This window comes from Shimazuella kribbensis DSM 45090 (assembly GCF_000428065.1).
Classification (GTDB): domain Bacteria; phylum Bacillota; class Bacilli; order Thermoactinomycetales; family Thermoactinomycetaceae; genus Shimazuella; species Shimazuella kribbensis.
The window spans coordinates 173015-230685 of the sequence record NZ_ATZF01000003.1 but is presented as its reverse complement, the minus strand read 5'-3'; the positions used below and the strand labels follow the sequence as shown (position 1 = coordinate 230685).

57 protein-coding genes and 2 pseudogenes (2 of these 59 running past the window's edge) are annotated in these 57671 nt (G+C 39.7%); 43 read left to right on the top strand and 16 right to left on the bottom strand.

The window, feature by feature from the left end; all coding sequences use genetic code 11:
• Positions 1-256 carry the 5' portion of an ATP-binding cassette domain-containing protein gene (locus tag A3GQ_RS0107020; RefSeq protein ID WP_083964143.1) on the bottom strand. Its footprint begins 1700 nt before the window's first position, so only the first 256 of its 1956 coding nucleotides appear in the window; the start codon lies at positions 254-256; the stop codon falls past the left edge of the window.
• 383 nt (positions 257-639) lie between these two features.
• Between A3GQ_RS0107020 and A3GQ_RS0107015 the strand changes: the two genes are divergently transcribed.
• From A3GQ_RS0107015 to A3GQ_RS0106985, 7 genes are all read left to right on the top strand, one after another.
• Complete coding sequence (locus A3GQ_RS0107015; protein WP_028776450.1) at positions 640-2028, top strand: helix-turn-helix domain-containing protein; 1389 nt, start codon at positions 640-642, stop codon at positions 2026-2028.
• Between the two features lie 302 nt (positions 2029-2330).
• Positions 2331-2459: a hypothetical protein gene (locus tag A3GQ_RS28210; protein ID WP_281170815.1), complete on the top strand. Its 129-nt coding sequence runs from the start codon at positions 2331-2333 to the stop codon at positions 2457-2459.
• Between the two features lie 55 nt (positions 2460-2514).
• A complete protein-coding gene (locus A3GQ_RS0107005) occupies positions 2515-2991 on the top strand; it encodes a lasso peptide biosynthesis protein (RefSeq protein ID WP_028776449.1) in 477 nt (158 codons plus the stop codon).
• 17 nt (positions 2992-3008) lie between these two features.
• Positions 3009-4553, top strand: coding sequence for an asparagine synthase-related protein (locus A3GQ_RS0107000; protein ID WP_028776448.1), 1545 nt, complete (start codon positions 3009-3011; stop codon positions 4551-4553).
• Positions 4554-4659: 106 nt separating this feature from the next.
• Positions 4660-4944, top strand: a complete 285-nt coding sequence (locus A3GQ_RS0106995; protein ID WP_028776447.1) for a hypothetical protein — start codon at positions 4660-4662, stop codon at positions 4942-4944.
• Positions 4941-6665: an ABC transporter ATP-binding protein gene (locus tag A3GQ_RS0106990; protein ID WP_028776446.1), complete on the top strand. Its 1725-nt coding sequence runs from the start codon at positions 4941-4943 to the stop codon at positions 6663-6665. The genes A3GQ_RS0106995 and A3GQ_RS0106990 overlap by 4 nt, the downstream gene beginning before the upstream one ends.
• 431 nt (positions 6666-7096) lie before the next feature.
• Positions 7097-7909, top strand: a complete 813-nt coding sequence (locus A3GQ_RS0106985) for an AAC(3) family N-acetyltransferase (protein WP_028776445.1) — start codon at positions 7097-7099, stop codon at positions 7907-7909.
• A 55-nt stretch (positions 7910-7964) separates the two neighbouring features.
• Here A3GQ_RS0106985 and A3GQ_RS23635 read toward each other — a convergent pair whose 3' ends face one another.
• Positions 7965-8252: a hypothetical protein gene (locus A3GQ_RS23635; protein ID WP_037464229.1), complete on the bottom strand. Its 288-nt coding sequence runs from the start codon at positions 8250-8252 to the stop codon at positions 7965-7967.
• Between the two features lie 95 nt (positions 8253-8347).
• Between A3GQ_RS23635 and A3GQ_RS0106980 the strand changes: the two genes are divergently transcribed.
• Both A3GQ_RS0106980 and A3GQ_RS0106975 read left to right on the top strand, forming a co-directional pair.
• A complete protein-coding gene (locus A3GQ_RS0106980) occupies positions 8348-8896 on the top strand; it encodes a CYTH domain-containing protein (protein WP_037464226.1) in 549 nt (182 codons plus the stop codon).
• A 76-nt stretch (positions 8897-8972) separates the two neighbouring features.
• Positions 8973-9845 carry a diacylglycerol/lipid kinase family protein gene (locus tag A3GQ_RS0106975; protein ID WP_028776443.1) on the top strand — a complete coding sequence of 291 codons (873 nt, stop codon included), beginning with the start codon at positions 8973-8975 and terminating at the stop codon, positions 9843-9845.
• A 41-nt stretch (positions 9846-9886) separates the two neighbouring features.
• Here the strand turns inward: A3GQ_RS0106975 and A3GQ_RS0106970 are convergent, their stop codons facing one another.
• Positions 9887-10162, bottom strand: coding sequence for a hypothetical protein (locus A3GQ_RS0106970; RefSeq protein WP_028776442.1), 276 nt, complete (start codon positions 10160-10162; stop codon positions 9887-9889).
• A 211-nt stretch (positions 10163-10373) separates the two neighbouring features.
• On the opposite strand from A3GQ_RS0106970, the gene A3GQ_RS0106965 reads away from it, so the two are divergent.
• From A3GQ_RS0106965 to A3GQ_RS0106930, 7 genes are all read left to right on the top strand, one after another.
• On the top strand, positions 10374-11741 hold the full coding sequence (locus A3GQ_RS0106965) for a 3' terminal RNA ribose 2'-O-methyltransferase Hen1 (protein WP_028776441.1): 1368 nt from the start codon (positions 10374-10376) through the stop codon (positions 11739-11741).
• Position 11742: 1 nt separating this feature from the next.
• Complete coding sequence (locus tag A3GQ_RS0106960; protein WP_028776440.1) at positions 11743-14343, top strand: polynucleotide kinase-phosphatase; 2601 nt, start codon at positions 11743-11745, stop codon at positions 14341-14343.
• Between the two features lie 91 nt (positions 14344-14434).
• Positions 14435-16036 (top strand): glutamate synthase-related protein, encoded by a 1602-nt coding sequence (locus A3GQ_RS0106955; protein ID WP_037464223.1) that lies wholly within the window; start codon positions 14435-14437, stop codon positions 16034-16036.
• Between the two features lie 165 nt (positions 16037-16201).
• Positions 16202-16579 carry a hypothetical protein gene (locus A3GQ_RS0106950; protein ID WP_028776438.1) on the top strand — a complete coding sequence of 126 codons (378 nt, stop codon included), beginning with the start codon at positions 16202-16204 and terminating at the stop codon, positions 16577-16579.
• 359 nt (positions 16580-16938) lie between these two features.
• Positions 16939-17430, top strand: a complete 492-nt coding sequence (locus A3GQ_RS0106945; protein ID WP_083964140.1) for an NUDIX hydrolase — start codon at positions 16939-16941, stop codon at positions 17428-17430.
• Between the two features lie 701 nt (positions 17431-18131).
• Positions 18132-18929, top strand: coding sequence for a transposase (locus A3GQ_RS0106935; protein ID WP_051271318.1), 798 nt, complete (start codon positions 18132-18134; stop codon positions 18927-18929).
• 307 nt (positions 18930-19236) lie between these two features.
• Complete coding sequence (locus A3GQ_RS0106930; protein ID WP_028776435.1) at positions 19237-20160, top strand: ADP-ribosylglycohydrolase family protein; 924 nt, start codon at positions 19237-19239, stop codon at positions 20158-20160.
• Between the two features lie 140 nt (positions 20161-20300).
• On the opposite strand, the gene A3GQ_RS0106925 is transcribed toward A3GQ_RS0106930, so the two are convergent.
• Together A3GQ_RS0106925 and A3GQ_RS0106915 are read right to left on the bottom strand one after the other, a co-directional pair.
• Entirely contained in the window at positions 20301-21641 is a 1341-nt protein-coding gene (locus A3GQ_RS0106925) for a helix-turn-helix domain-containing protein (protein WP_028776434.1), read from the bottom strand.
• Positions 21642-21999: 358 nt separating this feature from the next.
• Positions 22000-22866, bottom strand: a complete 867-nt coding sequence (locus tag A3GQ_RS0106915) for a 5'-nucleotidase, lipoprotein e(P4) family (protein ID WP_028776432.1) — start codon at positions 22864-22866, stop codon at positions 22000-22002.
• A gap of 638 nt (positions 22867-23504) precedes the next feature.
• Between A3GQ_RS0106915 and A3GQ_RS28205 the strand changes: the two genes are divergently transcribed.
• Positions 23505-23630 (top strand): hypothetical protein, encoded by a 126-nt coding sequence (locus tag A3GQ_RS28205; RefSeq protein ID WP_281170814.1) that lies wholly within the window; start codon positions 23505-23507, stop codon positions 23628-23630.
• 87 nt (positions 23631-23717) lie between these two features.
• Here A3GQ_RS28205 and erm read toward each other — a convergent pair whose 3' ends face one another.
• Positions 23718-24542 (bottom strand): 23S ribosomal RNA methyltransferase Erm, encoded by an 825-nt coding sequence (gene erm, locus A3GQ_RS0106905; protein ID WP_028776430.1) that lies wholly within the window; start codon positions 24540-24542, stop codon positions 23718-23720.
• A 526-nt stretch (positions 24543-25068) separates the two neighbouring features.
• On the opposite strand from erm, the gene qoxA reads away from it, so the two are divergent.
• Genes qoxA through qoxD form a run of 4 tightly spaced genes read left to right on the top strand, consistent with a single transcriptional unit; the run spans position 25069 to position 28915 of the window.
• Positions 25069-26016 (top strand): cytochrome aa3 quinol oxidase subunit II, encoded by a 948-nt coding sequence (qoxA, locus tag A3GQ_RS0106900; protein WP_028776429.1) that lies wholly within the window; start codon positions 25069-25071, stop codon positions 26014-26016.
• 14 nt (positions 26017-26030) lie between these two features.
• Positions 26031-28007 (top strand): cytochrome aa3 quinol oxidase subunit I, encoded by a 1977-nt coding sequence (qoxB, locus tag A3GQ_RS0106895; RefSeq protein ID WP_028776428.1) that lies wholly within the window; start codon positions 26031-26033, stop codon positions 28005-28007.
• A gap of 2 nt (positions 28008-28009) precedes the next feature.
• The gene (locus A3GQ_RS0106890; RefSeq protein WP_051271313.1) at positions 28010-28621 is read left to right on the top strand and encodes a cytochrome (ubi)quinol oxidase subunit III; all 612 of its coding nucleotides are present in this window, start codon (positions 28010-28012) and stop codon (positions 28619-28621) included.
• Positions 28622-28915 (top strand): cytochrome aa3 quinol oxidase subunit IV, encoded by a 294-nt coding sequence (gene qoxD, locus A3GQ_RS0106885; protein ID WP_028776426.1) that lies wholly within the window; start codon positions 28622-28624, stop codon positions 28913-28915.
• A 144-nt stretch (positions 28916-29059) separates the two neighbouring features.
• Here the strand turns inward: qoxD and A3GQ_RS0106880 are convergent, their stop codons facing one another.
• Positions 29060-30016: a hypothetical protein gene (locus tag A3GQ_RS0106880; protein WP_028776425.1), complete on the bottom strand. Its 957-nt coding sequence runs from the start codon at positions 30014-30016 to the stop codon at positions 29060-29062.
• A 256-nt stretch (positions 30017-30272) separates the two neighbouring features.
• On the opposite strand from A3GQ_RS0106880, the gene A3GQ_RS0106875 reads away from it, so the two are divergent.
• Genes A3GQ_RS0106875 through thrB form a run of 3 tightly spaced genes read left to right on the top strand, consistent with a single transcriptional unit; the run spans position 30273 to position 33574 of the window.
• Entirely contained in the window at positions 30273-31571 is a 1299-nt protein-coding gene (locus A3GQ_RS0106875; protein WP_028776424.1) for a homoserine dehydrogenase, read from the top strand.
• On the top strand, positions 31568-32641 hold the full coding sequence (gene thrC, locus A3GQ_RS0106870) for a threonine synthase (protein ID WP_028776423.1): 1074 nt from the start codon (positions 31568-31570) through the stop codon (positions 32639-32641). The genes A3GQ_RS0106875 and thrC overlap by 4 nt, the downstream gene beginning before the upstream one ends.
• Positions 32642-32659: 18 nt before the next feature.
• Positions 32660-33574, top strand: coding sequence for a homoserine kinase (gene thrB / locus A3GQ_RS0106865; RefSeq protein WP_028776422.1), 915 nt, complete (start codon positions 32660-32662; stop codon positions 33572-33574).
• Between the two features lie 104 nt (positions 33575-33678).
• Here the strand turns inward: thrB and A3GQ_RS0106860 are convergent, their stop codons facing one another.
• Positions 33679-34770 (bottom strand): nitric oxide synthase oxygenase, encoded by a 1092-nt coding sequence (locus tag A3GQ_RS0106860; protein WP_028776421.1) that lies wholly within the window; start codon positions 34768-34770, stop codon positions 33679-33681.
• A 430-nt stretch (positions 34771-35200) separates the two neighbouring features.
• On the opposite strand from A3GQ_RS0106860, the pseudogene A3GQ_RS28485 reads away from it, so the two are divergent.
• Positions 35201-35293: pseudogene (locus A3GQ_RS28485) on the top strand (hypothetical protein); the annotation flags it as partial.
• A gap of 52 nt (positions 35294-35345) precedes the next feature.
• Positions 35346-36248: an aldo/keto reductase gene (locus tag A3GQ_RS0106850; protein ID WP_028776420.1), complete on the top strand. Its 903-nt coding sequence runs from the start codon at positions 35346-35348 to the stop codon at positions 36246-36248.
• 11 nt (positions 36249-36259) lie between these two features.
• On the opposite strand, the gene A3GQ_RS0106845 is transcribed toward A3GQ_RS0106850, so the two are convergent.
• The 4 genes from A3GQ_RS0106845 to A3GQ_RS0106830 are packed head-to-tail and all read right to left on the bottom strand — an operon-like array spanning position 36260 to position 39029.
• Positions 36260-36799 (bottom strand): hypothetical protein, encoded by a 540-nt coding sequence (locus tag A3GQ_RS0106845; protein WP_028776419.1) that lies wholly within the window; start codon positions 36797-36799, stop codon positions 36260-36262.
• Positions 36790-37431, bottom strand: coding sequence for a lysophospholipid acyltransferase family protein (locus A3GQ_RS0106840; RefSeq protein WP_028776418.1), 642 nt, complete (start codon positions 37429-37431; stop codon positions 36790-36792). The genes A3GQ_RS0106845 and A3GQ_RS0106840 overlap by 10 nt, the downstream gene beginning before the upstream one ends.
• Positions 37432-37485: 54 nt before the next feature.
• Positions 37486-38421, bottom strand: coding sequence for a phosphatidate cytidylyltransferase (locus A3GQ_RS0106835; protein WP_051271310.1), 936 nt, complete (start codon positions 38419-38421; stop codon positions 37486-37488).
• Positions 38418-39029 (bottom strand): CDP-alcohol phosphatidyltransferase family protein, encoded by a 612-nt coding sequence (locus A3GQ_RS0106830; RefSeq protein ID WP_211227713.1) that lies wholly within the window; start codon positions 39027-39029, stop codon positions 38418-38420. Before A3GQ_RS0106830 ends, A3GQ_RS0106835 begins: the two co-directional genes overlap by 4 nt.
• A 116-nt stretch (positions 39030-39145) precedes the next feature.
• Between A3GQ_RS0106830 and A3GQ_RS0106825 the strand changes: the two genes are divergently transcribed.
• Positions 39146-39658: an NUDIX hydrolase gene (locus A3GQ_RS0106825; protein WP_028776415.1), complete on the top strand. Its 513-nt coding sequence runs from the start codon at positions 39146-39148 to the stop codon at positions 39656-39658.
• Positions 39659-39709: 51 nt separating this feature from the next.
• Here A3GQ_RS0106825 and ade read toward each other — a convergent pair whose 3' ends face one another.
• Positions 39710-41452 carry an adenine deaminase gene (ade, locus tag A3GQ_RS0106820; protein ID WP_028776414.1) on the bottom strand — a complete coding sequence of 581 codons (1743 nt, stop codon included), beginning with the start codon at positions 41450-41452 and terminating at the stop codon, positions 39710-39712.
• A 159-nt stretch (positions 41453-41611) separates the two neighbouring features.
• On the opposite strand from ade, the gene A3GQ_RS0106815 reads away from it, so the two are divergent.
• Entirely contained in the window at positions 41612-42442 is an 831-nt protein-coding gene (locus tag A3GQ_RS0106815; RefSeq protein WP_083964137.1) for a lysophospholipid acyltransferase family protein, read from the top strand.
• A gap of 52 nt (positions 42443-42494) precedes the next feature.
• Here the strand turns inward: A3GQ_RS0106815 and A3GQ_RS0106810 are convergent, their stop codons facing one another.
• The 3 genes from A3GQ_RS0106810 to A3GQ_RS0106800 all read right to left on the bottom strand — a co-directional run bounded on the left by A3GQ_RS0106810 (position 42495) and on the right by A3GQ_RS0106800 (position 43863).
• Positions 42495-43082, bottom strand: coding sequence for an HD domain-containing protein (locus A3GQ_RS0106810; RefSeq protein ID WP_028776412.1), 588 nt, complete (start codon positions 43080-43082; stop codon positions 42495-42497).
• A 47-nt stretch (positions 43083-43129) separates the two neighbouring features.
• Positions 43130-43510 carry a hypothetical protein gene (locus A3GQ_RS0106805; RefSeq protein WP_028776411.1) on the bottom strand — a complete coding sequence of 127 codons (381 nt, stop codon included), beginning with the start codon at positions 43508-43510 and terminating at the stop codon, positions 43130-43132.
• Positions 43511-43665: 155 nt separating this feature from the next.
• A complete protein-coding gene (locus A3GQ_RS0106800; RefSeq protein ID WP_156877591.1) occupies positions 43666-43863 on the bottom strand; it encodes a hypothetical protein in 198 nt (65 codons plus the stop codon).
• A gap of 66 nt (positions 43864-43929) precedes the next feature.
• Between A3GQ_RS0106800 and A3GQ_RS0106795 the strand changes: the two genes are divergently transcribed.
• The 15 genes and pseudogenes from A3GQ_RS0106795 to hutU all read left to right on the top strand — a co-directional run.
• The gene (locus A3GQ_RS0106795; RefSeq protein WP_028776409.1) at positions 43930-44247 is read left to right on the top strand and encodes a hypothetical protein; all 318 of its coding nucleotides are present in this window, start codon (positions 43930-43932) and stop codon (positions 44245-44247) included.
• Positions 44248-44464: 217 nt separating this feature from the next.
• A complete protein-coding gene (locus A3GQ_RS0106790; protein ID WP_037464215.1) occupies positions 44465-45286 on the top strand; it encodes an ABC transporter ATP-binding protein in 822 nt (273 codons plus the stop codon).
• 72 nt (positions 45287-45358) lie between these two features.
• The gene (locus A3GQ_RS0106785; RefSeq protein ID WP_028776407.1) at positions 45359-46288 is read left to right on the top strand and encodes an iron-hydroxamate ABC transporter substrate-binding protein; all 930 of its coding nucleotides are present in this window, start codon (positions 45359-45361) and stop codon (positions 46286-46288) included.
• A gap of 31 nt (positions 46289-46319) precedes the next feature.
• Positions 46320-47354 (top strand): FecCD family ABC transporter permease, encoded by a 1035-nt coding sequence (locus A3GQ_RS0106780; RefSeq protein ID WP_028776406.1) that lies wholly within the window; start codon positions 46320-46322, stop codon positions 47352-47354.
• Positions 47351-48364 carry a FecCD family ABC transporter permease gene (locus A3GQ_RS0106775; RefSeq protein WP_028776405.1) on the top strand — a complete coding sequence of 338 codons (1014 nt, stop codon included), beginning with the start codon at positions 47351-47353 and terminating at the stop codon, positions 48362-48364. Before A3GQ_RS0106780 ends, A3GQ_RS0106775 begins: the two co-directional genes overlap by 4 nt.
• Positions 48365-48665: 301 nt before the next feature.
• A complete protein-coding gene (locus A3GQ_RS23630; RefSeq protein WP_051271308.1) occupies positions 48666-49463 on the top strand; it encodes an alpha/beta fold hydrolase in 798 nt (265 codons plus the stop codon).
• 254 nt (positions 49464-49717) lie between these two features.
• Positions 49718-50905, top strand: coding sequence for a helix-turn-helix domain-containing protein (locus tag A3GQ_RS0106765; protein ID WP_028776404.1), 1188 nt, complete (start codon positions 49718-49720; stop codon positions 50903-50905).
• Positions 50906-51002: 97 nt separating this feature from the next.
• Complete coding sequence (locus A3GQ_RS0106760; protein ID WP_051271305.1) at positions 51003-52139, top strand: ABC transporter substrate-binding protein; 1137 nt, start codon at positions 51003-51005, stop codon at positions 52137-52139.
• A gap of 110 nt (positions 52140-52249) precedes the next feature.
• Positions 52250-53131, top strand: coding sequence for a branched-chain amino acid ABC transporter permease (locus A3GQ_RS0106755; RefSeq protein ID WP_028776402.1), 882 nt, complete (start codon positions 52250-52252; stop codon positions 53129-53131).
• Between the two features lie 9 nt (positions 53132-53140).
• Positions 53141-54091, top strand: a complete 951-nt coding sequence (locus A3GQ_RS0106750) for a branched-chain amino acid ABC transporter permease (RefSeq protein WP_028776401.1) — start codon at positions 53141-53143, stop codon at positions 54089-54091.
• Positions 54075-54618: pseudogene (locus tag A3GQ_RS0106745) on the top strand (ABC transporter ATP-binding protein); the annotation flags it as partial. The gene A3GQ_RS0106750 and the pseudogene A3GQ_RS0106745, both read left to right, overlap by 17 nt.
• Positions 54619-54620: 2 nt before the next feature.
• Positions 54621-54869, top strand: coding sequence for an ABC transporter ATP-binding protein C-terminal domain-containing protein (locus A3GQ_RS28480; protein WP_425423363.1), 249 nt, complete (start codon positions 54621-54623; stop codon positions 54867-54869).
• Complete coding sequence (locus A3GQ_RS0106740; protein ID WP_028776399.1) at positions 54856-55560, top strand: ABC transporter ATP-binding protein; 705 nt, start codon at positions 54856-54858, stop codon at positions 55558-55560. Before A3GQ_RS28480 ends, A3GQ_RS0106740 begins: the two co-directional genes overlap by 14 nt.
• Before the next feature lie 11 nt (positions 55561-55571).
• Positions 55572-56540 carry an agmatinase family protein gene (locus tag A3GQ_RS0106735; RefSeq protein ID WP_028776398.1) on the top strand — a complete coding sequence of 323 codons (969 nt, stop codon included), beginning with the start codon at positions 55572-55574 and terminating at the stop codon, positions 56538-56540.
• A 37-nt stretch (positions 56541-56577) separates the two neighbouring features.
• Positions 56578-57671, top strand: partial view of a urocanate hydratase gene (gene hutU, locus A3GQ_RS0106730; protein WP_028776397.1) — the 5' portion only. The gene runs 559 nt beyond the window's last position; 1094 of the gene's 1653 nt are visible here — the first part of the coding sequence; it begins with the start codon at positions 56578-56580; the stop codon falls past the right edge of the window.

The window sequence follows — 57671 nt, the reverse complement described above, 5'->3', positions numbered from 1 at the left end:
CGGACCAAACGAAGATCCTTGCGCACAGCTTTTTGTTTTGCTGAATCGTGTTCTTCAGGAGATTCAGCGATGTGAAGACCAGCTGGTCTTCTTCCGAGTTCCCGTCACTCTTCGCGAGCTTCCAGAGAAGTTGGTCAGAGAACGATTGGCTTGCACTCAGCGGTTCGGCGGTTTTTTTGTCTGTGCCTTTGCCGCGAAGAGTGGAAAGCCGTCTGCGTGTGGCCTCCATGCATTTTCGGAGGCTGTACTGATTCATGATGCTCCTTGAGTTTTTGTATCTGTGTGTAACGCTCTAGTTCGCTAAAGTGTTACACTTTTCTAAGTTTATTTAATCATTTTATTATAATGAATTCAAATGAATATTGATTTGAATTTGACAGTTAAGCAAGGAATATCGCATAATCACAAACCCTATCATTCTAATATTGTCATTTTAGAAGAGTGCGAGTATAATTTAAAACAAAGTAAATTTAAAATATTTTAATATATATGACTATTCACCTGTATAAGGTGAATAATAATTCTTTTTCGTCGTATAAACCATTATTTTAGTGAAACTTCACTTGAATATGGTGTACATAGGAAAACTACCAACAGGAGACAACATCAAGGGAATTCATTTTCTTGGAGGATCATAGGATGGTGGATTGGGATCGGAAACAGCTTGGTGTTTTATGCAAGAAACGAAGAGAAAAGTTGGGATTTAAGCAGCATACTTTAGCGGATGAGCGGATTTCGGTTGCGAGTATTAGCAATCTAGAAAATGGGACAAAACGACTTAGTGAGGAGTTACTTGCTTATTATTTTCAGGAAAAATTAGAGTGGTCGATCGAAGATTTACCCAAACTACTGCAAGCACAGGCAGAAAAAGAGAAGCAGGAGCGATTTACGATTGGGTTGCGTCTTCGTACTGTGGAGAATGATTTGGACTGTGTGAGTATCCAAGAAGGATTAAAGATGATCCGTCAAATGGAGCAGGAGTTAAAAGGCAACCGACCTTATTTCGCTGTGTTGGAGTACCTTCGTGGGAAGTGTTATTATCATAGCGATAAATTAGACAAGGCGATTGCTCACTTTCAGCAAGCGATTCGGATTTATGAAGAGCATCCTTCGATTCACTACACAAATATCAAAACTGCTTGTTTGTATCAATTGAGTCGTGTTTTTCATGTGATGAATAATCTGGATTTTGCTCTTTCTTGTGCACAAGATGGTTTACGTTCTTTTCTGCATGATGGAGAGAGACAATATGTACAGTATTCTCTGTATATCAGCCAAGTGATTTATTTTGAAAAATTAGAACGCAATAGTGAAGCTATGGAGATTATTGAATTGCTGGAAGGGCATTTTGCTGAGTTAGATACAGAAATGAAATTGAATCTATACCAGTTAAAAGCAACGCTGTACAATAAAGATAGGCGCTTTATAAAAGCTATACATTATACAGAACTAGGAATTGATATTGCTAGACGAGAAAAGAAGTTTGATCGTTGTTTTGAACTTTGGACAACAGCAGGAACCGTATATAAAAATATGGGGAAGTTTGATGCTTCAGAGTTATGTTTTCAAACCGCCGCAAAATTTGAAAACAAGGTAAATAAAAAACAGTTAGTGGCTCAAAATGGTAAAGAGTTTGGACAGTTGTATTTGTTACAGGGCAATATAGTGTTAGCTGTTGAGAGACTAAAGCAGGCACTACAAATGAGTAAGAAATCTAAAGATAGCCTGCGCTATTGTGAAGTTCTCCAAGCACTTGGTGAATGTTATTTACAGCAAAAGCATCGTGAGGAAGCAATACAATATCTTAAAGAAGCTCATGAAGTAGCCCAAGACCATTCTTTTTATCCACAAGAGAGAGAGATTGTCATTTTGCTAGCGAAATTTTATGAAAAGTCAAATATTATCAAGTATAATCACTATTCAAGTAGATTGTTTCATATTTCATTAAAATTAAAAGAGGAGGTGAGTGAACCAATGAGAATTCATGAATTGAAAACAAGGGCAGCAGGTGATCCACCTGATATTTAAAAATAAAATAATACAATCAAAAGAAGCTGTTTCCCATATGGGAGACAGCTTCTTTTTAAAAAAATTTTCCTTTTTTTTGCTCTATTTGCCTACAAAAGAATAAAAATTAACCGTTTGCTTGCTTTTTAGGTTCAAAATGATAGGGTTCAGTTCAAATAAAGGTGTTTTTTTACTCAGATAAAGCTGAGTAGGGTTAATATTTTCCGATTTGTCAGAAAAACAATGCTGATTTACGATGTGCTTATCGCTGGATGGGGTGATCCAACGAGTCTTTATTCACAATGAAGAAAGGAGGAAAAAGAATGGAATACAAAGATGAATGGGTAGAGCCAAAATTGGTTTACCTTGGTAGTTTGGAAGAGTTAACAGGTCAAGGCGGTAGCAATAACGATGATGGCTGGTATAACTCAAAACTAGCAAAAGATGAGTAAAACAATAGGGGACTCCATAGTGATACGGAGTCTCTCCTTTAAAAGGAGGACGCGTATGAAAGAGATGTATACCTTTTTGATTACTGGAAAATACGTTCAACCCAAAGTGAAAATACCACTGACTTTTCTTATCCAAAGCCCATTTCGCATCTTAAGTTTGCTCTGGCAATACAAACAAAAAAATGGATACGAGAAGTTGGACTTAGTCAGAAATGTACAGCAACGTTTAGCTGTCTCTTTTGTAGATGAACTCGAAACGTATTGGTTTGCACGAAAAATAGCAGGTTTGACGATTTTATGGATCAATCTGTTTCGACAAGGGGAAGCGCTTTGTTTAGAGAGAGCGATAATCATTTGTAGTGTGCTAAGATCATTTGGTTTGCCAGCAAACGTGGTATTAGGAAAGAAATTATCCTTTTCCATGACAGAACGGTATCCCTTTCATGCATGGGTAGAACTGGAGGGAAGCCCAGTAGATGACCATATTGGTGTACTTAGTCAATATAAGCGATTGGATGTTATTCCATCATAACGAAAGGAGGAAATAACGTGTTTTTCAAAGAACAAATATTGAGATGTAGCAACGATTCTCTTGCTCATTTGCAAGTTAATGGGTGGATCGTTTCTGGGAAATCAGCGGAAGCTGTACGTTTTTTGTATCTACTAAAGGAAGATTGTGAAATGGCCATGAGGGAATTTGCTGAAATACTCTTATACTCTCCAAAAAAGCTCTTGTGTTCAATCGAAGGGAACTTCCTTCTCTCTTATTGGAATGCAGAAAAACAGAGAGGGATTTTGTTCAAAAGTTTATTATGCAAACATTCTCTCTATTATGCGATCCATCCCAAGGAAATTTCTTGGTCTACAAACCCCTTGCATATTTGCTCCCAAAACTACTTGGAACAGATAGAACAAAAGTATTTGCTAGTGGCTTGTTTGGAAGACAGCATTCCACGGAACGAATCGTATTACAAGGATGTATTCAGGCTTCCTGCTGGTAGTCTCTCTACAATCTATCACGATGCGATTCAAGTGGAAGTGATTGATACGATCACACCTATTCCGCTGCAAATGAAACGAAGTATCGAAGACTTTGCAATAGAAAGTAGAAGGTTAATCGAATCGCATGCGAGGAAATGTTTATTTGGTCTTTCAAAGGTAGGCGTTATTTTAAGTGGTGGGCTGGATTCTAGTATAACGATAACGAGTTTACGGAAACTTGGTTTTGATGTAGTAGGGATACATTGGTCATTTGCAGGTATTCTCGAAGCGGATGAAAGCGATTACGCAGAACAAATAACCGCTCACCTGAAAGTACCTCTTATTAAAATCGATGCCACGAAAATGATCAAACAAGGCGATTATCTACAAATGGAATGGGAATTCACTGCACCTTATCCGCATCCGTTTTATCGATTGTTTGAACAAACACTGGATATTTGTTCTGATTTAGGAATATCCGTCTGTTCAAGCGGGTACTTTGGAGATATTATTTTTGGACCAAGTGATCCTTGGAAGGTGAATTTCACATCTATTTTTCGAGCTGTTCCTTTTTTTGATGGGATCAAATGGTTGAGCGAGTATTGGCAGACTCCAAAATTCAAAGCAAGAAAAGTATCTCATGACCGATTGTTCCATTATAAAGCGTATCTATCCGAAGAAAGCAAGAGAAGGATAGATACAGGCGAGATAAGAGCCTACCAGAGAGAGAAGCTAAGTTTTATCGACCAGCTAGTCCAATCCTTTGATAATGAAACAGACAGTGTACTAGAAACACATGTATACGAGAAAAAAGGGATTGCACCGTTTCATTTGTTTGCCTCCAAAGAATTAATCGAGTTAGCACTAACCATCCCGCTTCCATACAAAATGTTTCCAAGTGGAGCACAAGAATATATCAAACCAATCATGAGACGGATTTACCCTGATATGCCTCCTGCCATTTTGACTCGAAATCACCGCCAAATCATGAATGCTTTCAATGAACGATATGTGCTGGAAAACAAAGTGCAAATTTTAAGCATATTGGGTGTAGATTCTTATCTTGCCACATGTCATGTGATCGATCCTCAGAAGTTAGTGGAGATATCATAAGACATAAGGAAATGGGCATCCTCAGCTTCGGGAATAATCCGCTGTTGTATGGTAGAGATCTGGTTGCAAGGATTAAAACGAAAATGGAAAGAGAGAGGGCAGAAGAATGTCATACCAATTAAACCCCGAAGTAAAGTGGAGTAAAGTATTAGGTGATCATTCTTTATTGGACAAACGGACGGGACAATACTTCACATTCAATCATACAGGAGCAATGATTTTTACCAGTTTGTTGTCATCGAAAACGGATTACGAAGAGATGGAGAGGACAGCAAAAGCATTGCAAATAACGATAGATAAACTAGAAAATAGTTTTGTCTCTTTTCGAGATCAACTAATAGAACAAGAAATATTCATGCCTATTTCATCAAATCGGGGGGCACAGGAGTGAAAGGAAAACGATCTATTTCGATTGTTCCATTGCTCCTCACCCAGTACAAACGGATTCTCTTAGGTTTGTTTCTTATGTTATTCGTTGTTGGGATGCAAGTCGTATCGCCATGGTTGATGAAAATGGTGATCGACCAAGCAATTCCTCAAAAAAATCATCAATTACTACTGACCCTAATTCTGGTTTTGGCACTCATCCCTTTGTTTATCACCATACTTCAATCCATACGCAACCAAGTCACCCATCAAATCGGAGGCTGTGTGACGGATACCTTTCGAAATTTGCTATTCGATAAATTAGTAAAGTTATCTCCAAAGACATACCACCATTTTCAATCAGGAGACATCGCTGGAAGAATATATAGTTGTGGGGAAATCGGGGATGCATTTATCGCACAAGTGATGGTTCCAGCTATTTTCGACATAGGGATGTTCGTTGGAATAACAATGGTGATGTTTTATTTGAATGCGAAACTCACCATACTTGTTCTGATTCTCTTGCCAATCATGTATTATCTTTCGCGTTGGTTAACCAAAAAGACTCGACCAAAAATCAATAAAATCATCCAACTACAGCAGGGGTTGCAGACTTATGCCACGGAATTTACGACTGGATTAAAGACAGTCCAAAAATTTCATCAAGAAGTAGCAGAAAGGGAATATCAGAAAAACTGGATTCGTGATTATCGCAAACTACGAAATCAAGCGGCGTTTTATGATGATTTTTCTATTTTGATTGTAGATTTTGGAAGGTCCTTGGGGTTTGGGATTGTATTTATCTATGCAGCTATCCAAATTATGCAAGGTCAAATGACCATTGGCACGTTAATAGCCTTTTCCGTTTATTTCCCCCAATTATTCGCTTCTATCCAACATATTCAAGCAGCTTATGTGATGTCAGAGGGGATCAAACCAAAGCTAGAATTGGTCTATCAAATCTTACATTTGGAAGATGAAATCATCGATCATCCATCGAAAGCGCAAAAACTAAAGGGAGCAATAACATTTGCAGATGTCTCTTTTTCATATGAAAAAGGGAGAGGGGAACTTTCTCATGTGGATTTTTCTATTGAAGCAGGTGAATTCATTGGGATTGTAGGGGCTACAGGAAGTGGGAAATCAACCATTTTGGATTTGATTATGCGATTTTATGAACCAACCTCCGGTGCCATTTTAATCGATGGTAGAGACATTTGTGATTATGCATATGGTGATTTACGATCTCAGATTGGTCTTGTATCACAGGATGTTTTTTTGTGGAATAAATCGATACAAGATAACTTGCGATACGCCAAACCAAGTGCGACAGAAGAGGAAATGTTACAAGCATGTGAGCATGCACAAGTACTCGATTTTATTCAACAACTTCCCGATGGATGGGATACGATTATTGGAGAAAGAGGAGTAAAACTTTCAGGTGGGGAAAAGCAGCGTCTAGGAATTGCTCAGATGGTATTGAGGAATCCACAAATCATTTTATTAGACGAGCCGACTTCGGCTTTGGATGCAAATACAGAAGCATTGTTACAAGAAAACCTTACACAACTATTTCACGGGAAAACAACGGTGGCGGTTGCACATCGATTGGCTACGGTCCGAAAAGCAGATCGAATCATGGTAATAGATAATGGAAAACTAACTGAAATGGGGTCACATGATGCATTAATGGAAAACGGTGCTATATATCAAAAGCTATATGCAGAGCAATTTCAGGTTCACTAAAAAGTATATCAATTATCAAAATGACCCAGTTTTTCCGTAAATATCGTGTTGTCTTAATAAATAGATTTATAGTATAATAAAATCATAAATTAATGGATTTATCCCACACCATGATAAAGTGTTTAAATAATATTTGCGCATTTTATCATGGTGTGGACAGATCCTTAAAAAGCGGGTTCTCACTTCCTTCCCCGCGGCCCAGAGGGATCTTACCATCCATGGGGTGCGGGAAGGTTACCCGCGGCATTTCTTGGTTGGCAGCTGAGATTATGCACCGTGGCAATTACTTCGTAATTGTCACGGGTCCGAAGATAATGTTTTTTCTTATAGAGAAGAACCAGCTCAGATAGATAGCTGGTTCTTTATTTACATGTAAATTTACCACTAGAGCTGATAGAGAAAAAATAAATAAGAATGGACGGAAATAGACGATGAGCGAACTGTCTACCATTCAAAATACGAGAAAAATAAATACAGTGGATAGTCTTGTCCTCGATTTTAAACGGTTGGGTTTAGAAAAAGGAATGAACATCATCGTACATTCCTCGCTCAGCTCCATTGGATATGTAAGCGGCGGTGCTGTTGCTGTAGTACAAGCTTTGATGGATGTTATTACATCTGATGGTACGATTGTCATGCCTACACATACAAGCGATAATTCAGACCCTGCGTTGTGGGAAAATCCCCCTGTGCCTAAAGAATGGTGGCCCATCATAAGAGAGACGATGCCGGCTTTTCATCCGTTCTATACTCCAACACGTGGGATGGGAAAGATCGTAGAGGTATTTCGTACGTTTCCAGGTGTAGTACGCAGTAACCATCCGACGGTCTCATTTGCTGCTTGGGGAAAACATATAGATTTTATTACCAAAGATCATCCAATCGATAATCCCATGGGAGAAGCTTCACCTTTGGCGAGGTTTTATGAATTAAATGGATCTATTCTCTTAATTGGAGTGGGTCATGATAGTAATTCTTCTTTGCATCTTGCAGAATATCGTCAAAATAAGCAAGTTCCAATCAAAGAATCGGCTGCTGTAGAGATACAGGGAAAGAGAGCATGGGTTACATTTGAAAATATAGCATACCAGACGGAGTTATTTGATAAGATAGGAGCCGAATTTGAAGAAAGCAATCCTTTTGTAGTCAAAAAAATAGGAAATGCCGAGGTTAAATTCATTTCACAGGTAAAAATAGTCGATTTTGCAGTAGAATGGTTGAATAAACATAACACAAAAACGTAGTTTTGGGATAGTAGATGGATGGGAAGCCAACCATCTACTATCTAAGGAGTGGTTATTACTTCAGGAATTTCGTTTCTAGGTACACATGCCGACCTGCATGATTCTCCTCTACTCCTTCTGTTAGGCTAGGCGTACATACATCTGGCCTGTTTTGTTTTTTTGCCAGTGTGTAGACATCCCACCGAACCACATATAGGATAGGAAGCATTGGTCGGTAAGGGGGAAGACCGATGATTTCTCCATTTTGAACGCGAGCAATGATTCTTGCTGCCGGCAGTTCTTGGAGGGAATCAGAGGTATCCCGATAACAGAAGGGTCTGTTGTAGAATCGATTTTGGTACATGGGTATCCATTCTATCGAAAGCAACGTTTTCTTTCATTCTACGTGTTGTTCATTTAGATTGTAAAGATCGGAATTTTCTTTATTTGGAGGAGAGTATGATGATTGAGTATGAAGCAAGAGTTTTGGAGATAGATCCTTTATATATGAAACAAAAAATCCTTTCTTGTGGAGGACAAGCGGTCCGATCATCATTGATGCGTCGCTATGTGTATGCGGTAAATCAAGATGATCTACAGCAGTTTATTCGTTTGCGTGATACAGGATTTGAAACAACGCTTACCTACAAAGAAATCAAACATGATGGGATAGATGGTACAGACGAAACAGAAATTGTCGTGGATGATTTTGATAGAACAGATGAGTTGTTAAGTCGACTTGGTTATCAAACGAAATGGTACCAAGAGAACCACCGGAATAGTTTTCTATTGTCAGGTGCGCGACTAGAGATCGATCAATGGCCGATGATTCCACCTTATATAGAGATTGAAGCAGATTCGTATGAAGAGGTGATCCGTGTAGCCCAAATGCTTGGCTATCGACAAGACCAGTTGGTAGGAGAAAACACATTAAAGATTTATGCTCACTATGGTATCGATTTAAAGAAAATAGAAGATCTGCGATTTACTGGCGAAATCATATCATAAGGGTAACATTTTGGTCATTGTGTTTCAGTCCTTCATATATAATAAAAGAAAGCCTCCTGAAGAAAGGGAGAAGAAGGTGTATTTATTTATCGTAAATCCCCATGCGGGAAGAGGAAAAGGACTTAGAGCTTGGAAACAAGTAGAAGCAAAGTTAGTGCATAGCAGGATAGATTATGAAGTCCATTTTACCCAATATAAAGAAGAGGCTATTTTGCTTGCAAAAGAAGCGATGGATCAGTCAAAGTGGATTGCTGTCATTGCTGTTGGTGGGGATGGTACAGTTCACGAAGTAGCAAATGGTTTATATGGCAGCGAAATCCCAATGGGTTACATTCCAGCGGGTACTGGGAATGATTTTGCAAGGGAATGGAAGATATCTTTTGATCCCTTAAGGGCATGGGAACGAATACAACAACATGAAGTGAAAAAAGTAGATATTCTCATGGAAAACAGTCGCATCATGCTATGTTATATCAGTGCCGGTTTTGATGGATATGTATCCAGAAAAGTGGATGCTTCTTGGTGGAAAAAAGGTTTAGGGAAAGCTAGTTATTTTATTGGTGCCTTGTTAGCGTTAAAGAAATTTCGTCCTTTTTCATTGCGTTTACAGTTGGACGGCCAAAATCATGATTTTGAGGATGTTTGGTTAGTTACTTTGTCCAATGGTAAGAGCCTTGGAGGAGGAATGCTGATCAATCCACAAGCAGATTCGACAGACGGTTGGATGGATCTTTGTATTGTCCATAAACTGAAGAAATTAGAATTTCTACGCATGTTCCCTAAAGTCTATGCTGGAAAACACATCGGACATCCAGCAGTTACGTTTTTGCGGGGTAAACAAGCAAATGTCCAGACAGATCCAATGATGTGGGCATTCGCGGATGGAGAAGAGATAGGAAATCATAATTTGAAGGTATCCATTATTCCAAACGGACTCTTATTATTATAATTTAATAAAAGTAGAAAACTCCCTTGAAGAAGGGAGTTTTTTTACAGGGTACCGAGTGCTCTTTTTATTTCTACCACACACACAATGAAAGGGGTAATGATAAAGGCAATACCAACAATCCCGATCATGAATCGATACAATCCATAATGCGTATCACTTTGTGGTAATGATTTTCGGATAGCCCATCTAGTAAAGATAGGGAAATGATGCAGCTGAACATCTCTTACACTTCGAGTACGAAAAGAAATAGCTAGATAATGAGAACCAAGTACAAATAAAAAGACGAAAACGATAAGAGCAGTAAGAATGTTAAGCACAGGTATCTCCGATAAAATATGAACGACTCGTTTGATAAGGATATCTGCTAGTAATGGAATAGTATAACACTCCTCTAGTATATGGATAATTACCTACTGATAAAAACATATTTTCATTGTTTTTACAATGGATGTATAGAAGTTACTAGACGAGAATGATAAAATCTTAGCAAATGTTCGGCAACTGATAGGAAAGTGAGTATCGATACCTATGCAATTAAACATAAAGGCTACTGGCCCGCATGTACAAGTTCTTTCGCATTTATTGGCCAAAAATCCGGAAAATGTATATGAAAGGAGCGAAAAAGAAGCTATTGTACGTCTGGTGTATACGAAATTTGAAGTGGAAGATGTAGAAGTGTTTCTCTATGCTGTTCCTGATCCAATAGAGTTAGTTCGAAATGCTCCTGATTCCTATGATATCACGCAATATATCAACGACCGCGAATTTGCCGCCAGCAGTTTGTTCCTTACCTATATAAAAAGTGCATTGGGAACAGCGCTAAATGGCAGACCAAAAGAAGAATATCGCCAGTGGGTGGATCATCTTTTTCCTTTTGAAGTAGCGTTTGGGCCTATCGCTACTAATATAACCGATGATACGATCCAAGCATTATTTGCACCGATGGGTTATGAAGTGGAAATCGAATATGGAGATATTAACTATCAAGTGAAGTTCAAAGAACAGAGTTCAGCTCGATACATAACGATTCGCGGGGAACAAACACTTCAACAGATGTTAAAACATATTTTTGTACTTATTCCTGTGCTAGATAACTATAAACACTACTTTTTGGATGAGAAGGAAATCGATAAGTTGGATCGATATGGAGAAGGTTGGCTGGAAGAGCATCCTTTGCGTTCTTTGATAATAAAGCGAACACTGCGATTTTCACCATTGATCAAGAAATCAAAGTTTCAACTCAGCAACAAAGGCCAGGAGCTAGAGAAGAAAGAGGAATCTGGAGAACCAAAAATAAAGCTGAATGACCTGCGTTACGAAGCGATTTTGTCTGTTGTGGAGAAATTACCACACAAAGCATCTATCGTGGATTTAGGTTCGGGAGAAGGGAAGTTATCCACACGTTTAGGATTTTTGTCTGGTGTAAAAGAAATCTTAGCAGTAGAACCTTCGCAAAGATCGCAATTGCATGCGTTAGAGCGTTTTGAAAAAGCTAAGCGCAGAGCAGGATTTATCGAGCCAACTTCTTTATTCGGCTCCTTGTTTTACTCGGATGATCGTTTATGCAAAAAAGATGTGATGATCTTATGTGAAGTGATGGAGCATATTGACGAACACCGTTTAGCCGCTGTATTTCAGACCATATTTTCACATTATCAACCAACGACTCTCCTTGTTACCACACCAAATAAAGAATACAACCAAGTGTACGAGATGCAAAAAGAGTTTCGACACAGTGATCATCGATTTGAGTGGACAAGAGAACAATTTTCCAGTTGGGCTCGTACTTGTGCAGAACAGTACGCTTATACCGCAAGTATAGAGGGGATTGGCGAAGAGCATGTATCATTCGGATTCCCTACCCAAATGGCAGTTTTTCGTAGAGGAGAAGAGTAAGATGACGAGGAAAATGATGCTCCCCTATGCAGGAATTGTTTTGATGATGGGGCCATCGAGTAGTGGAAAAACCACATTATTAGATAGACTTATAGCAGAAGGGATATTGATGCCTTCTGAAGTGATCAGCTCCGATCAATTTCGCACGCTGCTTAGCGATACTATTTTTATGGACTGGAAGGGTCATCCCAAAGATGAAGCGGATGTGTTGTTTGATACCTATCAACACATCTCCAAAGAAGCATTTGAGGCAATGGATTTTATGGTAGAAAAGCGTTGCCAGTTAAATAAATTGACAATCGTAGATGCTACCCATTTGCAATCATCGGATCGTCTGCGTTATGTCCAATTAGCTCGAAAACATCATGTTTCCATTTCTGTTATTGCGATCGAGGCAAGTGAGCAGCAGCTTTTAGAATGGGATGAAACAAGGGAACATTCAAGAGGAAAGAAGCGTATTCGACAGCAACAACAAGTATTCAAGCGACAAATCCGCTATTTAAAAAAAGAAGGTTATTCTGCTCAATATGTGTTGAAAGCAGAGGAATTGGCATCGACATCATTTGAACGAAAAGCAAATCGGATGCTTCTCGATATCGGCGAAGGACTGGATATTATTGGAGACATCCATGGTTGTTTTGATGAGTTTATGGATTTGTTAGTTCGACTAGGCTATGAGAAAAATGAGGAAGATTTTTATGTTCATCCACAAGGAAGAAAGATCGTTTCGCTAGGAGATGTGATGAGCAGAGGGCCAAAATCATTAGATACGATGGAGTTTTTCTATCGTCATATACAAGCAGGCTTAGCTTATATGATTGATAGCAATCATGGATGGAAGATAGCACGTTGGCTGGATGGTCGCAAGGTGAAAATGCAGCATGGTGATGAGAAGTTAGCAGCAGAGTTTGAACAATTTGAAGCCGTTCATGGTGAAGAGAAAGCAAGGGATAAGAAAGAAGCTTATCGGCAGATGCTGCTCAAAGCACCTTCTCATTATGTATTGCAAAAAAATGATATCCCAGTGGCCGTTGTGGTCCATGCTGGGATCAAGGATGAGTTTATTGGCAAACACGATCAAGTAATCAGTGATTTTTGCCGATATGGAGAGGTAGAGGGATTTGATAAACAAGGAAAACCAATGCGCAAAGATTGGTTTCAACAGCATCAGAACAGCCAATTGATTATATGGGGACATGATCCCAAGCCACAAGCGATCTTTATCAAAAATACGGTCAACATTGATCAAGGTGTTGTATTTGGAGGCAACTTGACTGCTTTTCGATTCCCGGAAAAAGAGTTTGTGCAAGTACCTGCCCAGCAAGATTATGCAGATGCGAAAGATAATCCATTGCACATATGGGAAGAGCAAAGGCTCACCCCGCCAAATATAATGGGCCTTATCGATGGTTATTCTGTACAGGTAGAACAATATGGAGAAATAAAAGTTCCCGGAAAAATGGTAAAGACAGCGTTGGATGATCTCTCTCATTTTACGATTCCATTAGAAGAATTAACTTATATTCCACCAACGATGAGTCCTACTCCACAAGTTTCCAAGTTATCCACGTATTTGGAGCATCCAGCAGAAGCTTTTGCTTATTATCGTTCCAATGAAGTAAACAAAATGGTAGTAGAGAAGAAACACATGGGTAGCCGCGCAGTTTTATTGGTGTTTCGAGATGAGGAGTCAGCTGAAAAATATATTGGGCGTAAGATAGAAGGTGTGATTTACACACGAACAGGACGCCCGTTTTTCCAAAAGCAACTAGGGAAAGAAGTGTTACAAAAACTTCAGCATGATCTTAAGCCGTACTTTGCTAAGTATCAGACAGAGTTTATCTTATTGGATGCAGAAATTTTGCCTTGGAATCTTAAAGCAAAAGAATTGATTCAAAAACAATATGCTCATGTTGGAGAAATGGCTTGGTTGGATCGGATGAAGCGTAAGGAGAAGCTGGAAAAGGCGGAGAGTAATGGACAAGCCATTCAGACTTGGCTTGATGAAACAAATGAACAACTACAGCATACTGCTTCGTTCCGTAAAAGTTTTCAACAATACATCTGGGAAACGACAGGAATCGAAGGGATTCAAATCGCCCCTTTCCATATACTTGCACAAAGTGGTCTAACTTTTTTTGATCAAACCCATATTTGGCATATGGAAAAAGCCCAAGAATTAAGTAATTATTCTTCGATGATCATCGAAACAGCATATCGAGTTGTAGACAATGAACAATCAGAGCAAGAAGCAATTGCTTGGTGGGAAGAAATGACCCGCGATGGACAGGAAGGATTTGTAGTTAAACCTCTAAATTTTGTGGAGCGGAACGAAAAAGGTCAAATGGTACAGCCGGCAATTAAAGTAAGAGGTGTAGAATATCTGCATATCATCTATGGAATGGATTACTTGCATCCCGCTAATCTAGAACGATTGAAACAACGCAGTACAAATAAAAAACAGAAAAAGGCACTGCGTGAATTTGCGCTAGGTATGGAAGGGATTCAGCGCTTTGTGAACCGGGAATCGCTTGGGAGAATTCATGAATGTGTACTAGGGACATTAGCAATGGAAGCAGACCCTGTCGACCCAAGGTTGTAATATACAAAGACATATATTCCATCTTCTATTTCGTGATACTATTATGGATGATGTATCTATTTCTTTATCGTCATGATTGGAGAGGGTTATTATGTTTTATCTCCTGATTGCCTTAGCGATCATCTTCGTACTGGCAATTGGATTATTTGGCATCATGCATTTTATTTCGCGCAGACCACAGCATTCCATTATCCGGTCTCATCCATATCTTGGATGGTTGCGTTATTTTCTAGAAAAACTTGGGCCTGAATTTCGTCAGTATTGGTTTGATGATGATCGTTCGGGTAAGCCGTTTTCCCGTTATGAATTTGTTGGTCTTATCTTCTCTGCGAAGTATCGAACAGACCTCCTTGGTTTTGGGTCCAAACAGGATTTTCAAGAGTCTGGGTACTATATTGCAAACTCCATGTTTCCCATGCTTCAAAACGAGTTGAAAGTAAACAATGAAGAGCTTGTACAAGCAAAGAAGTACCAAATCGAAAAAGAAGGTGTGTTTACTCGTAAAGAGAAACTCATCACCGATGAAACCCCAAAATGGTTATACCCCGAAGATGATGTGATCATTGTCGGTTCTAATCGGCAAACACCATGGAAATTGAATGGAATGTTTGGTGCTTCTGCTACTTCCTATGGTTCTATTGGAGAAAATTATATATTATCTACAGGTTATGGAGCAGCGATGGCTGGTGGATCTTGGATCAACACAGGGGAAGGTGGAGTAATTCAAGAGCATTTGCAAACAGGTGCAGATGTAGTAGCGCAAATTGGTCCAGGGCTTTTTGGATATCGAGACGAACAAGGACTATTTTCATGGGAAGCATTTGGAAAAAAAGCAGCAGAATCCAATATAAAAGCGTTTGAGTTGAAATTTGCCCAAGGTGCAAAGATTCGTGGAGGTCATCTAGAGGGTAAAAAAGTAAATGCAAAGATTGCAGAAGTACGCAATGTACCAATCGGCAAAACGATTAATTCTCCTAACCGTTTTCCGTTCTTGACCAATCCTGAAGAGGCTTTGTTGTTTGTGCGTGAACTTCAAGAAAAGGGTGGAAAACCAGTCGGATTAAAGTTAGTAATTGGACAACAACAAATATTGAATGAGTTTTTTGAAACCATGATTCGGCTTCATATATACCCAGACTTCTTCACGATTGACGGCGGGGAAGGTGGATCAGGTGCTACGTATAAGGCGATGGCAGATTCCATGGGATTGCCTCTCATACCAGCACTTATTACGTTTGTCGATACTGCTTATCGATATGGAGTCCGCGATCAGTTCAAAATATTTGCTTCTGGCAAGCTGATCGCGCCAGATAAAGTAGCGATTGCGCTAGCTATTGGAGCAGATGCAGTCAACTCTGCTCGAGGATTTATGATGGCTAATGGTTGTATTATGGCACTGCAATGTCATACAGGACATTGTCCAGCAGGAGTAGCTACAACCAATCCCAAATTACAAGATGCCCTTGTTCCGGAAGAGAAAAAATGGCGTGTGATGAATTATATCATCAGTATGCGTTTTGGATTATTTGCGCTCGCTGCGGCAAGCGGTCTAGATAGCCCCAGACGATTTACAAGAGATCATATTATTTTTAAGAATGAAGCAGGACGTACGATACCTTTAAGCGAATTATTTCCCATTCCTGAAGTAGAACCGATAAAAACGGTTGTGCCACAAGGAGAAAATGTTTCTTGACTTAAGTAGCCCTTCTACGAAGAGGGGCTTTTTTTGTCGAATATGAACATAAAATAAACAGCCAGCAAAAAATGTTAATATTTTTAATTTTTTGTTTACAGGATACGAATTCGACAGTTATAATCCAATTAAGAAGACCTTCTTCCAAAAAAATGGGAGTTTGAAGTGATTGGTCAGCTTATTCATTGCGATCTGGACAACATTCAGATCAACTTCAACTACGGCAGTGGTGGTTCCTACCAGATGCTGGGGAAGGCGAAGAGGTGCAAGTTCATCGACGACTATCTTCTTCATTTCGTGTCGTTCCATGGTCGTGTTATCAATAATAACACCACAGAGAAGCGATCAATCCGTGGTGTCGTTGTCGATGACGTCACGGCGAAGGGAAAGACGAGGTCGAAAGATGGCCCGAGCATCATGACTGTATGTCTGAAGTCGGGCATCATCAAGTTTTTCAGCGAAGGAAAGGTGCTTGGGGATGACGCTAGGCGAACCATCATGCTTGGTGAGTTCAGTCCTAGTGAGCTCCTCGCTCTGAAGTAGTCACTTTCCGGAGTGGCTGGGGTGTGTGAGGATTGAGTTTCTCACACACCCAGTGGAAAATAATTTATTTCATTTGATAAATAGATACATGAATAAAATGACTTCTCCTAGGTCAATCAAGGAGAAGTCATTTTTGGTATTTACTAGTGGATTTGGTGTTGGTGGTAGATTAGAACATGATGTCTGTTGCACTAGATCCATCCTAAAAACGTGGTAACGAATCAGATATTCATCCCTTTTTATCGATAGGAGATTTAGGATAGCCATTATATATCAACAGAAAAGATCAAAGTAATCATGCTAAAATAAAGAGTATAATTTGTGTTTATTATTAAATTTAATAGAGTGAGGAAGTTACATTGTCTCTTTTCCTGCCATTTACGATTTGCTTGATTCGTAGAAAAAACCAAGTTTTGCTTATCAACAAAGAAAAGAAATTTTGGATGGGAAGATGGAATGGGGTAGGGGGAAAGATCGAGCAAGGAGAGAGCCCCAAAGCATCTATTTTACGTGAAATTGAGGAAGAAACAACGATTCGGTTAGCTGATGTACGATCCAGAGGAATAGTCACTTGGTCAACTGAACAGACTCAACTTGGAGGGATGTATGTGTATGATGTCATTCTTCCTGATGATTTTGTACTAGAAACACCATTTAAAAATGGGGAAGGTATCTTAGATTGGAAAGACTATGAGTGGATACTGCATCCAGAAAATAAAGGAATTGCAGATACATTGCCCTATTATTTGCCCTGGTTGTGGAAAGATAGGACTTCTTATAACCACTATTTTGTCTTTGAAGAGGGAGAAATAAAAGGATACAAACCGACTAAACTTGATTTGGAACAATAGAAGGGATCAACTAGGAAAGAAATTTTTTTGACAAGGTACAGTGGAGTTTAAGGGGAACCACTAGCAGATGGTTTGCTACATACAAATATAAAATATTGTTTTTTAAAACACATACCATTGCTTTATAGGTGTGTGTTTTTTATTTTAATCATTCAATCTATACCAAGGGTCAAGCGCGGAAATGAAGAAAATCCCTCTACTTTTTATGAATTAAAATTATGAAATATATGTAAAGTAGAACATATTAAAAAATAATTATTATTATAAATAAACATTATTATTAGAATTATATTAATTTAATAGATGAGTATATTATTTTGTATAAATATATTTATTTTTCGTAGAAAATATATTATAATTCTAAAAGGTAGATGGACACAGGTTCATCCCTTAGGTATGGAGTGAATTTTTAATGGCTATATTCAGCCGCAACAACAACACTGGAAGCGGTGGAGACCCGCGCGACAAGGTGGGCCAGAACCCCACCGGTCGGGCCACGAGGTCTTCTGCTGGTAAGAGGCGTCAGGCGGCTAGGCGCGAGGAGCGCAAGAACCAAGAGAAGAAGGACTAACTTCTCTAGGTGAGTGATCCACGACCGGCTGGAGTTAAACTCCAGCCGGTCCATCATTTTCAAAAACCAAAATAACACGACAAGGGGACGGTTCTCTTGTCGCATAAATCCTCTCACTGGAAGTAAATATATGGTAAAATACTTTCGAGAGGTGATAGAAATGCCCAGATATAGCAGGGAAAAGAGTGAGACGGGAATATATCATATTATGGTGAGAGGCGTAGACCGAATGTCCATTTTTCGAGAGGAAGAAGACTATCATCGATACTTAGAGACATTACTCCGATTTAAAAAAACTGACAATTATGAAATGTACGCCTATTGTCTGATGAGTAATCATGTACATCTACTTATCAAAGAAGTAGGGGATACCATTCATCGTTTTATGAAACGACTTGGTGTTAGTTATGTTTCTTATTTCAATAAAAAATATAACCGAGTAGGACACTTATTTCAGGATCGATACAAAAGTGAGAGCATTCAATCAGAACAATATTTGCTATGTTGCAGTAGGTATATCCATAATAATCCAATTGTAGCTGGTCTTGTTAAGCATCCAGAGGATTACATTTGGAGTAGTTTTTCGTCTTATTTAGATGGAGATAATCATCCATTGTTGAATCCTGATTTTATACTTCATCATTTCTCTCAGGATCGTGTGGAGGCGATTTTGAGATTAAAAGAATTTACAAAAAGTAGCAATCAGGATAAGTTCTTGGATGATGATCGGATAGATCAAGTCAATTGTCAAAAAGTGATAAACGAAATTTTAGAAAGACATGATATCAGTCCTGAAGATTTAAGAAAAACAAAGGATATAGGGAAGAGGAATGCAATTTTACAAGAAATAAAAACAACTTCTCATGTATCAATTAGAGGAATCTCTCGTGTGTTGGGAATAAGCAAAGATATTATTTTTCGCGCATAAGCATGCGACAATAGAACCGTCCCCGTGTCGCAGGAAAATAAATATGTGCTAAGATACATTCATAGATGGATAGGAATGACAAGATTCGCGGGAAAAAGAGTACAAGGATTTATCATATTTTGGTGAGGGACGTAGATCGATGGTCCATTTTCGAGATGAAGAGGATTATCGTCAATGACTAGAAATAAAGTAGAGAAACCACTCGTTCTATCGTGATAAGCAAAAAAATTTATTTTTCGAGCATAAGAATGCGACAAAAGAACCGTCCCCGTGTCGCTGATGGATTGGTTAATAAGGAGAAGGTGCAATGGAAAAAGATCAAATTCTCGGTGGGCTATATGGTTTACTTGTCGGAGATGCAGTTGGGGTTCCTTATGAATTTCATACAGCAGACCAATTACCACGAATGGCTGATATAGATATGAATCCGCCTGTAGGGTTTAACAGAGCACATCAAGGAGTCCTGGCAGGAACATGGTCCGATGATGGTGCTCAAGCATTATGTTTATTGTCATCATTGGTAGAATGCGGAGAAATGAATTTGCCTCATTTTGCGGACAAGTTGTGGGCTTGGTATAGCAAAGGTCTCTGGGCGGTAGATGGAGCAGTTTTTGACGTTGGCATCCAAACTCAAGCATCCTTGCAAGCCTATCATAATGGAGGTTTACCTGAGAAATCAGGAAACATTTATCCAGATGGGAAAGGCAATGGTTCTTTGATGCGCGTCCTCCCTTTGGCTTTATGGCATAAGGGAAGCGAGGAAGAATTGGTCGCAGATAGTCACAAACAATCTTTGGTTACACACGGACATCTAGTGAATCAAGTAGCTTGTGCCCTTTATTGTTTATGGGTGAGGGAAGTTTCCAAAGGGCTAGAGGTAGAAGTAGCTTATCACTCCGCAGTTAAGAGATTACGAGAGATATATGGAGAGAACAGCCCTGAACGGATCGAACTCGATCAAACCATCTGCCCAGAACAAGAACCGACGAGCAGCGGGAGTGGGTATGTAGTAGAAACGATTCGCAGTGTGCGAATTGCTGTAAAGGAAAATACATATGAACAGGTAATAAAGAAGGCGATCTCATTGGGGGAAGATACAGATACCAATGCCGCGATTGCTGGTGGGTTATATGGGGTGAAAGTTGGTATTTCGGGAATTTCAAGTAGATGGCTCACACAGTTGCGGGAGAAAGAGAAGGTGGAGGAATTGGTACAAAGTTGGCTGGGATAACTAGTAATAGGCGATCAATAAACAAATCCAACACCTTATGTGGATATGGGTGTTGGATTTTTCTACTTTAACATTTTGTTTATCTTTCAGTATCACCGTCTCCACCCTTATAGATGATCGAATTTAAAACTATTGTCTTATTAAAAAATGACATAAAAGTTCTCCTCCAATTTCCATCCGATTTGACTTTGTAAAAGATAAAACTCTTCAGCCCATTGGGAAAATTCTTTTTTGTTACCAATTTTATCATAGCATGCAGCTAATTCATACACAGCACTACATGCACGTTTTGAGTATTCGTGTTTTTTACAAAGAATGACTGCTTCTACAAAGAAGGGAATTGCTTTGTCATATTGTTCCTGTTTTTTATAACAGATGCCAGCGACCATTAGAATCTTGGATAAACGGAAATCATCATGGATCTTTCTTCCGATTAAAAGCGCTTTTTCCATACAATCCAGAGCTTTTGACCAATTTTTTTGCGTTGTATATAGACTAGTTAAGTAGGTGTATGATTCTGCATGTCTTCGTGGGAATACTCTATTTGAATCTAAATCTAGTACAAGATGAAAATGCTCAATTGCTTGCTCAAATTTTCCTTGTTTTAGATAAATATTTCCTAATATATTGAGGAAATCAAGTAGTAGATTTTTTTGTGATACGTTTCTGTGGATGATTTCGATGCTTTCTTTGCAATAGTTCAATGCTTCCTCTAGTTCATTATTCTCAATGAGAAGGATACAGTATGATTTATACAGAAGTAGTTTTACTCTTGTGCTCTGGATATAACCAATGGAAGACCATATTTGCTTGATTAGCTTAACAGCTTCTTTTTTACGTTCTGATTTTCGCAAGTACAGGATTTTATTTCCGGTTAATGCATATTTAATTTCAGCTTGTTCCACTGTTGAAACTTGGTTCAACCCTTCATCTGCGTAGTGAATCGCTTCTTGTAAATTATTCTGTTCATAGCAACAAGTGCTTAATTCGTTATAGCACTTAGCGACCAAATTAGGTTTGGCAACATAAGTCTGCTTTTTACAAAGAAGTAGTACCTCTTTCCAAATTTTTAGTGCTTTCTCCCACTCCTGAAGTTCAAAATGGTAAAGCCCTTGTAAATAGTGTGAATAAGGAAATAGAGCATGATGTTCTTTTGGTCGATAACGAGTGAGGAGCTTTTGGGCTTGTTCTAAATCCTCATCATTGATTAAATCCTCTACACATTCTAGCTTCCGACGTAATGTTTCGATCTCATGCAATTCATTTTGCAGGATGTTTTCCAGTGATTCGGAAGAAATATGTAAACTTTCAAATAGATGAAGAATCTTGTTTTTCGAAGGATTTCCTTCCATGTTTTCAATGTTCGAGATGGTTCCTATCGAAATATGCTCGTTCTTCAGATTTTCCAAAGAAAGTCCTCGATCCAATCTTATTTTTCTAGCAATATAGGCAAGCAAAGGCAGGTCGTAGGTTAAGTCCATTCATTTTCCTCCCTTTAACTAGTAATTGGTATGTATTCCTATTATGATAGAGCATCTTCCGTTTATCAAATATTGGTTTTTCAGTAACGATTATGAATTATTTTGAAAAATGGTGGTACTAGATAGATTTTTTGGACAGTAATGGGGGCAAATCGGAGGGGATTTCAAACATGCTGCGAAAGTGCATTGAAAAATTGGTTATTGATGGAAAAATATATAGTTGGATATAATTTAGGCAGAACAATGAGCGCATGATTTCGTTTATTCTTACGGAAAAAGATACCTAAAGACAAAACCACCCCTTCAGGAGTGGTTTTGATTTTCGTGTCTAGACAATGTATATTGTTGGATTTGTGATTTACTTGGGTTCCCATGCGGACTGAGTAGCTGCCTCTTTCCATTTTGCTCGGTTTTCATCAGTAGCTGCGGGTTCTGAATCTCCGAAAATAGCACGTACCCAATGTCCGTCAGTAGGATTTGGCATCAAGATAAACTTGCTTCCATAAAGTGCTTTATCTTGTTCCATCAGTTTGGTACGCTCGTTCACATCTTTTACATAATAAATCCGGCGAAAGTCGTTCAAATTATCCCCTAGATAGGAGATTACATTGTATTTTTGAGCGATTTCATTTTGGCGTGTCTCTTTGTTGGATGTATCGATAAGCATGGTCAAGTGATTTTTGTCTACATATGGAAATTTCAGTTTTTTAAGTTGGTTCTTTGCGTATTCGAAGGTTTTTGGGCCTTGATCACGGCTTGATACATAGTAAACCTCTACCCCTTTTTGCTTACAGTAGTTAAAGAAATCTACTGATCCTGGGGTGGCGACCATGTTGTATGTAGGAATCCACTGATCCCAAATAGAATCGTCGAAGAAATCTTTATTATTTTTGATAAGATAACCCCAATAATTGACAGGACTGAGAATCGTATCATCCAAATCCGTGATAACTGCTAATGGCTTATCTCCTGGCTTATGATTTGCTAGGGCAAGATCAACTTGCATTTTAGCCATATTAAAGGATTGATGATACAGCGCCTTATACTCTGCGGCGGTTTGTTTCCAAGCAACAGCCGTAGTCAGGATGTTGTTCAATCCAGTTCCTTGTGGTGCAGATTCGGCTTGTACCTGCGCTAATGGCTGATTGGAAGAGCCAAATAAATAACCAATGATTGTACTTAGTACAATCATACCAACTACCATCATGGAAGCGTATTTTTTCATTCTTTTTCCCCCTGGTTCTCCATTGATTTTCATTCGATTAGCAATTTTTACATTAAACAATCTCCTTGCAAGATAAGAGCAGAAAAACGTAAAAATATTGCTAGTGACGCAATTAAAAAGTTTGACATACTGTCATCCCGTTTTGAAACGAGAGGGTCCCAAAACGACTCATAAACAACATTTTTTGAAAATTTTTATTTCTATAAATGAAATAATACATTTATGAGTATCCACATTATACGGAATAAATGGACTGGATTACAAGAGGAAATGATGGGAATAGTTGATAAAACTACAAATAGGTACAATATCATATAGAACATTTAAAATGCTCGATTATTAAAATTAATATTTTATAATTTCGAGTTTTAATATTATTCGGGAGGGATTATAAGCAAGGAGACGGATGTCTTCGTGCCGCTGAGAGAATAAAATATATATTTTGAATATTATTTGTTATAATGACTGCAAATATCCTTCTCATCAGGAGAAGGATCATGGAACCTAGAGAGGAGGTTACATGGTTGGTAAGTGTCCGTTGTGTTCCAAGGAAAACGTAGAACTTTTCCCCTTCTACTCGCATCAGTACTGCGAGCAGTGCAGACTGGAAAGGGAAGTTCGAGAAGAGTACTTGGACAATGTCGAGGATCCGTGGATCGAAGATGCTATGGCTCTCGATGACGAAGAAGACTGCTTCGGCTGTGACGACGACCACTGCGACTTCTGTAGCTAATGGTCATGGTTCCAGCCCCGTATGTGTGTGACGGGGCCCACCATATAAATAATATATTCCTATATATAGAACAAACTCCCTACAAAATGATAGGGAGTTTGTTGTGTTAGAAAAAACATTATCTTGGCCAGCGATGTGGAGGAACATATTGTGTTATCGTTTGAAAGATAGCAGCCCATTGATATTCATTGAGGATAGAAACAGGGTCGTACCTGTCTATTTTTATGTTTCTTACCAATCGAGTAATTTGCGGCGCAGTAAATATTCCTTTCAATGCACCTTCCAATGATTGATTGGGGTATTTTAAACAATGAGACACAAAAGAGAAAAAGGCTTTGTGATATTTCTCAGACAAGAGTGGCTGCACTCTCCGCTTGATGATAAAAATAACTGATTCCACTCGAGGTGGAGGGGAGAAGCAATGAGATGGAATCGTTTTTCCTATCTCAAACTCAAACCACATTTTCCATTTTAAGATGGCTGGATTGGTCTGTTTCTTTTGGCTGAATCTTTTTGCTGCACCTTTTTCCATGATAAGAATAGCACGATCAAGGCTGTTGTTTGGTGAATGCAGCAACTTGTTGAGTATCAAAGTCGTAATGGAGTATGGGATATTTGCTACAACAGTAAAAGTTTTTCTTGGCAAGGTACTTTTCAAAAAGTCTTGTGCTATGACTTGGATATTGTTTCTGTCATTGATTTTTTCTTTTAATTTTGGTATCAAGTTGGGATCATTCTCCATAGCGATGACTTTCCCTGCGTTTTCGGCTATTGGTAATGTTAATGCACCAAGTCCAGCGCCAATTTCAAGTATCGTTTCATCGGATTTGATTTTCGCTGTGGCGATCACTTCTTCAATCATACGTTTATTGTGAAGGAAATGCTGTCCTGTATGTGCCTGTTTGGAAAGGTTTTGTCGGATCGATTTTCTATTTTTGGGCATAAAAAAACCTCTTTCATCGTTTTAGCGATTGAAAAAGGTACAGTTAATAAACTCAGCATTTTTGAAATTCAAAAACGGAGTCCCTATCTGTACCTCTTTTTAACGCAAACGAATGAAAAAGATATTGATACAAATGCCCATTTTTTACTTGATCCTCCTTCCCTGAAACTACATTTGAAAATTATTATAGCACAAATCAAATATAAATTCGTTCTATATAGTTAGCTAATCGATAAGGGTAGATTTTGTAGGAACATATTTTTTATCTAACCCAAGATGCAATGTTCACAATTAAAAGTTATCCGTGAAAAAGCAAAAAAGTGAATAATCTAAGTAATGTAAGGGATTACAGCGATGTTCTCTCTTTTTTTAATGCCGAAAATTTAAGTTCATTTATTCACAAACTTGTCACCAAGCGGTCAACTTTATATAAGAAATGGTTCTATAATTCATTAGTGAAGGATATATGTCTTAATTAATAACAATTATGGTCAAAAGTATTTGGTAAAGGGAGTAGGTGACCAAAATGCGATTAAAAACAGGATATGTAGCGATTTTTTTCACAATGGCCTTATTGCTGTCAGGATGTTCATCACTAAAATCAGGAGTTTTAAACCCACAAGGACCCGTAGCACAAAAGCAATATGATCTAATCATCTGGTCCATTGTATTGATGTCCATCGTTTTTATTGCAGTTATTGTACTTTTTGTTTATATGCTTGTGAAATACCGAGCAAAGTCGACGAATGAAGATTATGTAGAACCAGAAGAAAAAGAGAACAAATGGTTAGAGGTTTTATGGACAGCGATTCCCGTTGTCATCATTATCGCATTAGCTATACCTACAGTAAAAACAACGTTTAGTTTAGAAAAATCACCAAGTCCAAATCAAAAACCAATCACGATACAAGTAACTTCAGCTAACTGGAAATGGATTTTTAAATATCCAGAACAAGGTATCCAAACCGTCAACTATGTGAATATACCTGCAAACGTACCCGTGCGTTTTCAATTAAATGCAGTTGGTCCGATGAACTCTTTCTGGGTTCCAGAATTAGGTGGACAAGAGTATACCATGCCTGGTATGACGATGTATCTTTGGTTGGAAGCAGATAAAGCAGGAACGTTTATTGGAAGAAGTGCAAACTTCTCCGGAAAAGACTTTACCCATATGCAGTTTAATGTGAATTCCCTAGAAAAGACAAAGTTTGAAGATTGGGTAGCGAATGTAAAAAAGACAGCACCAAAACAAACAGAAAAAATGTTTAAAGATTTATTGAAACCGGGTGTAGTGAAGGAGCAAACTTACTCTTCCTATCCGAATATTGATGTGAATCGATTGGACGAGAATGGAAACCCCATCTTGGAGCCTCAAAGTCCAACACATCATCATGGCAACGGCGGTAAAGAAGATAACGAACATAAAGAGTTAGAAATGGATATGAATCATAATTCCCATACGAATCACAAGTAAAGGAGGTAGAGACCATGAAAGATTTCTTATTTAACTTTAAGATGCCAGAATACTTTTTTGTAACAGGAGATCCACTCATCTATGGTGCGTATGTATCGATCGTTTTGGTTTCATTAGGTATTTTGTTTGTTCTCACCTACTACAAAAAATGGGGTTGGCTCTGGCGAGAATGGCTTACTACGGTAGACCATAAAAAAATTGGTATTTTGTATCTTTTAGCTGCGTTACTTATGTTGTTCCGTGGCGGTGTAGATGCCATTCTCATGCGAATACAGCTAACAGCACCAAGTCTGAATTTTTTAGATGCAGATCACTATAATCAGATCTTTACCACCCATGGAACGATCATGATTTTGTTTATGGCGATGCCATTTTTGATCGGTTTGATGAATATCGCTATCCCATTGCAAATTGGAGCAAGAGATGTTGCTTTTCCAGCTCTAAATGCAGTGAGCTTTTGGATGTTTGCAGCAGGCGCAATGTTATTTAATATTTCCTTTGTATTGGGTGGATCACCTGATGCAGGCTGGACAAGTTATACACCGCTCGCAGGTAATGCCCTTGATCCAGGTCCGGGTCAAAACTACTATCTGCTAGGTTTGCAGATTTCGGGTATCGGGACATTGGTAACCGGGATTAACTTCTTGGTTACCATCTTGAAAATGCGCGCACCAGGAATGACCTTGTGGAAAATGCCTCTGTTTTCTTGGTCCACATTGATCACTTCCGTGATTATCATTTTTGCATTCCCTGTTTTGACGATTGCTCTGGCTTTACTAACATTAGACCGTATTTTTGGATTCCACTTCTTTACCCTCGCTGGTGGAGGAAGCCCCATGATGTGGGCCAACTTGTTCTGGATTTGGGGTCATCCAGAAGTATATATCGTTATTTTGCCTGCTTTCGGGCTGTTCTCAGAAATATTTAGTACCTTTGCTAGGAAGAAATTGTTCGGATATAAAGCAATGGTATTTTCGATGCTGTCCATTTCAGCTTTGAGTTTTATTGTGTGGGTTCACCACTTTTTCACAATGGGATCAGGTCCGTGGGTAAACTCGATTTTCTCGATCACAACCATGTTGATCGCGATTCCGACAGGTGTAAAAGTGTTTAACTGGCTGTTTACGCTGTATAAAGGACGGATTGAATTTACGACGCCGATGTTATGGGCACTTGGATTTATACCTGTGTTCCTCTGTGGCGGGATTACAGGGGTTATGTTATCGTCTGCACCAGCAGATTATCAGTATCACAATAGTTACTTCTTGATCGGTCACTTCCACTATGTATTGATCGGTGGAACGGTTTATGGATGTATCGCAGGGCTGATCTATTATTGGCCAAAAATGTTTGGCTTCATTATGAATGAACGTCTGGGTAAATGGGCTTTCTGGTGGTTCACGATCGGGTTCAATATGTGTTTCATTCCAATGTATATCGTTGGTCTCAAAGGTATGACCAGACGGATGTATACCTATCCAGCAGGATTAGGCTGGGAATCTTGGAACTTGATTGCAACGATCGGCGCATTTGGAATGGGAATCGGCTTTATGATTCTTGTTTGGAATATGTACTATAGTTTCCGCAAAGGTCAAAGAGATACAACAGGAGATCCATGGAATGGTCGAACATTGGAATGGATGACCAGTTCTCCTGCGGCTGAGTATAACTTTGCTATCATTCCAAAAGTAAAAGGATTGGATGCTTTCCATCTGATAAAGAAAGAAAAAGCGGCGGGTGTCAAGGAAGAAGAAGTCGAATTGAAACCTATTCACATGCCAAAGGGAGAAGCATTCCCGGTTGTTATGTCAGGGTTTATGTTCATCGCTGGTTTCGGCTTTGTCTTTGAATGGTTACAAATCGGTGCAATTGGAGTGCTTGGTTCGATTATCACCATGATCTGGCGCTCCTTCAATGACTATGATCGAGATTACTATATCCCGGTAGAAGAAGTAAGAAAAACAGAGTTAGCTGCTGGAAGGAGGGTGTAAGTATGGAAACAACAACATCAACAACAAAAGGTTATCGGCCAATGGAATATGCTTCTGAAGAAGGAAGATTGAAGATCTTTGGTTTTTGGATTTTCCTTGGTGCAGAGATCGTGTTGTTTTCCACTCTCTTTGCTACGTATTTTGTACTAGTGAATCAGACAGCAGGAGGACCTTCTGGAAAAGAGCTATTTGAGATCAAGATCTTTGCTATGGAAACATTCTTGCTCCTTACCAGTAGTTTTACTTGCGGATTAGCAGTATTAGCGATGAGAAAACAATCCAAACGCGGCTATTTCGGTTGGATGGGTGTCACTTTGTTGTTAGGTTTAGGATTTCTGATTTTAGAGATCGAAGAGTTTGCTATGTTAGTAGAAATGAACGCAGGTCCTACGCGCAGTGCATTTCTTTCCGCATTCTTTACCCTTGTAGGGACACATGGTATCCACGTAACGCTGGGGATTGCATGGGTAACGGGGGTCATGATTCAAGTGTGGAAACGAGGATTCACTCCTGTTACATCAAGAAAAATCTTTATGACAGGACTTTACTGGCACTTCCTTGATGTCGTTTGGATTTTCCTCTTCAGCACGATTTATTTGTTGGGGGTGGCATAAATGGAACAACACCATAGCGCAAAGCCTCATATTGTAGGATATCTTTTCTCTTTGATCTTGACCGTATTGGCTTTCTACGTGATGTTATACACATCGATGCCAATGAGTTGGAAAATAACCATCTTACTTGTTTTGGCAGTATTACAGCTTCTCGTGCAATTGTTCTATTTCATGCACATTTTGGAAGGCGATGGAGCTTACCAAGTTATCAATGTCGTGTTTGGGATTTTTGTAGCAGTTACGATTGTGGCTGGTTCGATTTGGATCATGCTTTACAATACAATGTTGGAGTAGGAACAATAAAGCAGGCATTGTCCAATAATGGACATGCCTGTTTTTTATATGAACCATATATGGTTATTCATCGAGACCGGTGACCACGATTGTGGTCACCGGGTAAGTCCGATTACTGCCTAGTGGCTAGATGGGACTTTGACATCACCCCTCTGCAATCTCTCGAAAGGCTCCGAAGAGGACGTGTATGAGCAGTCCGTCTGTAGGATCGGTGGATGTGAGCATTTTCAGCTCTGTGTCCACTCGATTCCTCCACGGAGTAGCTTCTGTCAGCTTACGGTTGAACTCGTGCTGTCCGCTCTCTCTCATTTCACGGATGACAATCTCATCCAGCAAGTCCATGAGGCTCACGATGTAACCGAAGAACTTGATTCGGTTCTCGAGCTGCTCTTCCAGTGTTTCCGGCTTGGTACTTGACGGGATTTCCGAGATGTTGATGTCGTTGTCTCGTCGAGCGGATTCTGTCATGGAAGCAGGGGGTGCGACATCACACAACCTCATCGCTACGCCGAAGAGATCGGTCACCTCGATGTGGTTGATCTTGATGCGCTTTCCTTCATCTGTGTCTACACCATAGGTGGTAGCTGCGATGAGGAAGCTGATGAACACCCGTGCTGGCACCGAGAACCCGAGTTCCTTAGCCAGCTTGTCTGCGGCTACCATGGACACGTACTCCGAAGAGACATCTACCCCCATCTCAGGCAAGAACAGCTTTTCTTTCTCTCGTGCCTTTGAACGGAAGGTGGCGCCACAGTGTCCGAAGTCGTGTACAATGGCAGCAAACAAGATGGCCAGAACGATTTCTGGGTCGAGTTTTTTACCAGTAACTGCTTCGTAGGCCTTGATGAAGATGCGTACACTCTCGAATACCTGTGCGAAGTGCTCTACGTTATGGTAGGCATGGTCCTTCGCTGATTTGTGAGCGCGAATCAGGGCAATCTTCAACGTCTCGATGCCGTTGGTGACCCGATTCTTGTAGAGCTCTGGTCGATCCAGGTCAGTAGTAAGGCTAGGGACGTTCGGATACCACTTTTTGAAGTCGTCGAGTGGAATATAGGGAGCGTAAATTCCCAGCATCCCAGAAGAGAGGACGACAGACATTGCATGCCTTTCGTTGATAACATCGGGTGGATGTCGAACATTTTTATTATATCGAATATTGATGTAATATTGCATTTCTTATTTATATTTAGGGTAATAAATAAGATCTTTAACTAATTTAAAGTATATTTTTCCTAAATCATAAAAAGGATGGTTGAATGCGTTTCATCCTGCTATAATGGTAAGAATAAAATTCGCTCCTCGATAGAATTTTCAGGGAGCGTCTTTTTACATTTTGATCACAGGAGGGATAGAGATGGAGAAGAGATTAGTGAAGGTAGGCTTGATGGGTTTTGGTACAGTAGGAACGGGTGTCTATCGAATTATTCGAGCTCATCAAGAAGATCTAAGAAAACAGACAGGATTAAACATAGAGATCCATCGTATTTTTGTTAAGGATATACATAAGGAAAGAGGCATCTCTACCCCTACAGGTATGTTGACAAACAATATTGATGATATCCTTTATGACCATGATATTGATGTAATAGTGGAAGTAATGGGAGGCATAGAGCCAACCAAATCATATATTTTAACGGCATTAAAAGAGAAAAAACATGTGATTACAGCAAATAAAGATTTGATGGCCTTGCATGGCGCACAGATCTTAAGTACAGCACAAGCAAATGGCTGTGATGTTTTTTATGAAGCAAGTGTAGCTGGTGGTATCCCGATTTTACGGGCATTGGTCGAAGGTTTATCTTCTGATCGCATCTATAAAATGATGGGTATCGTCAATGGGACGACAAATTATATGCTCAGTAAAATGAGCAAAGAAGGCATGGACTATCAAGAAGTGTTGGCCGAAGCACAAGCATTAGGATATGCCGAATCTGACCCAACAGCAGATGTAGAAGGTCATGATGCAGCACGTAAGATGGCGATTCTTTCTACGCTTGGTTTTCGTGTCGCGATGAACTTAGATGAAGTAGATGTTCGTGGTATCAGCAGTGTCACCAAAGAAGATATTGCTTACGGGAAATCACTTGGCTATGAACTCAAGCTTTTGGGAATCGCCGAGCGCTCCAATAATAAAATAGAGGTAAGTGTGCAACCAACCATGGTGCATAAATCCCATCCGTTAGCTTCCGTGCATGATGTCTTCAACGCCGTTTATATTTATGGAGATGCGGTGGGAGAAACGATGTTTTATGGACCAGGAGCAGGAGAACTGCCAACGGCAACTTCTGTTGTTTCCGACCTCGTCACCGTAGTGAAAAATATGAAATTAGGCACCAATGGATTAGGAGTAGTTGCTCCATACATTGAGAAACTACTCAAATCCGATGAAGAGAAATATTCAAAATATTTTTTACGTATGATTGTGGAAGATCAACGCGGAGTATTGGCAAAAGTAACACAAGTCTTTTCTGATCATAACATCTCGTTCAAACAAATTGTCCAGCAGCCTTATAATGGCGGACAAGCAGAAATCATTTTAGTGACCCATACATCAACCAAAGCAGATATGGATCAAGTGATGAAAAAGATGGAGTCGATCGATATGATTCATCATGTGAAAAGTTGTTATCGTTTAGAAGGAGGAGCAAAATGAGCCTAGCTACGTCAAAGGAACAGAGATTTGGGATTATTCAACGATACCGTGAATTTTTACCCGTCAACGAGAATACGCCAAATTTGACGCTACATGAAGGGGACACTCCCTTGATTCATGCGGCTTCGCTTTCCGAAGAATTAGGGATAAATCTTTATGTCAAATACGAAGGATTAAACCCAACTGGCTCGTTTAAAGATCGTGGAATGGTAATGGCTGTTGCAAAAGCGATCGAAGAAGGAAGTACGACCATCATGTGCGCTTCAACAGGTAACACATCAGCTGCCGCTGCTGCTTATGCAGCTCGCTCTGGACTTCGTTGTATCGTTTTGATTCCAAGTGGAAATATCGCGCTTGGCAAACTGGCACAAGCGATCATTTATGGCGCTGAAGTGATTGCTATCGATGGTAACTTTGATGAAGCACTCGATATTGTTCGGGAGATCACAGCAAAAGAACCGATTACGCTTGTTAACTCCGTCAATCCATACCGGATCGAGGGACAAAAGACTTCTGCATTTGAAATTTGTGATGTATTGGGCCAAGCTCCAGATGTGTTAGCTATTCCTGTAGGAAATGCAGGAAATATTACAGCATACTGGAAAGGGTTTAAGGAATACAAACAAGCAGGTAAAATCGAGCAACTGCCACAAATGTTTGGTTTTCAAGCAGATGGATCAGCTCCGCTCGTTTATGGGAAACTGGTTCCAAATCCAGAAACGATCGCTACTGCGATTCGTATCGGAAATCCAGCGAGCAAAGATGGTGCATTGCAAGCACTTTCTGAGTCAAATGGACATATTGATGCAGTGACGGATGAAGAAATTTTGGCTGCCTATCAAAAGCTGGCAAGTACGGAAGGCGTATTTTGTGAACCTGCCTCTGCTGCATCGATCGCTGGTGTGATCAAGCAGCGCAAACAAGGGAAGATTTCGAAGGGAGCAACCGTTGTTTGTGTGTTGACTGGTAATGGTTTAAAAGATCCGAACATTGCTTTGAGTACCATTGAACAACAACCCGAAACTGTCCCTGCAACACGTGAAGCAGTTATGTCGTTGATCTCGAAATAGAGTAGAGAGGTATAGAAAATGAATCATCAGGGAGTTACCGTAAAAGTTCCAGCAAGTACAGCAAATATGGGACCTGGATTTGATGCTATCGGGATGGCTTTTCAGATCTACACTGTTATTCGTATGGAACTTGCATCAGAGACCAAAGTTCACGTACTAGGTGACCATTTATCCGCTCTTCCGACCGATAAATCCAATCTTCTCTATCAAGTTGCAGCCCATTTGTATCAATCGTTAGATTTAGCCGCACCAGAACTATCCATCGAAGTCAGCTCTGAAATCCCACTTACTCGTGGGCTGGGAAGCAGTGCAGCTGCGGTTGTCGGTGCACTTGTCGCAGCCAATGTTTTAGCAGGAAAACCGTATACAACAGATGAACTTTTCTCGATGGCCGCTCGATGGGAAGGACATCCAGATAACGTGGGTGCATCTTTCTTTGGAGGAATCATTGTTTCCTCTATGCCAGAAAAAGAAGGTCCAGTACCTTATGTTTGCCTGCCAGTACCTGATTCCTTGCGAGTTTTGGCACTTATTCCAGATTTTTGGTTATCAACAGATAAGGCAAGATCCGTACTGCCAAACTCCTATGATAAAAAAGAGGTTGTATTTACGATTGGACACAGCAGCTTGATGGTAGCGGCATTAGCTCAAAATCGACTGGATCTGTTGGCGGAAGCGATGCAAGATAAAATTCATCAAAACTATCGGGCAAGTCTCATTCCTGGGTTAGCGGAAATTTTGTCTGATGCCATTTCACATGGGGCCCTTGGTGTGGCTCTTAGTGGAGCAGGGCCAACGATGCTCTGTTTGTATGAGACAGAGGAACAGCGTGAATCGCTATCTCGTTTTTTGGGAGAGGTAATGGAGAAACATCAAGTCGGCTATCAGTTGCTGGACCTTGCACCAGATACGGTAGGAGTGCAGATATCATAGAAATCGTCTTGTTTGAATTCGTCCCGGAGTATATAGGAAAGATGAAATAGATGATACAAAGAAAAGTGACCTTGAATCCTTTACTAGGACTTCAGGTCACTTTTTTATTCTTCTTCATAAGGACGATCTTGGTAAAAATAGTTAGGTTTGATGATTTTATTTTTATATGGCTTATGGAAGATATGTGTTGTCGCTGGTGACATAGGGGGAATCAGCCATGCCCATTCTCCTGTGAGATCTCTTCCGCTTTTTTGCTCATTTTTCTCAAATGCTTTAAACTGTTGAGCTGCGGTGTGGTGGTCTACGATGCTGACACCAGCTTTTTTAAAAGAATCTAACACTGCTAGATTTAACTCTACTAACGCACGATCTTTCCATAAGGTTGCATTGCTTCCGCGATTTAGCCCGATGATATCCGCTACTGAGGGAAGTAGATTATACCGATCCTCATCAGCAAGATTCCTAGCCCCGATCTCCGTTCCCATATACCAGCCGTTAAACGGTGCAGCTACATAGTTGATCCCGCCAATTTCTAATCGCATATCGGAGATGATTGGTACAGCATGCCATTTGATCTGAAGTTCATCGAACATGGGATAATCAGCATGTTCAATGGGGATTTCCATCACAAAATTGTCAGGGATAGGAAAGTACTGCGGATGATCTCCGTTTATTTGAACGACTAACGGGAGAATATCAAAAGCTGTTCCTGTTCCTTGCCAACCTAACTCCTGACATGCCTTTGTAAAGGTAACAGAAGCTGGGTCACCTATCACACCATTTGCAGTTTCGTAACCTGCATAGCGTACTAATTGGTGATTCCATATTCGTACAGGTTGAAAACCATTTTGTTCTGCGGGGAAAATCGTGATGGTAGGTTGTATTTCGCCTCCATTGGTAGCAAAAGAGATATGGTGAAAGAGAGCATCCGCTACTTCTTGTGCTGTTTGTTTTTCTCTCGCATCAAACACATGGAGTCGATTCCAAAACAATCTGCCAATACAGCGATTGGAGTTTCGCCATGCCATTCTGGCTCCATGAGATAATTCTTCATAAGTATGATGATAAAAGCCAGTTTTGCTTATTTCTTCTTTTATCGCTGCTATTCTTAATTTGGCGGTTTCTATTGGTTTTCCCAGTTCTTGATAACAAGTATAGATAAAGTTTTCTGCTTCTTGGATGAGCCAATGATCCATTTGTTAGAGCCTCCTTGGCGATTAACCTCCAGTGTAAGACCCTATTTATGGTAAACGAAAATGAAAATATATGATGGAGGAGGGTTGTATTTTTTGTTACAAAAAGAAAGAAAACCCTATCATAAGGTAGCAAATATAGCAAATGAGCCAATATTCAACCTAGCATTTCTCTACATGATCTACATCATTTCTTTTGTTCCGATGTGTTAGAAAGGACTATTTGTTCATGAAGTGGCATCTATCGATGGATATAGTAACATCTTACCCCTATTAGAATGACTTCATCTTTTTAATTATTCTATACAAAATATAGTTGATGAATCAACTAATTTCCAAAGAGGTGACTAGAATATGAGTTCTTCAACACAAGAATTTGTAGGTAATAATATGAGTAAAAATGACATTTCGATAGTACTCTGAGGATAACTATTTTATTTGCAAAGGCGATTTTGTCATCCTACCATCTGGTTTAGGCACCTTTTCTTTGGATGGGGAGATAGAGATGATAGTTTCTTATCTATGACAATGGTTTATACTGATGAAAGATAGATGGAAAGAAATGAGGCAGAGAATCGATGCAGAAAATATCATTAGCAAAAAACTTATCTTTCTCTCGCATTATTCATGGATTATGGCGTTTGGATGAGTGGAAGCAGCCGAAAGAAGAAACGCTTCAATTGATCCAGTTTTGTCTAGATAATGGTATAACTACCTTTGACCATGCGGATATTTATGGGAGTTATACGTGTGAAAAGTTATTTGGAGATGCATTGTCACTGCAACCCAGCCTGCGTTCTCATATGCAGCTGGTAACGAAATGTGGCATCATCTTACCATCTGCACAAAGGCCTCAAAACGCAACTCACCATTATAATACAAGTAAGGAACATATTCTTTTTTCCGTGGAGCAGTCGCTTAAAAATTTCCGAACGGATTATATTGACTTGTTACTTATCCATCGCCCTGATCCTTTTATGGACCCAGCGGAAGTGGCAGAAGCATTTCAGGAGTTGCATAGTGCAGGAAAAGTTTTGCATTTTGGTGTATCCAACTTCAAACAAGATCACTTTGAAATGCTGGCTTCTTATGTAAAGCAACCACTTGTCACCAATCAACTGGAGCTGTCTGCATACCAATTAGAAAATTTTCAAGATGGGACATTACAATTATGCATGAAACATCGTATTGCACCAATGGCATGGTCGCCTTTATCCGGTGGGGATATTTTTGCTTCAAACGAAGAAAAAGCGGTTCGGCTTCGCCACACGTTGACAAAGGTTCAAGAGGAGATAGGGGCAAATGGAATGGATGAGGTTCTTTACGCATGGCTTTTGGTTCATCCGGCAAACATCATGCCCATCGTAGGATCCGGAAAGCGACAAAGGATACAAGCTGCTATTCGTGCAACAGAACTATCGCTCACACGGGATCAATGGTTTGCTATCTTGCACGCATCGATGGGGCATGATGTTCCCTAGATGATAGGAAATCAAGATGGGTTATTCCAAAAATAAAAGAAGTAGATGATCAACCAAGCAAGAGCCCAAATGTAGTATTTCACTTTTAGGCTCTGTTTTTTTAGTACATAGGTACTGATCAAGCCTGTCAACATGGTGACGACAAAGAATCGAATAAAACGTGCAGGAATACTGGCTGCTAAGAACGCCCCATAGGAGATTCCTACTCCATGTGCGGTTATGGCATAAATTTTATAAGGGATACCTTTGGTTGGTCCTAGTACCATAGCTAGCAGCCCTTCGTTAGTAAGGCTTGTCTTTACTTCCTGCATCATCGCAGAATCAATTGCTGGAACTTTTTCGATGATAGATGCACTTTCACTAGGCTGATAAGCTCCCCAAGCATAGAGGATAGACCCGCCAATCAATGCTCCGATAAGCGCATAAATACAGGCAAAAATAGCTTTTTTTCCGCTGTGCAAAGCAATAGCAGATAACAAAACATCAGGGATAATAAAGAAGAGGGTTGCTTCTCCAAACCCCCATAGAAGACTAGCGATTATCATTCCCATGGCGGAAAATCCCCCTCATTTGCTAGATCCTCCATTCGGTTATTTAATTCACGCATAAATTCTTTCTTTTGAGGATTCCAATAAAATGGATCACCTACTGTTACATGACACTGAAAGGGGACTAAAACAAAATCTCCTTTTGGCAATGCCTTGCCAAGTCCATGCATAAACGTAGGGTAGATCGGTACGTCTGGACATCCACGACTTAAGTGAAAGATTCCAGATTTATAGTTTTGAAGTTTTTCTGGTTCTCCGCGACTTCCTTCAGGATAAAGAATGACAATATCCCCATTTGCAAGTGCTTCATGAACACCAGCAAACAAATCATCTATTTTTTTAGCTCCCGTTCGTTGGATCGGTATAATATTCATGATATTCAACGAAAACCAAGCGAGAAAGCGATTTTTCAGAAAATAATCAGCAGCAGCTACAGGCCGTATTCGATTGGTTAAGGTTAGAGGAAACAGGGTCATCAATACCAAAGTATCCAAATGAGAATTATGATTGGCTACGATAATAGCTGGCCCTTTTTTTGGAAGCCGAAATCGGTATCTTCCACTTATACCTAACACGATGAGAATAAGGGGACGTATCAACAGTATTGAGAATAACAAACGAAGAATATTCGCCACATACAGGGTAGAACCTATCCCGATTGGAAAGATATCTACCGATCCACCTTTCCTTTAGAAATATAGATAGCGTATAAAATGGAAAAACATTGGGGCTGTAAAAGTTAGGCTATCAATTCGATCCAATATACCCCCATGCCCAGGAAGGCTTGTCCCGCTGTCCTTGACTCCAATATCTCGTTTCAGCGCAGAAATATTGACATCTCCAATAAATCCACCTACTCCTATGATGATTCCCGAAAATAAAATGTGTAAGGGACTTAGTGGTGTAAGATACGGGGCTAACAAAAAAGCTAGTGCAATGGTAGTAGCGACTCCGCCAATAAGACCTTCCCATGTTTTGTTGGGACTAACTTTTGGCACTACTTTATGTCTGCCAAACATTTTCCCCCACAAATATTGAGCAACATCATTTCCTTGTGTGAGTACTACTAAGTATAAAATTAGTCCAGCTCCGCCTGCTCCTGCTGCATTTTCGGGAGGGAGCACAAGCAAAAAAGAGATGTGGCTAAGTCCAAATAACATCATCATCATGCCCCAATGCACAGAGCCAACAGATTTTAAAAATCCTTTGTTTTCCCCAATGAAGATGAGCACGAGCGGAATGAGCAAAAACATATAAACAGGGATGAAAATAATGAACATCCCATACCAATTGATAAAGATCCAGTAAAATTGTACAGGGATAGATAAATAAGCGAAAAAGAGTACCAATCGATGAGATCGACTTGTAGGTATTAGCGTAAAATATTCTTTTAAGGCTAGAAAGCTGAGAAATGCGAAAAATAGGATGGAGATATTTCGGTTGATTAATATGGCAATGGAGAAAAGAACAGCCATCATCCACCATGATTTAATACGTAATACCAATTCCGTGAAGTCTTTGTCTGGTTTTGATTTTGTCAAAATAAACGTAATGATGCTTGCGACAACAAGTACAACAAAAATACCAATAAATACGGTCAATAAACCTTGTGGGATATCGTTCAATGTTTAGCCTCCCTTAATGCACGAACGATTCGAAAGTAAATATTGAGAAGTATCAAGATGATGATGAGTACAAAAACGCTGCTTGTCCACATACCAGCAGAAATACCACAAGTAAATAAAATGGCAAGCACACCAAAGACAAATGCTCGATCGCTTTTACCCATTGGCCCATCGTATCGTCGAGTAGCTCCAATCACTACTCCCATAATTCCAGTCATCTCACTGAGAATGGAAAGGAAAATGACAGTGAGTAGGAGAGGTGCCGAGATACCTGTGAGAGAAAGGAAAGGGAGATATAGTGCAGTGTCCGATATAACATCACCAAGTTCGTTTAAAAAATTTCCGAGGTTCGATTTCATATGATGTTCTCGAGCCAGCATGCCATCAATCGCATTTAAGGCCATACGAACAAAAAGAACAATCGGTACAATAATAAAAATGAGTGGATGATTAGTAGAAAAAGCATATACAACGAATCCTGTTGCGATCGATAATAGCATCGCAAAAACAGTAACTTGATTTGCGGTAACGCCTATGTTAGCTAGTTTTTTTACCAAAGGTCGGAGTAGATTTTGGAACTTTGGTTTTAGCTCATAAATACTTATCATTTTTCTCCTCTTTTATCGTTATTTGTGTTACTTTTCAATTCATAATAGCATAAAAACATATACTTGAAATAAGCGTGTCCACCTAGATTCAACTTTTTTGAAGAGGAGTCGCAAAGATGGAAATTTTGCAATCGTTTCAAAATATTTCTTGGCTGCCAAAACCGAATGTAGTCTCTGAAGTATTGTCTTCCACGCTACCTCCAATAGGAAAAATAACTACTGTATTTGGTGTGGTTACTTATAAAGGTAAAGTATTAGTAGCTCATTTGTATCGTGGTTGGGATCTTCCTGGAGGACATGTGGATAATGGCGAGGGGCTCATGGAAGCACTGGAAAGAGAAGTATTTGAGGAGACAAAGGTACGGATATACCAACCAACTCTTGTGGGATATCAGAAATTAGAGGTGTTAGCTGACAAACCAAAAAATTATCAATATCCTTATCCCGAGAGTTATCAAGTTCATTTTCATGCAGAAGTAAAGGAGATTTGTGAGTTTGAAGGAGATAGCGAGACATATGGAAGAGATTTCTTTTCCTTTGATCAAGTAGCACAACTGCCCAATTTTCAACATCGGTTAGGACTCATTCGTTTTGTTTTAGGTGGTGAAACAAAAAATCCCCATTTTTAAATACTGGGATTTTTTGTTTCGTTCTAGAAAATATCGAAGCGATATTTTACCTTAGAGAACAGACACGGAAATATGTTGAAACGTAGTGACATCAAATAGGCCTTTATCGGTTAATTTGATCGCAGGGATCACAGGCAGACAGAGAAATGCTAATGTTAAAAATGGATTAAAAAGAGTTGGTGCATTCAATTGATGCAGAGCTTGATGAAGATTGTTGAGGTTGTTGTTGATCTCTTCATAAGGTCGATTAGACATAAGACCAGCGATTTCAAGCGGAAGAGAAGCCAATATGTTTTGATTTTTCACTACCACCAATCCACCCTGCATATGGTGGATAGCTTTGATCGCTGCAAACATATCGTGATCATTGGTACCTGCTACTACAAGGTTATGCGAATCATGAGCTACCGTAGAGGCAATCGCTCCATCAGTAAGCCCGAGCCCAGAAACGATGCCTAATCCTATATTGCCTGTCAGGTGATGGCGTTCGATGACGGCGATTTTTAATTGATCATTTTCAGTGTCAGGTACGAAAAACCCCTGTTTAACCTTTACATCTTGTATGAGATGATGAGTGACCAAACTATTTGGCTCAATCCCAATAACATTTGCTTTTGATTCCATAATTGGGATTTGCAAATCAGTGGTTTTGATTTTTGGCAGATGAACCGTATGCGAAATATTTGTTGGTATATCGATTTTTGTACGTGATGATGCTTGGACCATTTTTCCATGTTGAGCTACCAACTTACCTGCTTTGAATACTTGTTGAATCTGAATGTCGTGAAGGTCATCAAATAGTACAAAATCTGCCTCATATCCTGGGGCAATCGCACCTTTTTGTTTTAGACCATAACATTCTGCTGCATTCAAAGATGCTAACTGAATCGCTAATAAAGGATGTAAACCTTGTTTGATAGCAAGTCGAACATTGTGATCGATACTACCTTCTGTCAACAGATCATCCAAGTGTTTGTCATCGGTGCAAAACGCAAAACGTCTTGCATTTTTTTCATTTACTGCTGATATCAGGGATGATAAATCTTTTGCGACTGATCCCTCTCGAATCAAGACATACATCCCTCGTTGTATTCTTTCCATCGCTTCTTGCGGAGAAATACACTCATGATCGGTTGAAATACCAGCACTTCGGTACACATTGATGGCATCAAGGGATAGGCCAGCAGCATGTCCGTCAATGGAGGCTTGCTGTTTCCACGCAGCTGCTATTTTCTCCATCATATGTTCCTCACCTTGCAAAACGGCAGGATAGTCCATCACTTCTGCCAGCCCCAGTACCCTTGGATGAACAAAAAAAGGTTCCAAATCGTTGGCATGCAGGGTTGCTCCAGCATTTTCAAAACTTGTGCAAGGAACACTCGATGGCAGCATAAAGAAAATATCGAGCGGGACATTTTCGGATTCATGTAACATGAAGGAAATCCCATCTTGTCCCGCTACATTCGCAATTTCATGGGGATCGGTAATGATCGATGTGACGCCATGCGGCAGGACTACTTCAGCAAATGCTTGGGGAGGGACCATCGAAGATTCGATATGTACATGGGCATCGATAAAACCAGGAGCTATGTAAGACTGTTTGGCATCCACTACTTCTTTCCCTTGATAATTCCCAATCCCGACGATAGACCCATCTACAATGGCAATATCGCCATGGATAATTTCTAAGTTAAACACATCAATAATTTTTCCATTGGTGATCACCAAGTCAGCAGATTCACGTTTACTAGCAACCGCTATTCTTCTGCGGATTTGTTCGATTGTCAATTTCAAGTTTCTTCCATCCTTTCTACTCGATCTTACCCCAAAATAAAGCGAAAAGGCCAATATCGATAAAAAATTTCGATTCGAAATGTTAAGTGTAGTAGTACTATTGTCACAGTATATGATAATCTATATTTAGCTCTGCAAATCACGACTCGAGAGGTTGCAATGAGAGTAATCGACCCACGTGAAGTGAATTCGTCCTTCAGGACGTTCGAGCATCTCCCGAGGAGATTCCTCCATTTCCTGATGGGTGGGAACCTTCGGATCACGGTTTCTGACGAGGCACAGAAGTGGCTGGAAAGCGGGGAGGCGGGGATTCTCGCCCCGAACCACTCGGCTTACCCGGATCCGCCGACGGTGGAGTTCGCAGGTGTTGTCCTTGGACTGAAGACCAAGTTCATGGCGAAGTCAACCCTGTGGTGGAACCCTGTTCTGTTCTGGATTTTCTGGTTCGGAAACTTCATTCCGGTTCGCCGAAAGAATCGCAAGAAGGCGAAGAATTCCCTTCTGCCCGCGAAGAAGCACTTGCTCAAGGATCACTCTCGTAAGGGTGGTTTCCTGAGTATCTTCCGTAAGGATCGTCGCGCTCGTAAGGGTGGCATTCTGGGCATCTACCCGGAAGGGCTTATTCCTCACTGGAAGGAATCATTCGACCGAGAACCCGGGAAGTTTCGGGTTGGTGTGATTCTCCTCCAGTATGCAACGGGCGTCGTCATCATTCCGGTGTTCCAGTTCGGTGCTCGCAAGGTGATGAGCGGGGGATTCTTCAAGAAGTTCTTCGGCGTAATCACTGCTTGGTACCGTAAGCCTCTGCGGCATGTCCATTTCGGTGATCCGATCAAGATGTCGACTGGACAGATGGAGCCGGCCGACGGTGTCTACGAGAACGTGAAGCAGGATGCCGAGCGATTCAAGGAGGCATATATGGCACAGTGGAGGGAACTCGATCCGAACTCCTTCGAGGGAGTCGTTATCGATGAGCCTCCCGTGCTGTAGTTGCTGACTTAAGTCCCCCTCATCACATCCAGTGGTGAGGGGGGCAGTGCTTTTATTCCTTTATCATCCTTGTAACCCTCTCGATAATCTCCTCGAAAATAGGCTCATTGGCAGACATAATCTTGCTCACCTCATGTTCTTTCCCATAACGCACAGCTACATCATCCACTCGTGCCCTCAACGTTGTTTTTTCCCCATTTGCTGAAGTATGAAGGTCACAGTAACTCACCAAGTCGATGAACATTTGATCCTCTGTATCCAATTTCCGAAGATGCGTTTCATATATCTCTTTGAGATCAGGTCTGGAATATAAAACCCCTTCATACGCACAACTATGGAAGAGGAGGGTAGCAATAATCGGTTTGGGAAAGCCTTGATCGGCAGCATATACAGCCCCATCGAGTTGATGATAGTTGTATTGATTAAGTTTGGGGCTGTAGCCGATATCGTGAAGGTAAGAGGCTTGGATCAGGAGTGCTGACCAGCCAGAGGGAAGTGTTATTTTGGGGAGTAGTTGCTCCATATTGCGAACAACACCAAGAATATGATGGAATCTAGGAAGCTTTGGATCAAGATAGGTTGCTAGTTTTTCTCGGGTCATTTGTGGTATGCGTTTATTGGCATTAGCAAATAAGTCCAACGAGAATCTCCTCTCTGTGTGGAATGAGATGGAAAGGTAGGTGTCTCTTAATGGAGTCGTCCATCGAGTAATATTTTTGCGGCCTTTCGAATGTCAAGCCATGTTTGTTCATCTCGTTTGTGTTCGATAAAGTTACAGATTGTTGCGTTATCTGATAACCAATCACACAATTCAGAAAGATCGGGTTCTGTGTCAGGAAATTCTTCTTGGTAGGATTGAAAGAGCAGGGCTTTAAAACTCTTGTAAAATTGAATAGCGTACGGGGGAGATTGGTTATCGTTACTTTTATCCCAAATCAAAGATTGTAGGAATTTTTGCTTATTTTTCCGCCAAGTCTGCAAAATTTTCCGCTTGGTAATACTGTTTTGGTATTGCCAAATCATAAATTCGGTGCGGTTGACTCTCACGCCATTTAATTTTACAGACATATCTTCTATCTCCTTATGCAAAATCGGTTTCCAGTCTCTCCTCTTAATAATGATACAAATCTATTTGTTATTCAATAGTTTTATCAATAGAAGAAAACCACCTGCCCTCATAGACAAGGTAGTTTTTATTACAATAGGATAAGAGCATAAGCGGATTAGACAGCTGCATTTTGATTGGAAATTGACTTTTTCCCAATAAAATCAACCACTGAGGCAAGAATAGCAACAACGAAGTGAATGACTTCTATAAGTAGAGTGACCATGATCAATCCAAAAATGTTATCCATGAAAAGTCCTAAAACGGCTACAAAAGTATAAACAATTCCAAAAATAATGGCCATCCATTTTCCCAATACTGCATTTCCACTAGTGAGATCACTTTTCTCAAAATATAGTTTAGATAGGAGATGGATTGACTTATGCCTTCTCATATACATAAGAAGAAGATCCATGTACATGATAAAGATTTTATTTATGTCATTCATGAAGAGCCTGACTTTGTAAGATTTCGTGTCTATCCTTTACATAGCAAAACATCATATGGTGATCTTTATTTTACTTGGAAAGATAACTGGTTGATTAACTTTTATAAGCCCAGTATTGCAGCAAGATTGATTGATTATGTTATCAAAAGTGGTTGGGATTATCAAAAAGAGAAACAACGATATGAGCACAAAGAAGCTAGTTTTTTGATCAAAGAATTGGGATTGGAACTGTTGGGGAACAATGACAGCTAATTGCCCATCAGTGAGAGAGGAAAGAAGCAACTATTATGCATTTAAAACATAATAGTTGCTTCTTTTAAAGTGTAATTATATTAAAGAAAAATCTTTCTATACCTGTTGACATCATATGACCACCAGTATAGAATACATGTGAGTTTGATAATCATTCTCATCAATGAGTGCAAGTAATAACTTTAAATAAAACATACACATCAAGGAGGTGAAAGAAATGTCAACATCAAGACTCCAGACTGAAAAATTACATATAGCCTATGGGAATCAATTGATTGTCAAAGATGTGACATTAAACATTCCTGATGGAAAGATAACGACGATTATTGGTTCCAATGGATGTGGCAAATCCACGTTATTGAAAACAATCGCTCGTCTCCAACCATCCAAATCAGGAACGGTATTTCTTGATGGCAAAGAGATCCATAAAGAATCTACCAAAAAAATTGCGCAGAAGATGGCGATTTTGCCTCAGTCACCCGATGCCCCAGAAGGTTTAACGGTTGCAGAACTTGTATCCTATGGAAGATTCCCTTATCAAAATCGAATCAAACTCAGTGCGAAAGATCATGAAGTAATTAACTGGGCATTAGAAGTAACGGGGGTAAATGCTTTCCGGAATAAAGTAGTGGATTCTCTCTCAGGTGGTCAAAGACAAAAAGTATGGATTGCGATGGCTTTAGCCCAAGAGACGGATATTATTTTATTGGATGAACCGACTACCTACCTTGATTTGTCTCATCAACTCGAAATTTTAGAACTTCTAAAATGGTTAAACCTAAATGAGAAAAGAACCATTGTCATGGTACTCCATGATTTGAATCATGCTGCTCGTTTTGCTGATCACTTGGTCGCGATGAAACAAGGAAGAATTGTAAAGGAAGGTACTGCAGAAGAGATGATAACCTCTGCTACTTTACATGATGTTTTCCAGATTGATGCAGAAATTATTACGTGCCCACGGACTAGAAAACCAATGTGTTTGACCTATGATTTGGTCGATTCTATTTTTTCAGTCAGAAAAGAACAAGCAATATAAAAAATCAGCTATTTTTTTTGCCCCTTAAATGATAATGATTATCAATAACGATGGAGATAAGGATGGAATTAGATGAACAACAAAAAAAGAATATGGGGATATTTGTTAAGTGCTGTCTTAGTAGTAGGTATTTTGGCTGGATGTAGTGGAGCGACAGATTCCAAAGAAAGCAATACCCCTAAAATGGTTACTTATCAATCAGAGAATGGACCTGTTCAAGTTCCTGCAAACCCAAAACGAATTGCGGTACTAGCAAGTTCCTATGCTGGTAATCTTTTGCAATTAGGGATTACTCCTATTGCGGTAGTCGATTGGTCTGTAAATAATAAATTTTATAATGGCAAGTTAGATAAAGTGGAGATAGTTACTTCCGATTCATTAGAAAAGATTTTAGCATTGAAACCTGATCTTATTATTACTTATTCCGATGATAAAAGTATAAAAAAATACAAAGAGATTGCACCTACAGTTGTATTTACTTACGATAAATATTCTTATCTCGAAGCTCATCTTGCCATTGGAAAATTAGTCGGTAAAGAAAAAGAAGCTCAAGCTTGGGTGAATGAATGGAAAAAGAAAACAGCCGAAGCAAAGAAAAAAGTGAAAGCAGTTATTGGAGATACTGCAACTGCATCTGTTTTTGAAACATATGGGAAAGAATTATATATTTACGGCAATAACTGGGGTCGTGGTACGGAGATCATCTATCAAGCTCTAGGTATCCAAGCTCCAAAAAAAGTGGAAAAAGATGTATTTGGCCCTGGTTACAAAGCGATCTCCCCTGAAGTAATTCCACAATATGCAGGTGACTACCTCTTTGTAGGAAAAGGAGACGCTACCGCAGATAATTCTTATTTACAAACTTCTGTATGGAAGCAAATACCAGCAGTACAAAAAGGAAATGTATTTTTCTTTGACTCTGCATCATTCTATTTTAATGATCCTATTTCATTAGAAAAAGAACTAGATTTTATCGTTTCATCATTGACCAAAGGTAAATAAGACCAAGTCTCCAAAAAAAGGATACTGATTGATGCAAAATAAAAATATACAACTGGATGAAAATAAAATAATTGCTAGACCTGTTGTTGGAGTATCCGTTTTGATTCTTGGTACATTGGTACTTTTGTTATCTATTGTATTGGCAATTTCTGTAGGTGCTGCAAATATAGATTTTTTTACCGTATGGAACTCCATTTTTAATTATGATCCCCAAGGAAAAGCAGATCAGATCATTATGGATATCCGATTACCACGAGAGATTGGTGTCATGGTAGTCGGAGCAGCCTTGGCTGTAAGTGGGGCTATTATGCAGGGAGTAACAAAAAATCCTTTGGCAGAGTCTGGTTTATTAGGGATCAATGCCGGAGCGGGATTTGCATTAGCTTGTTTGTTAGCATTCCATTCTCAGTCTTCGTATGTATTGGTGATGTTTATTAGTTTCATTGGGGCATCCATTGGTGCTGGAATGGTTTTTGGAATTAGTGCATTAAAGAGAGGTGGCATGTCGCCTCTTCGCATTATCCTTGCTGGTTCAGTTGTAATGGCATTGCTAACCGCATTAGCTGATGGCATTGCTGTGCTATTTAAAATAACCCAAGATCTAAGTATTTGGAAAATCGGTAGTAGCTCAGGGACGACTTGGCTGCAACTTAAAATAGCCGTACCTGTTGTGATTGTTGCACTTTTTATTGCGATCCTTCTTTCCAAAAAGCTGACAATATTGAGTTTTGGGGATGATATCGCGAAAGGTTTGGGAGAACGGACTGCTCTTATGAAATTTGTTTTGATGGTGATTGTACTCGTTTTAGCTGGTGTTTCGGTTTCCCTTGTAGGGGCACTTGCTTTTGTTGGGTTGATGGTACCTCATATGGTACGCTTTTTTGTGGGGACTGATTATCGATGGGTTATCCCGTGTTCTGGGGTGTTCGGCAGTGTACTTTTGGTTTTATCGGATATCGCAGCACGTATGATTAACGCCCCATTTGAGACACCCATAGGAGCTATCGTTGCTATTATCGGTGTTCCCTTTTTCCTCTATCTCGCTAGAAGGGAAGGGTCGCGATGAACATAGTAGATACAGCAACTCAAAAACGAGTTCGAATTACATTATTTGTTTCGATTCTTTTGCTCATTGTCTCCTTTGTCGTGAGTGTGGCGACAGGATTTGTCTCTCTATCTCCATTTCAACTTGCTAGAACCATTGTTGGACTTGGAGACAATCAAGAAAATCTCATTTTATTTGATTTTCGTTTGCCAAGAATCCTTGTGACGATCTTAGCTGGAATGGGTTTAGCCGTATCTGGTGCTATTTTACAGAGTATTACCAAGAATCCTTTATCTGACCCGGGTATTCTAGGGATAAATTCTGGAGCAGGATTGATGGTAGTACTGTATGTCGCTTATTTCTCGATTGAATCTACTAGTTTTATTTATATCCTTCCACTCATTGCACTTATTGGTGGTATTCTTTCTATGGTTGTAATCTATTTTTTGTCCTACAAACGTGGAGAAGGAGTAGATCCAACTCGATTGATACTGGTCGGTGTTGGAATGGCTGCGGCATTTAACGGGTTTATTTTTACGATTACGGCTAGGTTGGAAGAAGAACAAAATGCTTTTATTGCCAATTGGATAGCGGGGAGAATATGGGGAGATGATTGGACTTTTGTCCTGGCTTTGCTTCCGTGGATTTTGATTCTTGTCCCGATTGTATTTTCCAAATCTCCTATCTTAAATATCTTAAATCTAAACGAGCATGTTTCATTAGGATTGGGAGCAAATGTAGAGCGAGAACGAAGAATATTACTCTTGATTGCGATTGCCCTTGCAACTGCCTCGGTATCGGTAAGTGGAGGAATAGCATTTATTGGATTGATGGCTCCACATATTGCGAGAAATTTAGTTGGTCCAAGACATCAGGCGTTTTTACCGATCGCGGCTGTGATGGGCTCCATTTTGTTGCTAGTATCTGATACGATTGGGAGAAGCATATTAGATCCTAGCGGGATTCCTGCTGGAATTATTGTAACGATAATCGGAGCACCTTATTTCCTCTATCTAATGGCAAAAAGATAGACTGCATGAAAAAAACAACTTACCTGAAACCCTCAGTAGGTTGTTTTTTGTATCCTTATTTTCCAAGAGTTCCTTGCCGGTGATATTGGAGAAGCGGTAAAAAAGTCCAAATGGATACTTATAAACTCGCCTGATTTTGATAGGAATTTTTGTATCGAAAAGAGTAATCTGTGGATGGCTTTTTTATTTAGATATACTGGTCAAATTATTCTAATTAAAATAAATTTTGTGATTATAATTGGTAAATCGTTTATAATAGACTTTATATCTCTTCATTATAAGTAGGGGGAATACAATTAAAATGGCAATCAAACAAGTGACGGTGGGCGAAGCGAGCGTCGTGTATCATGTAGAAGGTTCTGGAACTGGTGTATTACTGGTTCATGGAACAGGTGGTTCTTATGAGTCTACTTGGGGAGAGGTAACAAAAGCATTATCGGATCGATTTACGATTGTAGGTCCCAATTACTCCGGATCAGGGGAAACAAAAGATTCTGGTGGAAAAATAGAATTAGATGATCTAATTGAACAAAATGTACAAGCTGCTTTAAACGAAGGTTTGACTTCTTTTCACGTAGTTGGTTATTCTTTGGGAGCAGTAACTGCGGCAGCGATTGCTGGGAAATATCCCGATCTTGTAAAGTCGGTCGTGTGTGTTGCAGGATGGGTGGAAACCAAAACCTATATGCAGTTTATGTTTGACTTATGGAAAAAACAGATTGCTTTAGATAAAGAAGTGTTTTCTCAATTGTTATTTCATACAGGCTTTGGTCCTAATTTCTTTAAACAGTTTTCCAATGCAAAAGAAATCATAGACACGATTCCTGGTTTTACAGCTACATTAGCTCCTGGAACCGATCGGCAAATTGAACTGGATTCTCGTTTGAGCATACAATCTTATTTAAGCTCGATCAAAGCTCCAGCACTTGTTGTTGGATTGACCGATGATCAATTGGTGCCGGTTAAATATGTGAAAGAGCTTGCCAAGGAAATCAAGGATTCACGTTATACCGAATTAGAATCAGGTCACTTTGTACCTTGGGAAAATTCTGAGGCATTGGTAAAGCTCATTGATGACTATTTATCTTCTCAAAAATAATTGCAATAATATATAAATGGAATATTCCGTCCAAAAACCAAAAAAAGTCGTCCAATATGTTGGACGACTTTTTCTTATTTCTTGCTATTAAAGTTATTGATCTGTCCTTCTAATCTTTGTAAATGGGAAAACCGAATAACATTGTGGTCAGGCTTTTGTATCCTTTATCTTCCCTTTCAAGATTTTTCAAGTTGCAAAAGTAATGGATTGCCGCATAATGAACAAAAAGGATAAACAGCTGTGGAGGTATCAAGATGATCAATAGTCTCGATAAAATTGCTTTTTCACACTATCTACTAACAGGTACACTTGTACATGAAGGTAATTTTAAAGAGATGCAAGAACAATTTGAAATCGACATGCATCCAAAAGTGGTAATGATTGTATCGATTGATCGTTATCCAGAACTTGCGATAGGAAAACCATTTTCTTGGCGAAATGGTATGGGACAACAGTTGATTCATGTGCTCAACAAGACGATAGAACATGCATTTACTTGGATTTGGTTGGAAGAAGGAGCTCTTGCGCTGTTACTTGATTTAACGATAAAACAACCAGTTACATCCAGTTTTCAGATAATGACGAAACATCTAGCTAGGCGAATTCAAACAAGTGCACATCATCGGGGAATTGCTGTTTCGATCGGGATTGGCGGATATTACGATAATCCGTATCAGATTCATCTTTCTTTCAAAGAGGCGAAGGAGTCGATGGTTAATCGTTTTTTTCAGGGAAACCAACTGATTTTTCATTATGAGAAAAGAATACGAGAACAAACGAAATGGTTAAATCCAATCACAAGAGAAGAAAGAGCAGATCTGCTGGCTTGTATACGGGTGAAAGATGAAAAAGGAGCCGTTATACGAAATGGGCAGTTGTTGTCGAAAATGGCGGAGTATTATCAACACGATGTGGAGATGTTTAAATCGGAGGTTACGGATCTTATCATGGTAATCACTCGATTGGTTTTAGAATTAGGTGGACATGCCCCCACGATATTATCAGATAATGCTTTTTTTATACAAGATTTATATAAAACCATACGTTATGACAATTTTGTGCAAAAAGTGAACAGCTATGTCCAAAAGTTGATAGAAAGTACGGATTCTGATCAGATGACAAAGTATTCACCTATGTTAAACAGAGCGATTCAGTATATTAAAGAAAATCACCATAGAAGATTATCTTTAGAAGAAGTAGCACAATTTTGTTCTGTTAGTTTATATTACTTTAGTCATCAATTTAAAAAAGAAACGGGTAGAAACTTCGTCGAGTTTGTTCAGCGGATTCGTATAAAAAAAGCCCTATATTATCTAGAGAATACAGATTATACGATCCAACAAATAGCTGGAAAAATAGGTTTTGAGGATGCTAACTATTTTAGCAGGATTTTTAAAAAATATGTTCTTCAGACACCAACCAAATATAGAAAAGCAAATTAATGCTAACTTCCCACAATTATTGCTAGTTTATTTGATAGCGCTTTCAACTATGATAGGAAATGTTACTAGATAGATTCGATTGGCAGGAGGTTTCAAAGTGAAGAAAAGGTACTCAGTTGGTCTAATCTTTATACTTGTGTTCTCCTTACTTGTTGGTTGCAGTGGTGCAGGTCAGAATTCAGACACGATAAAAATTGGTTGGTTTGGTCCTTTGACAGGTCCAACAGCTACGGATGGAATCCATAGTCGTGATGCATCTCAGCTTGCTATTGACCAAGTGAATGCACAGGGCGGAATCAATGGAAAGAAATTGGAACTAATTGCTGTTGATGATCAAGGAAAACCAGAGGAAGCATTAAAAGCAGTCCAAAAGCTGATCAATAGTGATAGAGTCGTTTCCATTATTGATGGGGCATACAGCGGACCTTCCAAAACAGTAGCTCCAAAAGTACAAAAAGCAAAAGTTCCTATGGTCGCAGCGTATGTGGTTCATCCTGATGTGACCAAAGGTGGAGATTATGTCAATCGAGTAATCTATACTGGTCCGGTACAAGGAAAAGCAATGGCGGATTATGCTGTGAATGAATTAAAAAAGAAAAATATTGCTGTTTTATATGTAGATATTGATTATGGAAAATCCATTTATGGTTCTTTTAAAGAGAATGCCACCCAAATGGGAGCCAAAATCGCTATTGAACGTTCGTTTAAAATGGGAGATAAAAACTTTAACTCGTTACTGACTGCTGTAAAATCAGCAAATCCCGATGCTCTATATATCGTAGGGTATTATAACGAATCTTCGGCGATTGTAAAACAGGCCAAAGAAGTTGGATTGAATGTACAGATGCTAGGTGTAGATGGTTTTGATTCCCCTAAATATTTGGAGTTAGGAAAAGAGAATACCGAAGGCTCCATCTTCACCACTTCTTTTTATACAAGTGATGAAAGAGAAGTAGTACAACAATTTGTTAAGGCATGGAAAGAGAAACACGACACAGATCCTGATATGCTTTCCTCACAAAGTTATGATGCTGCAAAAGTAATTATAGAAGCATTGAAAAAAGCAGGTACAGATCGTGAAAAACTAGCAAAAGCGATCAGTGAAACCAAAGATTTAGAAGGAACTTCTGGAAAGATTACATTTGGTCCGAATCACGAAGTGATCAAACCGGTGATTTTCATGACCGTGAAAGATGGTAAATTCCAATATATTAAATCGAAATTGTACAACTAAAAGAGTGAGATAAGTAAGGTAGAGTCAGAACAATACTATCAATTGCCACTGTATTGGTGTGGTGATACAGTGGTTATTTTCTCCTTATTTGGAAGGAGTGTGGACGAAAAATGCTAGCTCAACAGCTGCTAAATGGTGTGGCATTAGGTTTTACCTATGTATTAATTGCCATTGGGTTAACCATGATTTATGGTGTTTTGAAGTTATTACATTTTGCTCATGGGGTGATTTACGCAGTTGGAGTATTTGCTGCGATGATCGGTATCTTATATCTCAACATGAATTTTATTGTTGCTTGTTTATTTGCAATGATTATTGCTGCGATTTGTGGAGTTGCAGTAGAACGATTTGCCTATCGGCCTTTGCGAAATGTTCATCCCATTACGACATTGATCAGTGGTGTAGGAATTGCAATCTTTCTTGAAAGCTTGTTTCAAGTAGTTTTTTCATCTGATCCACGAGCTTTCCCGGATACAGGGATGAAAGTTTCCGTTTGGAAGATTTCCGAAAGTATCAGTATTACGAATGTGAAACTAACGATCATTGTGGTAGGGCTAGTAGCTTTGGTGTTGCTCTATGCGTTTTTAAGATGGACGAAAATGGGTATTGCGATTCAGGCAACCGCACAAGATATGCGTGCTGCTTCCTTAATGGGGGTAAATGTCAATCGTGTGGTAGCGATTACCTTTATGATCGGCTCTGCATTTGCTGCAATCGCTGGAGTCTTGGTCGCTTATGATATTAATTCCATCTATCCGACGATGGGTTCTGTTCCTGGATTAAAAGCATTTTGTGTTGTTGTCCTTGGAGGATTAGGTTCCATCCCTGGAACCATTATAGGTGGGTTGATCTTGGGAATTGTTGAATCCCTCTCTGAAGGATATCTAAATGGAATGATTATCGATAAAGATGCAATTGCGTTTGTGATTCTCATCATTATTCTTTTGGTAAAGCCATCAGGCTTGTTCGGAAGAAAAGTAGAGAAAGTGTAGGTGATGTAGGTGGATTCGTTTATTAATCCTTATTACATTGACATCATCGTCTTTTTATTCATTTATATCATACTGGGCTTAGGGTTAAATCTGATTACGGGATATGCTGGACAAGTATCACTCGGCCATGCTGCTTTCTATGGTATAGGTGCTTATACATCAGCAATTCTTACGGTTAAGTTTGGAGTCAACACCTGGCTCGCTATTTTCTTAGCTATTGTGATTACTTTTATCCTAAGTGCCATTTTGGGATTACCAAGTTTACGTGTAAGTGAAGACTTTTTGGCAATCACTACACTGGGCCTAGGTCTTATTATTCAATCCATCTTCAAAAATGCGGAAATTACAGGCGGTGCTTACGGATTAGATATGATTCCTGCTCCTTCCTTGTTCGGACTGGAAATCATTGATCTGAGTTATCTCGGGTTGGTATTGGTGATGCTGCTGCTTGCCATTTTTATCATGAAAAGAATGACACAATCGAGAATTGGCAGAGCCTGGATGACGATTCATGAAGATGAGACGGTTGCCCAATCGATGGGAATCAATACTACTTATTATAAGGTGTTAGCTTTTGCGATTGGTGGTGCGTTCGCAGGTGCAGCAGGTGCCTTATTTGCTCATAAAGTATCTTACATTAGCGCAGATTCATTTGGATTTACACTCTCTGCAACGATACTTAGTATGGTGGTTCTAGGTGGATTGGGGAAGATCCGTGGAACTATTTTGGGAGTTTCCCTCCTCTATCTATTACCTGAATTATTCCGTGTATTTGATATTCAGTTATTTGATATGAAGTATTTAGATCTTTATAAAATGATGCTGTATGGAATGATTATGGTATTGGTGATGAGATATCGTCCCAAAGGGATTTTTGGCAATACAAGTTTGAAGAAGCGCAAAAAAAACCGTTCATCTGCAAAGAAAAAAGAGCTGAGGGACGGTGAGATCATTGCTTAAAATAGAGGGAATCACGAAGATCTTTGGAGGATTAACAGCAGTCAATGATGTCAGTTTGACCGCGAATCAAGGTGAGATCATTGGCTTGATTGGACCAAACGGTGCAGGGAAAACAACCTTTTTCAATATCTTGACTGGGATTTATAAACCGAATGCAGGACGTATTTTATTTGAAGATCAATTGATCTCAGGAATGAAACCATTTCAAATAGCCAATCAAGGGTTTAGTAGAACATTCCAAAACATTCGTCTTCTCAAAGAAAAGAGTGTGCTAGAAAATGTGCAAGTTGGTATGTTCCGTAAAACAAAAGCTGGTCTTTGGGCTTCGATACTGGCTTTAAGTTCGGTTAAAAAAGAAGAACAAGAAACGATACGAAAAAGCTTAGAAATCCTGAGTTTGGTTGGATTGGATGGTATGGATGAAGAGATTTCAGGCAGTCTCTCGTATGGGAACCAACGTCGTGTAGAAATAGCTCGTGCCCTAGTATCGGAACCCAAACTTCTTTTGTTAGATGAACCAACGGCCGGGATGAATGCTGAAGAGGTGGAAGAAATGTCGGCACTTATCCGCAAGATCAATGCCAATGGAACTACCGTGATTTTAATTGAGCACAATGTAGCAATGGTGGTAGATCTATGTGATCGTTTGGCTGTGCTTGATCATGGGGTGAAAATTGCGGATGCAAATCCAGATGAAGTAATAGCCAATCCAGCTGTGATCGAAGCTTATATTGGGAAAGATCAGGTGGAGGAGGTGTCCAGCTTTGTTGAAAATTGATCAATTACATGTCTCCTATGGAAGTATACAAGCAGTTCGAAATGTAAGTTTACATGTAGATGAAGGCGAAGTAGTGACATTGATTGGTTCAAATGGTGCAGGCAAAACGACAACACTCCAAGCCATTTGTGGCCTTATTCCTTCCAAAGGCTCGATCTCTTATCAAGGAGAGAAGATAAGTGGTTTAGCTGCTCATCGAATAGTTGAAAAAGGTATTGCCATGGTTCCAGAGGGAAGAAGGGTTTTTCCAAAGTTATCTGTGATGCAAAATCTAATGATGGGTTCCTATACGAGAAAAGCTTCAAAGCAAGAATTGAAACACGATTTAGATATGATCTTTACCTTGTTTCCACGTTTAGCTGAACGAAAAGAGCAGTTTGCAGGTACCATGAGCGGTGGGGAGCAACAGATGCTTGCGATTGGTAGAGCGCTTATGGCCAAACCAAAGTTGCTCATATTGGATGAGCCTTCAATGGGACTAGCACCGATTGTAGTGAAAGGTATTTTTGAGACGATCCATCAAATCAAAGCCAATGGATTGACCATTTTATTGATTGAACAAAATGCAATGATGGCTTTGTCGGTTGCAGATCGTGGTTATGGTTTAGAACATGGTGAAATTGTATTTCATGATACTGTCGAAAATCTACGAAAACAAGATATTGTGAAAAAGGCTTACCTAGGGAAATAGGAGGGAGATCGATGAACAAAATTTCGCTGATTACCCCTCCTGAATGGGTAAGAACATCTCGTTCTTATGACCCGAATGAAACCAAAGTATCCGATTGGTTATCGCATTGGGATGGTGAAGAACCGATTGAAATGGGGTTCATTGGTGTTCCTTTATCGAAAACTTCGATCAGTCACTCAGGAGCATCGATGACGCCAAATGCGCTGCGAGAGTTATTTACGGCAGTCACTACCTATAATATCGATTATGATGTAGATTTGTCTGGATTTAAAGTTAGAGATTTAGGCGATATTCAAATGCATATGACAGATTTGAAAAAGTGTCACGACAATATCGAAGCAGGTTTAAACCAGATTTATGAAAAATTACCTCACTTGTTTCCTTTGATTGCTGGAGGGGATCATTCGATCACCTGTCCTTCTGTAAAGGCATTTCAGAAGAAAATCGGCGGCAAAGTAGGAATGGTTCAAATTGATTCCCATATGGATGTACGCAGTCTTGATTATGGTGGTCCCACTAATGGAACACCAATACGAGGATTACTGGAATCCAACACGGTAGAAGGAAAACATATTGTTCAAGTGGGACTTCATAGTTTTGCTAATTCTAAATTGTATCGAGAATATGCCGTTTCTCATGGGATTACTCAGTTCACTGCAAGACAAGTGGCAAGAGAGGGAATCGATCTGATCATGGATCAGGCGATAGAAATCGCAGGAAATGGGACAGATGCGATTTATGTCACGGTTGATATGGATGTGTTAGATCAATCCTATGCCCCTGGAGTACCCGCTATGGTGCCAGCTGGAATGACATCTTGGCAACTGTTGGATGCAGTATATCGTTTAGGTAAAAACAGAAAAGTCAAAGGATTCGATATAGTCTGTATTGATCCGATGCAAGACCAGCGTAAAGCGACAGTTCGTACAGCTGTTCATGTTTTACTGACATTTTTAGTCGGTTTGGTTAGCCGTTCATAAAATAGAAATTTGCTACTTGTCTAAAGGAGAGATAAAGATGGCTGCTGAAATTCGTGCAACTCGTGGAACAAAATTAACAGCAAAAGGATGGGAACAAGAAGCGGTAATTCGGATGTTGATGAATAACTTGGATCCAGATGTCGCGGAACATCCTGAAGAGTTGGTTGTTTATGGAGGAATCGGGAAGGCCGCGCGCAATTGGGATAGCTATCACAAAATTGTAGAGATGCTATCTGGATTAGAAGCGGATGAGACATTATTGGTTCAGTCGGGTAAACCAGTGGGTGTTTTTAAAACGCATCCATCCGCTCCTAGAGTATTGATATCTAACTCTGTTCTGGTTCCAGCATATGCAAATTGGGATACTTTTCATGAGTTAGATAAAAAGGGTTTAACGATGTATGGACAGATGACCGCAGGAAGCTGGATCTATATCGGAAGTCAAGGGATTTTACAAGGAACCTATGAAACATTTGCGGAAGCGGCACGTCAGCATAAGGAAGGCAGCCTCAAAGGAACACTCACATTGACAGCTGGATTAGGAGGCATGGGTGGTGCCCAACCATTGGCTGTGACCATGAATGAAGGGGTAGTCATTGGTATTGATGTTGATCCTACCCGCATTCAAAGAAGAATTGATACTCGCTATTGTGATGTGATGGTTTCCAATTTAGATGAGGCATTGGCACTTGCTTCTGAGGCTCAAAACGAAGAGAAAGCCTTAGCGATTGGTTTAGTTGGCAATGCAGCAGAAATTTATCCTGAATTTGTGAAACGAGGTATTGTTCCAGATTTTGTGACGGATCAGACTTCGGCTCATGATCCTCTCAATGGGTATGTTCCGATTGGCTACTCCTTGGAAGAAGCGGCGAAGTTGCGCAAGGAAAATCCCGCTGAGTATGTACGCCTCTCCAAAAAATCGATGGCTGCACATGTGCAAGCGATGCTGGATTTGCAAAAAATGGGTTCCATCGTATTCGACTATGGAAATAACATTCGTCAAGTTGCTCTTGATGAAGGTGTGAAGGATGCGTTTGCTTTTCCTGGTTTTGTACCAGCCTACATCCGTCCGTTGTTCTGCGAAGGCAAAGGGCCGTTCCGCTGGGTTGCTTTATCAGGTGATCCAGAGGA

Excerpts from the sequence above, each read along its gene's own strand:
- A3GQ_RS0106850 (WP_028776420.1), top strand. The coding sequence starts at position 35,346 with ATGCAGAAAATATCATTAGCAAAAAACTTATCTTTCTCTCGCATTATT.
- A3GQ_RS0106965 (WP_028776441.1), top strand. The coding sequence starts at position 10,374 with ATGCAATTAAACATAAAGGCTACTGGCCCGCATGTACAAGTTCTTTCG.
- A3GQ_RS0106790 (WP_037464215.1), top strand. The coding sequence starts at position 44,465 with ATGTCAACATCAAGACTCCAGACTGAAAAATTACATATAGCCTATGGG.
- A3GQ_RS0106915 (WP_028776432.1), bottom strand. The coding sequence starts at position 22,866 with ATGAAAAAATACGCTTCCATGATGGTAGTTGGTATGATTGTACTAAGT.
- A3GQ_RS0106815 (WP_083964137.1), top strand. The coding sequence starts at position 41,612 with ATGAGAGTAATCGACCCACGTGAAGTGAATTCGTCCTTCAGGACGTTC.
- A3GQ_RS0106985 (WP_028776445.1), top strand. The coding sequence starts at position 7,097 with ATGAGCGAACTGTCTACCATTCAAAATACGAGAAAAATAAATACAGTG.
- A3GQ_RS0106860 (WP_028776421.1), bottom strand. The coding sequence starts at position 34,770 with ATGGATCATTGGCTCATCCAAGAAGCAGAAAACTTTATCTATACTTGT.
- A3GQ_RS0106805 (WP_028776411.1), bottom strand. The coding sequence starts at position 43,510 with ATGTCTGTAAAATTAAATGGCGTGAGAGTCAACCGCACCGAATTTATG.
- thrB (WP_028776422.1), top strand. The coding sequence starts at position 32,660 with ATGAATCATCAGGGAGTTACCGTAAAAGTTCCAGCAAGTACAGCAAAT.
- A3GQ_RS28205 (WP_281170814.1), top strand. The coding sequence starts at position 23,505 with ATGTCGAGGATCCGTGGATCGAAGATGCTATGGCTCTCGATGACGAAG.
- qoxD (WP_028776426.1), top strand. The coding sequence starts at position 28,622 with ATGGAACAACACCATAGCGCAAAGCCTCATATTGTAGGATATCTTTTC.
- A3GQ_RS0106880 (WP_028776425.1), bottom strand. The coding sequence starts at position 30,016 with ATGTCTGTCGTCCTCTCTTCTGGGATGCTGGGAATTTACGCTCCCTAT.
- qoxA (WP_028776429.1), top strand. The coding sequence starts at position 25,069 with ATGCGATTAAAAACAGGATATGTAGCGATTTTTTTCACAATGGCCTTA.
- A3GQ_RS0106755 (WP_028776402.1), top strand. The coding sequence starts at position 52,250 with ATGCTAGCTCAACAGCTGCTAAATGGTGTGGCATTAGGTTTTACCTAT.
- A3GQ_RS23635 (WP_037464229.1), bottom strand. The coding sequence starts at position 8,252 with ATGTACCAAAATCGATTCTACAACAGACCCTTCTGTTATCGGGATACC.
- A3GQ_RS28210 (WP_281170815.1), top strand. The coding sequence starts at position 2,331 with ATGGAATACAAAGATGAATGGGTAGAGCCAAAATTGGTTTACCTTGGT.
- A3GQ_RS0106890 (WP_051271313.1), top strand. The coding sequence starts at position 28,010 with ATGGAAACAACAACATCAACAACAAAAGGTTATCGGCCAATGGAATAT.
- A3GQ_RS0106780 (WP_028776406.1), top strand. The coding sequence starts at position 46,320 with ATGCAAAATAAAAATATACAACTGGATGAAAATAAAATAATTGCTAGA.
- A3GQ_RS0106935 (WP_051271318.1), top strand. The coding sequence starts at position 18,132 with ATGGTAAAATACTTTCGAGAGGTGATAGAAATGCCCAGATATAGCAGG.
- A3GQ_RS0106995 (WP_028776447.1), top strand. The coding sequence starts at position 4,660 with ATGTCATACCAATTAAACCCCGAAGTAAAGTGGAGTAAAGTATTAGGT.
- A3GQ_RS0106955 (WP_037464223.1), top strand. The coding sequence starts at position 14,435 with ATGTTTTATCTCCTGATTGCCTTAGCGATCATCTTCGTACTGGCAATT.
- A3GQ_RS0106775 (WP_028776405.1), top strand. The coding sequence starts at position 47,351 with ATGAACATAGTAGATACAGCAACTCAAAAACGAGTTCGAATTACATTA.
- qoxB (WP_028776428.1), top strand. The coding sequence starts at position 26,031 with ATGAAAGATTTCTTATTTAACTTTAAGATGCCAGAATACTTTTTTGTA.
- A3GQ_RS0106875 (WP_028776424.1), top strand. The coding sequence starts at position 30,273 with ATGGAGAAGAGATTAGTGAAGGTAGGCTTGATGGGTTTTGGTACAGTA.
- A3GQ_RS0107005 (WP_028776449.1), top strand. The coding sequence starts at position 2,515 with ATGAAAGAGATGTATACCTTTTTGATTACTGGAAAATACGTTCAACCC.
- thrC (WP_028776423.1), top strand. The coding sequence starts at position 31,568 with ATGAGCCTAGCTACGTCAAAGGAACAGAGATTTGGGATTATTCAACGA.
- A3GQ_RS0106785 (WP_028776407.1), top strand. The coding sequence starts at position 45,359 with ATGAACAACAAAAAAAGAATATGGGGATATTTGTTAAGTGCTGTCTTA.
- A3GQ_RS0106830 (WP_211227713.1), bottom strand. The coding sequence starts at position 39,029 with ATGATAAGTATTTATGAGCTAAAACCAAAGTTCCAAAATCTACTCCGA.
- A3GQ_RS0106925 (WP_028776434.1), bottom strand. The coding sequence starts at position 21,641 with ATGGACTTAACCTACGACCTGCCTTTGCTTGCCTATATTGCTAGAAAA.
- A3GQ_RS0106825 (WP_028776415.1), top strand. The coding sequence starts at position 39,146 with ATGGAAATTTTGCAATCGTTTCAAAATATTTCTTGGCTGCCAAAACCG.
- A3GQ_RS0106765 (WP_028776404.1), top strand. The coding sequence starts at position 49,718 with ATGATCAATAGTCTCGATAAAATTGCTTTTTCACACTATCTACTAACA.
- A3GQ_RS0106795 (WP_028776409.1), top strand. The coding sequence starts at position 43,930 with ATGCCTTCTCATATACATAAGAAGAAGATCCATGTACATGATAAAGAT.
- A3GQ_RS28480 (WP_425423363.1), top strand. The coding sequence starts at position 54,621 with ATGAATGCTGAAGAGGTGGAAGAAATGTCGGCACTTATCCGCAAGATC.
- A3GQ_RS23630 (WP_051271308.1), top strand. The coding sequence starts at position 48,666 with ATGGCAATCAAACAAGTGACGGTGGGCGAAGCGAGCGTCGTGTATCAT.
- A3GQ_RS0107015 (WP_028776450.1), top strand. The coding sequence starts at position 640 with ATGGTGGATTGGGATCGGAAACAGCTTGGTGTTTTATGCAAGAAACGA.
- A3GQ_RS0106735 (WP_028776398.1), top strand. The coding sequence starts at position 55,572 with ATGAACAAAATTTCGCTGATTACCCCTCCTGAATGGGTAAGAACATCT.
- A3GQ_RS0106980 (WP_037464226.1), top strand. The coding sequence starts at position 8,348 with ATGATGATTGAGTATGAAGCAAGAGTTTTGGAGATAGATCCTTTATAT.
- A3GQ_RS0106930 (WP_028776435.1), top strand. The coding sequence starts at position 19,237 with ATGGAAAAAGATCAAATTCTCGGTGGGCTATATGGTTTACTTGTCGGA.
- A3GQ_RS0106845 (WP_028776419.1), bottom strand. The coding sequence starts at position 36,799 with ATGGGAATGATAATCGCTAGTCTTCTATGGGGGTTTGGAGAAGCAACC.
- erm (WP_028776430.1), bottom strand. The coding sequence starts at position 24,542 with ATGCCCAAAAATAGAAAATCGATCCGACAAAACCTTTCCAAACAGGCA.
- A3GQ_RS0106960 (WP_028776440.1), top strand. The coding sequence starts at position 11,743 with ATGACGAGGAAAATGATGCTCCCCTATGCAGGAATTGTTTTGATGATG.